The following is a 54,647-nucleotide window of genomic DNA, read 5'->3' as shown; positions in this document are numbered from 1 at the left end:
TGCCCCGCGGTCAGATCAATCGTATTGCTGCCTTGGGTCACCCTTACCTTGCCGTGCGTCGCGGAAATCAGCACGAAATCGTCACAGCCGTCGATCAACAGGTCGCGCGTGCGTGCAAAACGCGCCGAACGGCCTTGCGGCGTGGCGATGGCGATCGAGTCGAGCAGCACGAACTCGTTGTGGCAATCGATGTAACCGTCTTGCGCCGGCCCGACGTCGAGCCGGCAAAAGCCCCGGCAGATGCCTTCGCGCCATGCCTCGTATGCCGACCCTTTGGCCAGGCCGTGATGGGAAATCGAAAGGCGATTTGTCGGCTGCGCCTGGCGCATGACCCGTCCCGTCGAAGGTGAAGCAGTCGCGATGAAACGAGCGCCAATCGTTTTTGATGAGGCAGGCGCATGTCACCCCAGTCCACACGCTTGGCGCGAAAGTCCACGACCGGGATCGGCGCGTTTGTTACCACCGCGCCGGTTTCAGGTAAAGCTACCCCCGCTGGACGACCCCAATGACGACCTATGACAGAGCCGGCCGCGACAGGGCCGGCGAGCGCATGCGCCGGTTTCGCGACGCGGCTCTCCCTTGCCTCGACGATGCTTACAGGTTGGCCTATTTCCTGTTGCGAAATCGCGCCGACGCCGAGGCTGCCGTGCAGGAATGCTATCTGCGTGCGCGGCTTCACTTCGCAAGCTGGCGCGGCTGCGCCATCCGGCCCTGGCTGCTCGCAATTCTAAGGAACATTTGCCACGCGGAACTCGACCGTCGCGGTCAGCACAAAGCGCCATCAGCTTTGACCGGCAGCGAGCAGGTGAAGGCGTCACGCCTAAGGCAGGAGCCAGTAGCAGAGACAGTCTCCGCCCAGCTCGAGGACGACGAGGAAGGTGCAGCCATCCGCAAAGCCGTCAACGAACTGCCGGCGCCTTTGCGCGAAGCCATCGTCATGCGCGAGATCATCGACATGTCCTACGGCGAAATCGCGGAAGTGGCGGGCGTGCCGATCGGCACCGTGATGTTGCGCCTGGCACGGGCGCGCGAACTGCTCCTGACCGGGTGGAAGCCGAGAGATGCAGTCGCGCAAAAGCCAGGCGCGCCGAAATCGCCCTCGCGGAGCACGCCGAAGCTCTCGGCCTGCCGGTGATGAAATTGCTCGCCCCGGCATTCATCTCCGACATTTCCCGGCCGCATCTGGCGTGCACTCTGTTCAGCCCTGTGCCAAAACGTTCGCGATCATCTGCCTACACCACGCGATAGGGCGGTCCCGGGAAAGAGAATGGCCAGGCGCTTCGCATTTCTCCTCGTGCGCGATTTCACGCTCTCCCCGCTGTCGCTGTTCATCGACACGCTGCGGCTGGCGGGCGATGAGGGCGACCGCAGCCGCCGCATCGAATTCGACTGGGATGTCGTCGGCGAACGCGGTTTGCCGATCCGCGCTAGCTGCGGCGTCGAGCTTTTGCCGACCAAGGCGATCGGCAACCCCGAAGATTTCGACAACATTGTCGTGGTCGGCGGCCTTCTCGACACCAACCGTGCGCTCAGCTCTGAGAAGGAGGCGTTTCTGCTGCGCGCGGCCGGGAAGGGCGTGCCGCTGACGGCGCTCTGCACCGGCAGCTTCACGCTGGCGCGCTACGGCCTGCTCGACGGCTATAGCGCCGCGGTCAGCTGGTTCCACATCAAGGATTTCCGCGAGCAATTTCCCGAGGTCAACGCGCACGCCGACAGCCTCTATTCAGTCGACCGCGGCCGTGCCACCTGCGCCGGCGGCACCGGGGCGGCCGACCTTGCCGGCTATTTCGTCTCGCAGTTCATTGGGCGCAAGGCGGCGGAGAAGGCGGCGAAGATTCTGGTGCTCGACCGCATCCGCTCCAGCCGCGACGTGCAGCCGGTCGGCGACCTCTTTCCCGCCGCTCAAAGCCGCGCGGTGAAGCGGGCGCTGCTTTTGATGGAAAGCAATCTTCAGGAGACGCTCTCGGTCGCCGAGATCGCCGGCCGCCTCAATTCCTCGCGCCGCCAGCTCGAGCGCCTGTTCGGCGCCGAACTCGGCATCGGCCCGATGGCGGCCTATCTGGCGCTGCGAATCCATCACGCGAAGTCGCTGCTCGAAGGCAGCGACCTCGCCATCGGCGAGATCGCCTATCGCTGCGGCTTCACCAATGCCGGCCATTTCAGTCGCGTCTTCCGCCAGCAGGCCGGCATCACGCCGACAAATCTCAGGCATCCGAACCGCGCCTCGAATGGGGCGGCGAAGGCATGACTGCCGGCGGGCTCGGCAGCCACGGCTGCCGAATTGCGCTAACCAGGGAAATGGTTCCGGATCGAGGTGGCGCTCGACTAGTGTTTATCGAAACAATAGTCGCAAAGGCCAAGATGGCTGGCGGCTGCCGGTATCGGGTCGAACGGCTGACCGCAACGAATGCACTCCACCTTCGAAACGCGGCCATGAAGGCCCACCTGGCGACGTTGCTTGAGATATTCGACGTCCCTGTCCGGGAACTCCGACTTGTCACTCATACGCGTTACTCTCAACTCAACACGCTCGCTTTATATCAGAATTTACTAAAATTGGTAGGACCAGATGTAGCTGGAATGGTTCGGCCGGGCGCTTCATGTTGTGCAGGCAGGGCCCTTTTGGCTTCCTTTGATACTCCACCTGGCTGCTTGTGCGCATTCGGCACGGAGCCTTACGATCGCGGCAAGGTCGACGAAGAGCAGCGTTGCCTGCCATCCTCAATCCGCCTGTGAGAGCCATGCCGCATTATCCCGACGCCATGCCCGGATCGAAAACGCTGTTCGAACGCGCCCGAAGGGTGATGCCGGGCGGCAATACGCGCACCACGGTCTTCGTCGATCCGTTCCCGATCTACGCCGCGCGCGGCGAGGGGTGCCGGGTCTGGGACGTCGACGGTAATGCCTATTACGACTGCATCAACAATTTCACCGCGATGATCCACGGCTATGCGCAGCCCGATGTGACGGCGGCGGTGGTCGAGCAAATGCCGTTCGGCACCGCCTTTGGCGCCCCGACGGAGAGCGAGATCGAGCTAGCCGAGCTTCTGGTCGAGCGGCTGCCGTCGGTCGATCAGATCCGCTTCGCCAACTCCGGCACCGAGGGCGTGATGATGGCCATCAAGGCCGCGCGCGCCTTCACCGGGCGGCCGAAGATCGTCAAGATCGAGGGCGCGTATCACGGCTCCTACGATTTCGCCGAAGTGAGCCTGGACTCCTCGCCGGCCAATTGGGGCGATCTGCCGAGATCGACGCCCTATGCCAGGGGCACGCCGCGCGGCGTGCTGGACGATGTGATCGCCGTGCCCTTCAACGACATCGAGGCGTTGCGCGCCGTCTTTGCCGCCCAAAGCGAGAGCATCGCGGGCGTGCTGATCGACCCGATGCCCAACCGCGCCGGCCTCATTCCGGCGCGCCGGGACTATCTCGAGGCCATGGTCGAGATCGCTCACGCGGCAGGCGCGCTGGTCATCTTCGACGAGGTTATCTCGTTTCGACTGGGATGGTCGGGCGCGCAAGGCTTGTGGGGTATCCAGCCCGACTTAACGGCGTTGGGAAAAATCATCGGCGGCGGCTTTCCGGTCGGCGCCGTCGGTGGCCGCGCCGACATCATGGCCGTGTTCGATCCGACGGCGGGCAAGCCCGCGCTTCCGCATGGCGGCACCTTCACCGCCAATCCGGTGACGATGCGCGCTGGACTTGCCGCGATGCGGGCGCTGACGAAGCAAAGCTTCGCTCATCTCGACGGCCTCGGCGCGTTCTTGCGCGAAGGCGTCAATGCTTCGTTCGAGCGGCATGGCCTTGCCGGCCAATGTGTTGGCCTCGGCTCGCTGTTCAAGGTCCATTTCACGTCGCTTCCGGTGACGGATTACCGGTCCGTCTATCCCGGCCAGGCCGAGCGCCGAAAGTCCGACGCCCTGCACAAAGGCCTGCTCGGCCGCGGCGTGCTTTCCGCGAGCTACGGCCTGTTCGCGCTGTCGACGCCGATGACCGAGGCTGATGCCGGCTTGATCCTCCAGGCGGTCGACGAGACGCTGGGCGAGATCGCCGCGCAATCCTGATTGAGGCGGATCACGGATGACAGCACCCCCTCATGTCGTGGTGATCGGCGCCGGCACGTTGGGCCTCTGCACCGCGCTCAATCTTGTCGAGCAGGGCGCGCGCGTGACCGTGCTCGAAGCGCAGTCGATCGCTTCCGGCTCGAGCGGCAGGTCGGTCGGCGTCGTCGGATCGCAATTCACCGATCCGTTCGAGATCATGCTCCGCGTTCATTCCTTCCGCCGGTTCCGCCAATGGGAGGGCGAGGGGCTTCGCTTCAACCACATCGGTTATCTTCGGCTTGCGCGCACGCAAGCGCAGATGGGGCTGTTCGCCAAATCGGTCGAGATGCAGGCTGAGGCGGGCCTCAGCTCGCGCCTGATCCGTGCCGACCAGCTGAGCGAACTGGTTCCTCACATCAATCCAGACGGGCTCGAAGGCGGACTGTTCGGGCCTGACAACGGCTTTCTCGATCCGCACGAAATGTGCAATTTCCTGGCGGGCCTTGTCCGAGCCAAGGGCGGCGAGATTCGCCAGTATCGCAAGCTGCTCGGCGTTGCGAGGCAACCGGGCGGTTACAGGCTGGAGACCAGTGGCGATCCGATAGACTGCGATGTCGTGGTCAATGCCGGTGGCGCCTGGGCGCCTCGGGTCGCCGAACTCTTCGACCAGCGTCTGCACATCTGGCCCGAACGGCATGAGGCGGTCGTCATCCATCTCGACGAGCCGCTCGGCTACACGATGCCGATGGTCATGGACCTCGTGAACGGCGAGGGCAGCGGCCTGAATTTCCGCCATGAAAAGCCAACCGAATTGATCGCCGAGATCCACAAGGTGAATTCGGCTGCGCCGGAGGATCCCGACAATTACAACGACCAGTGCGAGGAGCAATCCAAGGTCGATCTGGCCGAGCTGCTTCTGGAGCGAGTGCCCGATCTACCCGGCGCCCGGCTCGGCCGGGGCTGGGCGGGGCTTTATCCGGTCACGGCGGACCATCGTCCGCTCGTCGGGCCGATCGATGCCTCGGAGCCGACGCTGATCACCGCCGCCGGCGCCGGCGGCTATGGCATCCAGCTCGCGCCGGTGATCGGGCAGATCGCGGCCGACTGGGTGCTTCACGGTGCGCCGGTTTCGGTGCCCGGCGCCGCGAGCCTGGCGCCGTCGGCCGAGCGAAACAGGCCCGGTCACTGACCGCCTAAAACACGATCATCCTCGTTAACCATCGATTAACTATCCGGTCGCCTTTATTGGAGTTCTGGAGGATACTGATTTTGGTCGCGGGCGAAGAAGCACGACGGCTCAAATGAGGAGCGGCGGAGAACCGTCGCCATCTGCCGGGGAGGCGCCCAGCATCTTTGATGAGGAGCGTCGCAATGAACATCGAAGAAGCAGTCACAGCCGCGACGGCCGAGTCGGGCGAACTTCTGTCCTGCCTTGGCCAGCCCGTCGTCGCCTATCACGTCACCGCCATCATGCGCGAGCCCGACAGAGGCCATGCGCGGCGCATGCAGCTTGCTTTGCTGCGGCGGAGCATCGAGGCCCTGGTCGACGACGGCTTGGACGACGGCGAAGCCGAACACTGCGCTTGTGAGTTCGACGGCCGCGTCGGCTTGGCCTGGGACCTTCTGCATTTGGCCGGCGACACGCCGCATTGATCCTCTGGCTGAGAGCATCCGGCCACGGATAGGTAACAACTGCGATATGAGGTAGACTGCCGGCACGTCGTGTCTGGGTTCCATCGAACGGGGGCATGCGATGCAGGCGATACCGATAGCGCATCCGACGGAGCAACCTGCCGCTATCTCGATACCCTCCCTGGGCGGCTATCCCACCGCCGTGCTGTGCTGGCTGCTTTCGGCCGGCGTCTATATCGCGGCCAAATGGGTGGCGCCCGAGATGCCGCCCTGGGGCTTGTGTTTCTGGCGTCTGGCGCTCGCCTGCGCCATCCTGCTGCCGATCGTGCATCGCCATCACGGCGCGATGCTTGCGCTGCTCAAGTCGCGGCCGCTGGAACTCGTCGCCGTCGGCGCGATCGGCCTGACGCTCTGCCAGGGTATGATCTATCACGGCTTGAACGACACCGACGCGACCACGGCCGGCATCATCATGGCGATGTCACCGATCATGACGATGGTGCTGGCGCGTCTGGTGCTCGGCGAGCCGCTCGGGCTCTGGAAGGCGCTTGGTGCTTTTGCGGCGCTTGTAGGCATGCTGGTGATCGTCGCGCATGGCGACCTCAGCGCGCTGCTTCAGCTCAAGTTCAACGCCGGCGAGTTGTGGATCGTCGGCAGCGCCTTCTGCTGGGCGCTCTACACTGTGCTGTTGCGCCGCTCGAAATTCGGCCTCGAGCTGCTGCCGCTGGTCGTGCTTCTGCTCGGCGCCGGCGCGTTGGTGGCGCTGCCGTTCCATTTCTGGGAAATCTTCAACGACGAGCGCTCGGCCATGAACTTCCACGGCCTGCTGGCACTCGCCTATCTGGCCGGCCCCGGCGGCGCCCTGATGTATTATCTCTACAACAAAAGCGTCGAGACGCTCGGCGCAAGCCGCGCCAGCATGCTGCTCTATCTGCAGACGCTGTTCGTCGCCATCCTCGCCTATCTGCTGCTCGGCGAGAGCCTGCACGATTACGACCTGGTCGGCGCCGCCTTCATCATCGTGGGCATCGTGCTGGCGACGCTGATGAAACCGGGCGCGGTTTCGGGGCGGGTGTAGAGCGGACCGAATTATGCCGTGCTGAGACGCTGGCACCGGTAGCGTCCTATCGTCGTGCCGTGGCAGCTAGATATGCGCGAGCGCCAACGTGCACCACGTTTCCGCGAATGGTTTCAGATTTCGGCTGTAATACGGCAAGCGGTATGATAAAATCATACCTCTGCAGAGAGCAGCCGTTCGCAGGAGCAGCCATGTCCGCAACCGAAAAACGCACCTTCAGCCTGCCGGCAGAGCAGGCCGCTTTCATCGACCAACTCGTCCAGTCCGGTGCATATGCGACGAGCAGCGAAGTGATCCGCGCCGGCCTTCGCGCACTGCAGGAACGTGATGCCGCTGTAGAGCGCTGGCTGCGCGAGGAAGTCGCGCCGGCCTATGACAAATGGACGGCGGACCCGTCGCAGACAATCCCGGCCAAAAAGGTCTTTGATGGCATTCGCGCAAGGCATGCCGCCCGGCTCAAGGGGGATGTGTGAAGCGGCGGCATGTCGTGCTGCTGGCGGAGACCGAGGCGGACTTGCTTTGGATATACGACACGGTCGCCACGCATCCGGCAGTCTCACCGCAATGCGCTTCATCGAGCGCATCGAGCAGTTATGCCTTGGTCTCGACCTGGCTTCGGAATGCGGGACCAGGCGCGATGATCTGAGGCCGGGGCTTCGCATCGTTGGCTTCGAACGGCGACTGACGGTCGCCCTTTGCCGTCAATGACGACAGCGTGGTCGTTTTGCGTGTGTTCTATGGTGGGGCCAACTGGGAGGATGAGTTGGCGCCTACCGCTCCCTGAACGCCCTCGCCAGCGAATCCAGCATCGGCCGCGCCAGATAGTCGAGGAAGGTGCGCTCGCCGGTGTTGATATGCGCCTCGACCGGCGTTCCGGGATAGAGCTGTTTTGCCGTCACGCCGGGCGGCAGCTTGTCCGCGATCTTGAGCCGGGCACGGAAATAGGCCTGCCTCGTCGTCTCGTCGATCAATCGGTCGGCGGAAATCTCGCTCACCGTGGCCGGCACCTCCGGCGTCAGCCGCGCGTTGAGTGCCGATAGCCTGAGCGTGGCCGGCTGGCCGACGCGCACCGCGTCGATGTCCTGCGGCTTCAGCCTGGCGTCGACGGTGAGGCCCGACGATGTCGGCAGGATCTCCATTATCTTCTCGCCCGGTGCGACCACGCTGCCCTTCGAATTATAGGTCGAGGAGACGACGATGCCGTTGGTCGGCGCCGTGATCGCCGTGCGCTTCAGCACCGCGTCGGCCGCCCTGATCTGCTCGCCAATATCGGCAAGGTTTGCGCGCACGTCGTCCAGCTTGGTCAGCGCCTCCTCGACGCGCTGGGTCGTGGCGCGCTCGGCCTGTGCCTCGGCCTCGACGATCTGCGTGTTGGTCGCCGCGAGGTCGGCCTCCAGCGCGCCGGCCTGGCCGACGAGGTCGGCCTCGGAGCGCAGCAACTGCGAATATTCGTTGCGGTCGGTCAGCCCTCGGTCGAGCAGGTCCGTCTTGACGGCAAGTTCTTTCTTCACGATGTCGGTCTGCTGCTGGATGGCAAGCTGTTGCGCGGCCAGCCCCTTCGCCGACTCGCGATGCATGGCGACGCGCTGCGCCAGGATCGACTGTTCGGAGCGGAAGCGGGCGAGCCTGGCGTCGAACTCCTTCTTCTGTTCGCCAAGCAGTTTTTCGAAATCCTGCTTGAACGGCGCGGGCGGGGCGTCGGCGACCGGCGAAAGCGTTGCGAGCCCGTCGCGCTCGGCCTCAAGTCGCGCCGCACTGGCCTTCAGCGCCATCGACTGCCTGGTCAGCCGGTTGAGGTCCGCTTCGGCCGGCGTGCGATCGAGCAGGACGAGGTCCTGCCCCTGCCGCACATGGTCACCTTCGCGGACCAGCAGCCGGTCGACAATGCCGCCCTCGCGATGCTGGATGAGGATGTTGCCGCCGGTGGCCGCGATCGTGCCTTGCGTGATCACTGCGCCGGTGAGCGGCGCGGTCGCCGCCCAGTAACCGAAGCCGCCGACGAACAGCGCGATCGCCGCATAGCCGGCAAGCGCGGTGTGGCGGAAATCGGTGCGCGGTTGGCTGGCGAAGGAAAGGGCTTGTGCCATCGTCTAAGACCCGAAGCGGATGGCCTGAGGGCGCATGGTCGGCGCAAACGAGCCGGTCACCACCGTGCCGGCGCCACCACTCTTGGCCCCTGCTTGCCGCAATACTTCGCGGCTCGGAGCAAAAGCCTCGATCATGCCGCCGCGCAGCAGCATCACCCGGTCGCAGGCCGCGGCGAGTGCGGGGCGGTGGGTGATGACGATCATCGTCGCGCCGGCGGCTTTTGCCGCCGCAAGTGTGGCTTCCAGCGTCGCTTCGCCGGCACCGTCGAGATGCGTGTTGGGCTCGTCCAGCACCAGCAGGCGCGGATTGCCGTAGAGCGCACGCGCCAGCGCGATCCGCTGTCGCTCGCCGCCCGACAGCGTCGTACCGACCTGCGTCTGATAACCGTCGCGCAGCGCCACGATCGTCTCATGCGCGCCGGCGCGTTTGGCCGCTTCCACGATCGCCAAATCGTCCGCTTCCGCGTCGAAGCGGGAGACGTTTTCGCCGATCGTGCCGGGGAACAGCTCGGCCTCCTGCGCCAGATAGCCGACATGCCGGCCGCGCTGGCCGTCGTCCCAGTTCCTGAGGTCGGCGCCGTCGATCCGTACCGCGCCGCCGCTGGGCTGCAGGGCGCCGACCAGCAATTTCGCCAGCGTCGATTTGCCGGCGCCACTCGGCCCAACGATCGCCACCGCCTCGCCGGCATGAACCGCGAAACTGAGCCGCTTGAGGATCGGCTCGGTGCCGAAGGCGGCGTTGGGCGCGATGTAGAACAGGTCCTGCGCGGCAATTTCGCCCGAAGGGTCGGGCAGGGTGGTCTTGCGCGTATCAAGCGGCTGCACGACGTGCACGCCCCCCAGCCGCGTCCAGGCGCGGCTTGCGTCGCCGATCTGCCGCCAGGCGCCGATCAGCTGGTCGAGCGGCTGCAGCGCGCGCGCCGACACCAGCGAGGAGGCGAAGATCATGCCGGCCGTCATCTGTCCCGCCAGCACCAGCCAGGCGCCGGCGCCGAGGATGGCGAGTTGCAGCATCATGCGCAGCGCCCGCGACGCGCCGCTGAAGACGGCGTTGGCGCTCGCCGAACGGTCATGCAGGACGAGCGCTTCGGCGACATGCCGCTGCCAGGCCCGCGCGGCATTCTCGACCATGCCCATGGCGCGCAGTGTGTCGGCATTGCGCTCGAAGGCCTGCTCGGCTTCTCTGGCCAGAGCCGAACGGTCGTCCGACCGCGCATCGTTGCGGCCGATGGCGATCTGGTTGGCGATCACCAGCACCACGAGCAGCGCAGCACCGCCCAGCGTCACCCAGAACAACACCGGATGGATGAAATAGAGCAGGGCGAGGAACAGCGGCGCGAAAGGCAGATCGAACAGAACGGCGACGCCGCGCGAGCGCAGGAAGGCGCAGACCGAGGCGAGGTCGCTGAGCGGCGCCCCTGCAGTGCCGAGCGAGGCGGCGAAGGTCTCGGCGCCGAGCACCTGGTCGACGCTCGCAGCGATGCGCTGCATGTATATGGCGCGCACCGCGTCGAGGAAGCCAAGCAAGGCCAGCGCGGCGACCGCGATGGCCGATAGGTAGAACAGCGTCTCGCCGCTGGAGGAAGGCAGCACCCGGTCATAGACCTGCAGCAGGTAAAGCGGCATCACCAGAAGCAGGACGTTGATCACCGCCGAGAACAGCCCGGCATCGGCGATAGCGCGCCAAAACACGCTGCGCCGGGACGCCGGCCGCAATCCGGCCTGACCGGTCGGAACACGTTTCGCAGACATCGAGCTGGCCCGCCTAGGCCGTATGCTCGGCCGTCGCGCTCACATGGTTCTGCTGCAGGTCGTCAAGTGTATAGGCGTGGATATAGTCGATCTTCATCTGCGCCGGCGTTGCCAGATGATCCGGCGGCGCGCCGGCCTGGCCGCCGATCGCAAGATCGACCAGCATGTACATCGGCTTGTCCATGTCGGACGGCGTCGCCGCTTCCGCGACCTGCACGCCGTCATAGGTCCAGACCAGCTTGTCCGGCGTCCAAAGCAGGCCATAGGTGTGGAAGCCGTCGGTGTCCGCGACGTTAACCGTCGAGCCGACCTTGGTGTGTTGTCCCGTCTCGTTGGTGTGCGCGGTCATCACCAGCGAATTCGGGCTCTGTCCATACATCTCCACCACGTCGAGCTCCGGCGGCCATGAGCCGTCTTCCGGCAGCAGCCAGAAGGCCGGCCATGCGCCGGCGTTTTCCGGCAGGTCGGCGCGCATTTCGAAATAGCCGTAGGTCTGCGAGAAGGTGTCGTGCGTGGTCAGCAGGCCTGAGGTGTAGTCGTAATTGTTGATCAGCGGCTTGATGTCGGCCGAGGCTTGCGCGGCGGTAATGGTGAGCACGCCATTGTCGATGCTGAAGGGATGCACCGAGCTCGTCGGCACGTAATTGGCGTCGATATACCATTGCAATTCGTTGTTCTGGCTGAGCGAGCTGCCGTTGGCTGCGCCCCACCAGAAATTGGTGTCCCAGGTGCCGCCCTGGGCATTGTGAAGGCTGAGCGTGTTGAAGTCGTCGCTGAAGGACAGCGTCATGCCGGATTTGTCGATCGGCAGTTCGAACTGGCTGGGCTGGAACTTGTCGACGGTGGTGTTGTTGAACACCAAAACCTCGCTGGAGCCCAGGTCGAGCTGCACATTGGCGCCTACCTGCGCCATATGCGCCTTCACCTCGTCGAAGGACATGAAGTCGTAGCCGTTGAGCCGCACCGTGTCATCCGCGCCGAAATCGGTGATCAGGTCACTGCCATTGCCCTTGGTGATGATGAAGGTGTCGGCGCCGCCGCCGCCGATCAGCACGTCGTCGCCCTTGCCGCCGTAAAAGGTCTGGCTGCCGGAGCCGCCCTTGATGATGTTGTCGAGGTCGTTGCCGAACGCGTAGCGATTGTTGCCGGTGACGACGAGGTTCTCGAAATTGTCGGGCAACGTGTAGCTCATCCAGGTGTTGATCGTATCGATGCCTTCGCCTGGCAGCTCGACCGCCCGGTTGATCGCCGAATAGAGGTAATAGTAATCGTCGCCCGCGCCGCCATACATGGTGACGTTGACGTTGCCGTCGCCATAGATGGCATCGTTGCCCGTCGTACCGTGCAGCTCCGGCCCGGAGCCGGTGGCGGAGAACCAGTGGCTGGGCGCGGCCGTGTAGGGAAGGGGAACGCCCTTGGCGTTGAGCACGGTGGTCATCGGACATCCCTTCCTTGTGGTTTCTGGCTTAGACGGTGCGCGTGATTAAGCCATCGATTCCAGAGCAGTTTGTCTCTTGGATTATCGTCTCAAGGAATCATGTCACAGTACAGACGGAAAATGCAAAGATAATCGAATAATCATCACAAGTGAATATCATAAGGTTATTCTAATGCAATTTAAACGAGAGGCCTCATCAATTTTACTAAATGTTGCTAAATTTATGCAAAAACATTAGGCACTATGCCGTGGCTGAATGCATTTTGTCGTCGAACGCCCCGATCTTCGGGCAAGGGCTCAAATCCCAAATCGGGCGACCATGGGTCAGGGGGCGAAAAAATGTGACAGCCATTGTCGGATCGCCTGGAGCCCGCCCGTCCTTGGGGCATCGATCAACGAGACAACAGAGGATACCGAAGACATGCCCAGCACCATCCACCTGCACCGCGTGCTCGCCACCAAGCCGGAAAAGGTCTATCGCGCCTTCATCGAGGCCGATGCGCTGGCGAAGTGGCTGCCGCCAAATGGCTTCACCTGCACCGTGCACAGCTTCGAAGGCAAGGTCGGCGGCTCGTTCAAGATGTCGTTCCGCAACTTCACCACCGGCGACAGCCATTCCTTCGGCGGCGAGTATCTGGAACTCGTTCCCGGCGAGCGGCTGCGCTACACCGACCGCTTCGACGATCCGAACCTCCCGGGGCAGATCGAGGTGACCGTGACGTTGAAGAAAGTCCTGGTCGGCACCGAGATCAACATAACCCAGGCCGGCATCCCCGACGCCATTCCCGCCGAGGCCTGCTATCTCGGCTGGCAGGAATCGCTGCGCAATCTGGCCAAGCTCGTCGAGCCTGAGATCAACCAATAGAGAATGCCGATTGGCCAGGCGGAGTTGGAGGACGCCGTTCTTCAGCCCGCCGAAAGGCCATTTCGGCGAACTGCAATCGGCAGCGCGGCCCCCAGGCAAATCGCGAGCAGAGCCAGGCCGGCAAGCATCAGCCATTGCATGGTCATGGCCTGCTCATCTTGCCCGAGGACTCGGTAGAGGCCGTTGATCTCGACCATTTCACCGCTGGATAGCCGTTTCTTCGGCAGATTTCGGTCGACGTAGAAATACTTGGTCATCGCGTTGAACTCGAGTTCGCTGCCGATGAACATCTCAGACGGCGTCACATCCGAGGTGACATGGCCGTCATATGGAAATTCCTGCGTGGCGCGGATGTCGACGGTGTTGAAATCGGGCTTGATGGCGCCCTCGTGGAACCAGCCCGGCGAGAACACCGATACCGGTCCAGAGCGCGGCAGGTGCGTGATCGGCTGATTGATGATCGCGACTATTTTCTGGTCTGCCTGCGCAGTTTGCGCATTGATCTGTTCGATCCGCGGCAAGTTCCAAAGAACGGCGCAGCCAGCGGCCAGTAAAATTCCGCCCGCACCAACCAGGCCGAGGAGAAGGCCCATGCCTCTTTGGGGTTTCGGTGCACGGACTATCGTCGCGGGCGGCGCGTCGGCAACGCACCCGCGTCGCCCAAACGCAGGACTGATTGGGTCGCCAGCCTTCATCCGTCCATCTTGGATGCAGGCAGCCTAACGCGGCCTTAACGGGCCGCGGCAATAGCTCACACCGCCCGCGTGATGCCACCGTCGACGCGTATGTTCTGCCCGGTGATATAGGCCGCCCCATCCGAAGCCAGGAAGGAAATCGTCGCAGCGATCTCTTCCGACGTGCCGTAGCGTTTCATCGGCACGCTGTCGCGGCGCTGGTCGGTCGACGGCAGGCTGTCAATCCAGCCGGGCAGCACATTGTTCATACGGATGTTGTCGGCGGCGTAGGTGTCGGCGAAGATCTTGGTGTAGGCGGCAAGCCCGGCGCGGGCCACGGCCGATGTCGGGAACATCGCGCTCGGCTCGAAGGCCCAGGCGGTCGAGATGTTGATGATGACGCCCGCCTTCTGCTTTTGCATCACCGGCGTCACCAGCCTTGTCGGGCGCACGGCGTTGAGGAAATAGGTGTCGATGCCCTTGTGCCAGTCCTCGTCGCTGATCTCGATGATCTGCGCGCGCGGACCGTGGCCGGCGCTGTTGACCAGGACGTCGATGCGGCCCCACCGCTCGAGCGCCCCGTCGGTCAGCCGCTTCAGGTCGTCGTTCGACTGGTTGGAGCCGGTAACGCCGAAGCCGCCCAGTTCGTTGCCCAGCGCCTCGCCTTTGCCGGAGGAGGACAGCACGCCGACCTTGAAGCCGTCGGCCGCCAGCCGCTTCGCCGCCGCCGCTCCCATGCCGCTGCCGCCCGCCGTCACCAGAGCTACCTTGTCCACCATCTCGCGATCCTGTCCTGGCTGGGGGCGGGGAGGCCGCCCGAGGTTGAAAGGGTCCTGTTAGCATGGACGGGCGAGGGCATGAACCGGATTGGATTGCGCCAAGCGTTGGCGATCGTTGAAAGCGGTGGAGCGCTCAATCCCTGCAAAGGGCGAAATCAGCAGTTTCGGCCCCTTACATCCCGATCAAACCCATCGTCGCCTTCGACACCTTCGCGCAACGCCCGGGCAATACATCGCCCGCTTTCAGCGGAGCGGCCTTCCCGGCCGCCACTGCCGGCTGGTACCAGGCCTGCATTGCCTGGTCGGAAACGCAATAGCCCCAGTTGACCAGATCGACGGTCTCCCGCACACCAAGGAAATGCAGCGAGGTACCGATGTCGGCCGGCTGGGTGGCCGCTGTCCGCATGAACAGCGGCATGGCCATGTCCTTGTTGGACTTGGGCGCGATCGACCAGTAGACCCCGCGCGTCGCGGCATGGTCGGGGCGGGTCGTGTTATCGGGCGCGGCGCCGTCGTCGGCATCCTTCGCCGCCTGGAAGCGGCCGATGAGATCGCGCCGCCTCAGCGAGCGCACCTGGTTGTCGCTGGTGTCGAGCACACGGCTCAACTGCGAGAGCCAGTTGCCGAAGCTCGACTTGGATTCGTGCCAGGGCGCGCCGGCATCGCTGACCAGAAGCCAGCGGCAGCGCTTCAGCGCCGGCTCGATGCCGTGATTGTCGTAGACGCCGCCATCGGTCAGCACGGCGCGGCCAGGCGTAACCGGTGGGCCAACCGTGGGGTCGAGATTGTCGTTGCTCCATCGGAACTGCTTGAGGTCGAGCCTCAGCGGCGACAGGTAGGGCGGGAAGGCCGAGGATGCGGCAATCGCGGTGGCGACTGGCAGATCGGCGTCCTCGGCGTAGCCGATGCGATAATCGGCGATATAGGAGCGCGACATGCGAAACAGCGAGCCGGTGCTGAGGTTGCTGGAGCAGAACACAAACCAGGGGCGATCCGTCAGATCCTTCAGCATCGGACGCGTTCCATCGAACAAATGGCGCTCGTAAGCGGCGGCGACTTCGCGTGCCGCGCTCGAAAACGGGTTGAGCACACCCTTGAGTGCCGACGGCAGATCGAGAAAGACCTGCGAGAACGCCACTACCTTTTTGAGATAAATATCGAAATTGGTGGCGATGCCATCGGCGAAGATGAAGCGCGGCCACATGACCGCAAGCAGCCCGGCGGCGATCGAGCCGCCCGAGACCGAGCTCACCATGCTAAGCTCGCCGAGCAGGCCGGCTTCGTTGAGGCGCGTGAGCACGCCGGCATGGAACAGCATGGCCCGATAGCCGCCGCCCGACAGGCAGAGACCCAGCCCCTGGCGCGTCGTCGTCGTCTTTTTATCAGCGCTTACCTGGACAGAATCCGGGCTCATGCCAGTCCCCCGCTTCGCCGCCTTTTCTCAGGCGACCCAGTCGGCCGTCGCGGTCGTTGCCGCGCCCGGTCCCTTGTTCGACGTGTCGTAGACGACGAGGATGCCGGGCCGGCCGTCAATCGCGTACGGGCATAGCCCTTCCGGGTGCCGGTGGTTCGTCGGCCATTCGTAAATCGTCTCGGGCTTCTCGATGCGGCCGGCGCCGGACGGCTGCCAGCGATGGATGCGGAACGGCCCGTCCGCGCCCGTCACAGGGCCGGCGATGATGAGCACCGCCTCACCGTCGCGGGCGAGATCGCGCACGCCGAGCCCGCCCAGATCGAGCATGTGCAGATGCGGCTTGCCCTCCTCTGGCAGCAGCGCCGCCTTGCGCGGCAGCGAAACGACGATCGCGTGGCTGTCGATGACGGGGCCGCGCAGGCCGAGCAGCAGTCGCCGCTGCATCAGCGTGAGGCCTTCGATGTCGAGCCCGTTCTCCTTGCTCGGCAGGTTGAGGAAGCCGGAGAGATAGGCGTTCTCGCGCAAGCGGCGGCGCAGGCTGCCATCGCCGGTGAAGGGCAGCGCGTGGCCGGTGCCGCGCTTCGGCTTGCCCGAGCCGCCGAGCTCGATCGAGCCAAGCAGATGCCGGCTCGTCCGGCGTTTGAAGCCGGGGTCGAGCGTGCCGACCACTTTCGGCTCGCGCCGCACCCGGCAATGCGAGCCGCAGAGCCAAAGCCTGCCGCCGAAGACATCGACGGATTCGAGGTCCGCCTCATGGCCGGAGGGCAGGCCGGGGAAGAAGTCGTCCAGCTTGTATTGCTCCTCGAGCCGGAAACCGGCGTCGCCGATCCTCAGGCACTCGAAGCTCCGTCCCTCGTCGGAGACGGTCCAGGCGAGCTCGCGGTCGATAGCGATGCCGGACATGTTGCCGACGACATCGCCGATAGCGCGCGCGCCGGCATAGTCGAAGGTGATTTCGCGTATCGGCTGCAACGGCTGGGCCGTCTCACTGGCCATGGATCGCTCCGATCGTTCGGCAGTTCATCGCCAGTCGAACCCAGTGCGGACAATCTGGCAAGCCGCGGAATCGCGGAATCTCAAGTGATTGGGCAAAAGCTGTGAAACCTTCGCAAATCTCTCAAAATGCGCCATAGCCGTCTGTCTGAAAGCAAGGGTAAATCGCATGGTCTTTTGGCTGGCTGGCTTGGCGGGATTGGCACTGGCGTATCTCTTCGGTTCGATCCCCACCGGTTATCTGGCGGGAAGACTGCTCAAGGGCATCGACATCCGCGAGCATGGATCGCGATCCACCGGTGCCACCAACGTGTTGCGCACGCTGGGCAAGGGGCCGGCACTGGTGGTGCTGCTGGTCGATTTGCTTAAAGGCGCTGCGGCGATCCTCTTTGCCCGCTGGTTCTATGTCTGGCTCGGCACGTTGGTCGCGCCGCTGGCGGCGCTCGATCGGCAAAGCCTGGTGTCCTGGGGCGTCTGCCTCGCCGGCCTTGCCGCGCTGCTCGGCCATGGCCGCTCGATCTGGCTGAATTTCACCGGGGGTAAATCGGCCGCCACCGGCCTGGGCGTCCTACTCGCGATGTCCTGGCCGATAGGGCTCGGCGCAGCCATGGTCTTTGCTCTCGTGCTGGGTTTGTCCCGCATCGTCTCGCTGAGCTCGATGCTGGCGGCGCTGGCCGCGATCGCGCTGGTCTGCGTCCTGCCGCAGCCGCTGCCTTATCGCCTGCTGGTCATTGCCGGCGGGCTTTATGTGATTGCGCGCCATCGCGCCAATATCGGCCGGCTGATCGCGGGCACGGAGCCGCGCCTTGGGCAAAGCAGCGCTTGACTGATCCTCACAGCTCCTTCTCGGCCAGTTCCCTGAATTCGTCCGGCACCGAGCGCGCCAAATCCAGCGCCACGGTGCCGTAACCCACCGCCTCCTTGCCGAAACGCCGGCGGATCTTGTCGACGGCGCGGTCCGCGCCGAAGCGGGCCAGGCCCTTGCGGCTGCCGGGCCTCAGCTTCTCGTCGGCAAGCCCGAGCGGAAGTTCGAGCTGCAACTCGGCATGTTCCTCCAGATGCGAGACCGAGATGGCGAGCAGCGAGATGTCGCGCTCGCCCGGATGGGCGGCCAGTACGCCGCGCACCAGCTCCTCGGCGATTTCGGCCAGCATCGTGGTGGCCTGAATCGGCTGTTCCAGCGTGATCGATCGCGAGACCGCGCGCATGTCGGCGAAACGCACGCGCACGCTCACCGTGCGTCCCGGCCGATCCTTGGACCGCAGGCGGCTGGCGACGCGGTCGGCGAGATGCAACAGCGTCGGCACGAAGATGCTGGGCAGCGCCGGCTTTCGGCCAAGCGCCGATTGCGCGCCGGCCGAGATGGCGCGGCGATGCGTTTCGAGCTTGCGCGGGTCGCGGTTCCAGGCAAGCGCGGCGAGCTTATGGCCGGCGGCGGGGCCGAGCAGCCGTTGCAGCGCGCCGCTATGCGTGCGCGCCAGTTGGCCGATGGTTTCGACACCGATCTCGGCCAGCCGCGCCTTGGTGGCAGGGCCGACGCCCCACATCAGCGTCACCGGCAGGTCGTGCAGGAAGGCGAGCTCGCTACCGGGCGCCACCACCACCAGCCCGTCGGGCTTCGCCACCTGCGAGGCGATCTTGGCCAGATGTTTCGTCCGCGCCACGCCGATCGAGATCGGCAGGCCGAGTTCGCTCTTCACCCGCTCGCGGATTTTGCGCGCGATCTCGTCCGGCGGGCCGAACAGATGCGTGCAGCCGGCGACATCGGCAAAGGCCTCGTCGATCGAGATGCGCTCGACCAGCGGTGTGAAATCGTCGAGCACCTTGATCGCGGCGTCGCCGAGGCGCTGGTATTCGCTGAACCGGCCGCCGACGAAGATCAGCCCGGGACAGAGCTCTCGCGCCTTGCGGCCGGGCATGCCGCCGCGCACGCCGAAGATTTTGGCCTCATAGGAGGCCGCCAGCACCACGCCTCCGCCGACCGCGATGGGCTTGCCGCGCAGCGACGGATCGAGCAACTGCTCGACCGAGGCGTAGAAGGCGTCGAGATCGGCATGCAGGATGGTGGCTTCACCGCAAGCGGCGTTGGTGGCAGGCATCCTGCGTGTTCCGGTATCGGCTCCTTGCCGCGTTGCAGCATTAGCCTATTCTGTTGGAAGGAATTTTATCGAACATAAAGAGAACAAAACGAGCTTTTTGTCAAGTTGCGGCCACGGCCGTTGCGCCGTCTGTGGCGCACTGCACATAAAATCATACCCGAATCAAAGAGACCCGCACGGCAGAAGACCGTGCGGGCAAGCTGGAGTAGCCGGGGTATCAACGCAGCGACGCGGCATCGGTTGCATCATAAGGCCGGCGAAGGGGAACCGTTGGCCATGCCTCACCGTTGTCAGGCAGCGGAGGCTGTCATGGATAGTTTCGAGCTTATCGATCTTCTCTGCGTCGTCGAGGATTGCGTCAGCGATCGCTCCACCGGACATGTCGTTGCAATGTCGAAGGCCGTCGAGGAATTGCGTGTTCTTACCGGCGATTTCGTCTCGTCCGACGAGGATGCGGCCAACGCTTTGACGCAAGTCGCGCTCAGACGCGGCTGCGCTGTGCTGTTCGACGAACGGGCCGGCGCCGAGATCACTGAGTTTTAGGCCGCGCCTGAATAGATCCGGAAAGATCGACCTTCGCGAAGGCGTCGCCTGCCATCGCTTTAGTTGACCCCATCGCTTCAGTTGACCAATGTGATCATGCGGCCCGCATACATTGCGAGGCTTCCGAGTTCTGCGGTGCAGTCGGCCTTTACGGCCGAGTTCCCCGTCATGTCCACGGTGTCGCCGACAAGCCTGAGGCAACTGCCCTGGGCACTCATGTCTGAATTTCCGGTGTAGGTGATAGCGGCGTCCGGGGCGTAGACGAAGCCGCTCACCACCGAGCCGGATCCGCCGTTTAGCGTCAGCGCCTGGGTGTCGCCGTGAGCCTGGAAGATGGTGATGCCGGCATAAGGCCCACTGGTGGGGGGCGACAGGTTCACCTGCTCGTTGGCGTTGATATAGAGCTGCGAGTTCTCCATCAGGAAGATCGTCACCCCTTGGCCACTCAGGCTGCCGTTGCCGCCGGGCTTTATGGTGACGTTGCGCAGGATGTAGGTGCCTGGGTTGAGGGTGATCTTTCCCGACCAGGTCTTGTCGCAATAGGTGCCGGGCGACAGCGTGACCGTTTTGCCGTTTGGCATCGACTGGCAGAGCGTGTAGGCCGGAGGCACGACATCGGCGAGCGGATCGAAAGAAGCATACTGCTTTTCCTGCGGCGCGCCGCAGGAAAGGGTGGCGTTGGGCGGCGTCAAGCCTTGCGTGGTGCCGACCGTCGAGACGCAACCGGCGCTGACGATTGCCGACCCGCCTCGGCTGACGGCGTCGGCCGCGTCCGAATTGGCCGCGATTATACAGCCATTCATGGCTACGTCGGTGGAGCCCTGCAGGTTGACCGCGTCATCTGCATGCGGGTCGAGTGCCAGCACGCATGCCTGCGCGCCGGGCTTGACCTTGACAGAAGCGGAACGGGCCGCCTGCCAGGCCGGCGCGCCGCTGACGAAGGCGGGCCGGCTGATGCTGGACGACAGCGAAATGACATAGGCGCTCGGATCGCCGCTTACGGCCGCGTGCAGGGCCGCGACGCTGCCGTTATATTCCTGCGTGTCGGCAACACTCATATTGGCCGCGAAGAAGGTACCGCCAAGTTGTTGCACATCGCTTGCCGACATGCCGGGCTGGTATTTCGTGCCGATGGCCAGGTCCGCCGCGTCCAGCGAGTTCTGCAACTGGGCGGCGTCGTCACTGGTGCCCACCAGATCCATTGCGCCGGCGACGGCAAGCACGAGCGGCACCACTGCGATGGCGGTCGCCACCGCGAAATTACCGCGCGTCGAAGCCCAGAACCGCCCAATCATTGAGAGTACCCCTGCCGGATGGGCTAAGTGATAAGCCGGCCGCCTATACGAGGGATTTCCGAGAATGATAAAATGCACGGAATACTAAAATGTAATATTTGCAGGCACTTAGACGTAAGTCTTAGAGAAGATTCGGCCTTAGGTCTGAGAATGCGCGGCGCAAGGTCTGAGCGTAGGGCGCCCCGATCCCGAAGGCGCAAGCAGAGCGGAAAAATCAGGCTTCGTTCACACCCCCAACGACGTGCCAGGCGCCCCCCATGGCTGTCCGACGCGCGGTAATAGCTGTTGCCGAGCCTCAGGGCGCATGGCGGTGAACCTCGACCCGGTGTAGTCTCGACGGCGTAGGGGTTTAAAGGCATAGGAGGGACAACGACATGCCGCGCGTTTCAGAGCTTTTCTTCAAGACCGCCGTCATCTTCTTCCTGCTGGGCATTGCCATCGGCATCAAGATGGGGATCTCCGGCGATCACGGCGCTTATCCGGCGCATGCCCATTTCAATCTTCTGGGCTGGGTCACCAGCGCCATTTTCGGTGGCTATTATGCGCTGAACCCGGCCAAGGCCGAAAAGCGCCTGGCCATGATCCACTACGGGCTCTACACGCTTGGCCTGGTCGTAATGCTGCCGCCGCTTTACCTGAAATACGCGCAGGGAAACGATGCTGTCGAGCCCATCCTGGGCATCGGTTCGCTGATCGTCGCCGCGGCGGTGCTGGTCTTTGCCTTCATGGTTTTCTCGCCGGCGCAATCGACGCACTCGGCCACAGCAACGGCGCGTTGAGAATGCAACGAAAGTCGCCGGGCGGCCGTGTGCCGCTCGGCGAAATTTAGAGAAGTTTAAGTCGCGAGATCAGCGCCTGGATGATGCCGTCGCGCTCGAACGGACCAGGCAGCTTGGCGGGGGTCGTGCCGGTATCGCTGGCCTTACCCTCATCGCTAACGCGGGCCTCGCGTTGGACAAGCAACAATACGGTTACGAAGTAGCCTGCCTGCAGCACCACCGCTGCAAGCACTGTCCAGCCGATCGCTTCCCAGATCGATCCCGTGGAAATGTAAGTCCAGCCCAGGATCACCAGGAGCGTTGCGATCATTCCCACAAGAAACTGCGGAAAATACATTTGCCCAACCGAGCGCCGCGACCAATTCGATCGTCGGCGATCTCGCCCATTTCTCTACCCGCCATGACCCATGCACCTTTTCCCAAGGGATCGCAAGACGGAACGGTTTGCCGGCGCACCGGTTGCCCTTTCGTCCTGTCCGGATGCGGACCTCGGGCGGAGGAATCATGGGTCAACTGTCGGCTGCGGCCGCATCGTTGCCGGGATCGGTCATTCAAGGAGCGCCAATGAGACATGCCCGCGGCATTGAAACGCCCCCGGACGCGGCGGGCATTTCTTGGAATGCATACCGATCAGATCAGGATGGTCAAAGCCCACCAGCATGTGGGTCGGCAGCGACGATGGCGCCAGTTGGCCAGCAATCGTAATGGAGCCGAGCCGATTCGGCGGCCCGTTAAGCATGTTTTATTTTGTGAACATAAGCTAATGGAACCTTCGGTATAGGCACTCGTTGCGGCTCTGGATTCGCCTGCCTCATCATGGACACAAGCGGTGAGCAAGATGCGGATTCGGGCGGCGGCATAACGGGCACGGGTTGGGGGAGGAGACTGACCAAGATGTCGAAAAGAGAAATCGGGACATCCCGTTCGCTCGGGATGCGTGTCGCCGATCTGCGAGCCAGGATGCAGGACGCCAGGATAACCGAACACGATATGCGCGCCTTCCAGAAAGTCGCTGCCATAATGGGGGGCGGCGAGGGCTCCCTACGCATTGACGCGGACGACCTCATCGCCGCGTCATTCCTCACCGAGGCGCTGGGCGAGCAGACGTCCGGCTGACAGCCTCGGAAATCCGCAAAGAAACCGAGTTATTCACCGATCGCAAAAAGCCGCAGGCGCGCGGCTGGTAGCGAGCGGATAAAAGCGACTTCGCGTCCCCTCGGACGTCAGGCCGCCCGCCTTTCGTTTGGCGCAATGTCGCGGCGGTGGCTTTCGCGACGATCGCCGGACCGAAGTCCGATATCGCGCCGCATTGGTCCCGCCGCTGAAACCTATCGCCTCTTTTCCCATTTGGCATCTCAGACTGACGAATATAAGTCCCTTCATTCGTCGGTTAGCCGAGCACCCGCCACATCGAACATGGCGGGTGCTCGGCTGTTTCCGGCAGCAAAGCGAAGGTGGACATCGGTGAAGCTTCAGTGCCGCGCCTGGCTTTGTCGCGTCCTCACGCGTCTGAGCTTTGCCTCGCGCAGCACCGCCACCGGATCGGCTCCGGTCCACACGATGCCCGCCTGTTTGGCAAAAACGAGGAAGGCTCGCCGCACCTCACCGAGATTAGTTTGTCCGCTCCGCGCGGCCTCGCAGGCTTGTAATGCCGCCGCATAATTCTCGCCACGCATGGCCGGCCATTCCTTGAGGAAATTCTGCATTTCGCCAAGCGAGGCGATCTCGCGCTTGAAACCGGCACCGACTGTGACCGCCACCGGCGTTTGGAGCTTCATGTCGCTCCTGACGAGACCTTCATGCATATTGTCGCCTTTCGCTTAGCAGTCCCTTTTAAATGCGGGGCGGTCGCAACTGTTCCCCCCAGCGGACGCATGGGCACGCCCGGCATCAATTGGTCGGCGTGACGGAACAAGACCCATGCGGGGGCGTTTGCCCTTCGAGCTCCCATGTTCGACCTGCCTGTGTTTCCGCATTCGCGGAGGCAGGGCGGAGCTCGTCAACAAACAGGAGAGATACGATGAAAACCACCCTCATTCCCGCCGTCGCCGGTCTGGCTCTCATGGCCGGTCTCAGCGTCGCCGCCGCGGACGAGGTGATCGTCACGCCTGAGCAGCAGGTCGTGGTCAAGGAATATGTCCACAAGCACAAGATCGCCTCGGTCAACGTGCTGGGTCTGGAACTCGGCGTCGGCTCAACGGTGCCGGACACGGTTGAACTGCAGGAGGTGCCGGACGTCCAGTACCGCTACGCTGTAGTCAATGATCACACCGTGCTCATCGACCCCGGCACACGGCGGGTCATCCAGGTCATCGATTGATGTGACGTTCACGTGGACAAACAGCTTCCCGCCATTTTTTCGAAGTGGCGGGAAGCATCGTCTTTGGGAGGGAGCGCGATGCACCATCCTCATGTCGAATCACCAGATGTTGCCGTCATGGTCGACAAGCTCCTGGCCGAGCACAGGACCGGTTTGCTGCCGATGAAGGAAGCGATCGCCCTGCTGCGCGAGCTTACCGGAACTGACCGATCTGACGCGGATTTAGCCGGATTGATTACGAAGAAGGCAGCGCATCTGGGTGTCGCCGTCGTCATCGACGGACACTGAGGGAAATTGCAGCCTCAAACTCGGTCGCTTATGCGTGATGTCGAAGACGGCAGGCAAAAATTCGGCTAAGGTTTAGCCGGGGAACAGTCCCGAACCTTAGGAGGCGACAAGTGACGGACGACAGGCACGAACGCATTCGCCAGCGGGCGCACGAGATCTGGGAACAGGCCGGCCGCCCTGAAGGGGCGCATATGGAGCATTGGGAGCAGGCCACGGCTGAGGTTGATGGCACGGCCAAGCCGAAGACCAAAAAGGCGGCTGCGGCCAAGCCGAAGGCGGCCAAGGCTGAAAAGCCGGCCAAGGCAAAGGCGCCTGCCAAGCCGAAAGCACCTGCCAAGAAGGCCTGACGGCGGGTTTCCAAGTTCATTTTCAAGCAGCCTCGCAAGGGCACCGCGTGCCGCGGCGAAGCCGTTCACGATGGCGGTGGGCTGACGGCAAGCTTGGACCGTATTGGCCGATAAAGGCAAGGTCGCAGTCCCTCGCGCCCTCTCATTCTGCCAGCGCGCCTTCGGGCCTTACGCGTCCCAGGCATCGCTCGACTTTGCAAAGCTGACGCCTGCCGCGGTCATCGCGCTCTCGCATTCGCTGATAAGCCTGAGATTGCGCAGATACCGCGCCACCGTCTCTGGCAGCCAGTCCGCGCAGGCTTGAACATAAGCCGAGCCGTGCACCAGCGTGCCGGTCGACAGCCGCTCGTCCTTTTCGGCGATCACCTTCAGATATTGCCGGATGAAGCGGATGTCGTCGGCGATGTCCTGGCTGGCCATGCGCCAGGCGCCGGCCAGGCGCTCGCGCTCCTTGAGCGGCAAAGGTGACAGCAAAGGGCGGGAGAGGTCGGCAAAAGCGGCATGGTTCGCGGTGCTCAAAAGACGATCCTTCCAAAGAAAAAATCGTACTCTATGTACGAAGAAAGGTCAAGCGTTATTCGTACAATTTGAACGAATGTCGCCGGTTAGTCGCCGGTTATAAGAAATCCGCAAAAAATCTTATAACCGGCCATCTCCCCTACGGGAGATGAGGCACCTGGCCCGCTGCGCGCCGCCAAAAATCCGCTTCCCTACCGCCGCAAACAGTGCTTTAAACCCCGTATCCACAGGGGTGCTCCGTACGGTCGGGGCTGAGATGGAGGTGGCAAGCCTTCGGACCCTAAAGCTGATCTGGATAATACCAGCGGAGCGAGGCGGGCGATGTTTTCCGGCGCACAGATTTCCCTTTACCCCATGACCGACGATTTCGTCGGCGTCATCTTCGGCGCGCTGGGCGCGCTCGATCCCTGGCGCGACCGGTTGAGGATCGAGACCGACGATATCTCGACGCTCTTGGTCGGGCCTCCCGAAGTGCTGTTTCCCGCCATGCGCGACCTGTTCGTGGCGGCGGCTGCAAGCGGCAAGCATTGCGTTTTGTCGGCGGCGGTCTCGCGCGGCTGCCCGGGCGAGCCGGACGATCCGATCTGCCGCTCGGACGAGATCGGCGGCCCGGCGATACCACTCGATGAACGCAAGGCTGCCGCGCTCAGCGCGGTTGCGCAAACGCCTTCCACCGGCCAGCCGACCGCGGCGCAGTTCTCGCTCTATGTGATGGGCACCGGAGACCACATGGACGAGATCTACGGCTGCATCGACTTCCTGAAAAAGTCGGGTGTGTTCGAACGCTCGAAAAACTTCTGCACCAAGCTTCGCGGCGACGCCGGCGCGGTGTTCGCCACGCTCTACGAAGCCTTCTGCCGCTTCGGCCCCGGCGCCGGGCACGTGACCCTCGATATCACCATTTCAGCCAACAGCCCAACCGCGGTTTGAGCGCGTTTTCCAGCGCCGTTCGTCGTTGAGGAGAAGTGTCGTGGCTGTTGTGTTTGATCCGTTGCGTGAGGGTGGAATCTCTTCGCCAAGAAATCCCTTGGTGAATAGCGAAGACCGCGATGACGGCCAATCTCCCCCGCAAAAAGGGAGATCAGCCTTCGCGAAGACCTGCACCAACCTCGCTCCCGCCGGTATCTCCTTTGCGCTGCTCCTCATCGCCTGGGAACTCTACGCCTGCCTCGGCGGCATCGCGCCGACGGTGCTGCCGGCTCCATCCCGCGTCCTTGCGCAGGCCTGGGAGAACCGTGCGGCCCTTGCCGAAAACACGCTGCCCACGCTGCGCGCCACGCTCTGCGGCTTCGCCTGTTCGCTAGCCGCCGCCTTCATCCTCTCGGTGCTGGTCGATTTCGTCGCGCCACTGCGCCGCGCGCTGCTTCCCTTGCTCATCGCCAGCCAGACTTTGCCGCTGGTGGCGATCGCCCCGCTGGTGGTGCTGTGGTTCGGCTTCGGGCTCTTGCCGAAGATTCTTTTGGTGGCATTGGTCACCTTCTTCCCGATGATGGTGGCGCTGGTCGAGGGCTATGCCTCGACCAGCAATGAGATCGCCCGAATGCTCGCCGCCATGGGGGCGGGGCGCCGGCGTATTTTTTGGGCCGCACGGCTGCCTTCGGCGCTGCCCTATTTCTTCGCCGGCCTGCGCATTTCGATCACCTATGCGGTGGTTGGCGCGATCTTCGCCGAATATGCGGGAGCGGCGAAAGGGCTTGGCATCTACATGCTCAGCGCCAAGAACAATTTCAGGCCCGACCTGGTGCTTGCTGCCGTCGCCGTCAGCTCGGCACTGACACTCGGCTTGTTCGGCCTTGCCGTGCTGGCGCAGCGCCTCGCCATGCCCTGGGAGCGGGCAGGGCGCGAGGATGGCCCTTCGAGCAAGGGTCGGCCATGACGCGGCTGGCGATGACGCGGCTCGAGCTTCGCGACGTGCGCAAAAGCTTCGGCGCCTTGGACGTGCTTTCCGGCGTCTCGCTTGATGTCCGCGAAGGCGAATTCGTTTCTATCCTGGGGCCTTCCGGCGCCGGCAAGTCGACGCTGTTCCAACTGCTTACCGGCGCAATCAAAGGCGAGGGCGAGATGCGCTTCGACGGCGCGCCGCTCGACGACCACGGCGGTCGCTTCGCCTTCATGCCGCAGCGCGATGCGCTGATGCCGTGGCGGCGCGTCATCGACAATGCGACGCTCGGGCTCGAAGTGCAGGGCATGAAGCGTCGGGCCGCGCGGCTCCGGGTCGCGCCGCTCTTTGCCGCATTCGGCCTTGCCGGCTTCGAGCGCGCCTGGCCGGCCGAGCTGTCCGGCGGCATGCGCCAGCGCGCCGCGCTTTTGCGCACCGTGGTGCAAGAGCGGGACATGCTCTTGCTCGACGAACCGTTCGGCGCGCTCGATGCGCTGACACGCGCCGCGATGCAGCGCTGGCTGGAGACGATGTGGCAGGCCAATCGCTGGACGGCGCTGCTCATCACCCACGATGTGCGCGAAGCGGTGCTTCTGTCCGATCGCATCTATGTGCTTTCCGCACGCCCCGCGCGCGTCGTCGCCGAAGTGGCGGTGCCGCTGCCGCGCCCGCGCGGGGGAAGTGCGGCACTTGCCCGCGAGGCGGCGGCGATCGAGACCGGCATTCTCGACACGCTGCTTGGCGAGACCAATTCCCCAACCGGAGAAACCCGATGACTGACCTTAACCGCCGCCAGACACTTTTACTGGCGATCGCCGCCGCCTTGCCGCTGCCTGCCGTCACGCGTGCCCGCGCCGCCGGAGAAAAGATCACGGTGGCGCTCGACTGGACCGTCAACACCAACCACATCGGCCTGTTCGTCGCCCGCGACAAGGGCCTCTACCGGGATGCCGGGCTCGACGTCGAAATCCTGCCCTATGCCGACACCGGCGCTGGCACGCTGGTCGCCAACCGCGTCGCCGATTTCGGTATTTCCGGCACGCTCGGCGTCATGACCCAGAGGAGCGCCGGCGCCGATGTCAAAGCCGTCTACGCCGTCGTCCAGTCGGAGACCGGCCGCGTCGTCTTCAACGCCGACCGCGCCGCGATAAGAAGCCCGAAGAATCTCGACGGCCTGACCTATGGCGGCTTCGGCAGCGCCTGGGAGAACGCGCTGATCTCCACCATCATCCGCCACGATGGCGGCAAGGGCGCGTTCTCGACGGTGACGCTCGGCACCTCGGCCTATGAGGCGCTGGCCAATGGCGCGGTCGATTTCACCCTCGAAGTCTCGACCTGGGAGGGCGTCGAGGCCGAGCTCAAGGGCCTCAAGCAGCGCTCGTTCCGCTACGCCGATTACGGTGTGCCGGACGAGCACACCACGCTGATCGTCTCCAGCGACGCGTACCTTGCCGCCAACCCGAAACAGGCCGCCGCCTTTGTTGCCGCGACGCGGGCCGGCTACGCCTTCGCCGTCGACCACGCGCAGGAAGCGGGCGACCTGCTGATCGCCGCCAACAAGGATACGCTCGCCAACCCGGCGCTGATCCACGCCTCGCTGAAGGCGCTGAATGAGGGGCATTTTTTGAGAAGCGCGGGCGGCGCCATCGGCACGATGGACAAGGCGAAGATGGAGGCGATGGGCGGGTATCTGTTTGCCTCGGGGATATTGCTCGATGGCGACGGCAAGGCGCTGAAGGGAAAGCCGGATTTCAGCGCGTATTACAGCAATGAGTTTTTGGTGGGGTAGGGGAAGCGGAGCGATGAGTCGGCGCCAAGGAGCGCGGCTTCCATCAATCAGCGCCTAATTCTTCGCGATCTCGTAAAGTATGGCGGTTTTGATGCGCCGTCCGGATTCGCCCGGCAGCGACAGGGCTGCTGCGTAGAGTTTTACGACGGCCGGACAAAGGCCTTCGAATTCCTGGCTGGCATTTGCAATCGCTTCCATCTCGGTCGGCGTGCCGCCGCCCTTGGTGAAAGCGTCGGCGACCAGTGACCAGTCCTGGTCGCCAGGTTCAGCCGCCGGCAGGCCGCTCTTTTTGGCTGCGCCAAAAGCACGGAACAACGTCGCGCCGATCCTGTCCATATCCATCAGAAATTCATGGTCGGGCGCGATGACCGCGTCCGGCCCGTTGCGCAGGTAATTGTTGCAGGTGGCTGGCGTTTCGCGCGCCATCAGATGATTGAGCATGGCGATCTGAGCGGAAAGCGCTTGCGAGGCTTCGCTGTCCGGGGCTGAAGGCAGAAGCGGTGCATATTTTTTCCGCAGCTCGGCGACCGTCACCCTGCTCGTGTTGCGCACCGCCTCCTTGCTCCTCGACCGGGCAACGACCATCACCTTGTCGATGAAGGCACGGTAGTCGTCCGGGAACTCTTCAGCAATCGCCTTGAAGATCTGCAAATCCTGCTTCTGAACCTCGGCGTCGATGTCGGCGCTGGTCAATGCTTTGAGTGCGGGCGTCGCTTTGCCGGCCGGGCTGGCGAGCTTGCCAGGTCGGTTCGAGCGGAATGCTTTCTCCTTCGCGGCCTTTGCCAATTTTCGCCCCTGGCGGGCCATGTCGGATTTGGGATCGAGCTCGAGCGCCCAGTCGAGATCGGCGGCGGCGCGGTCGTATTCGCCCATAGAATACCAGGTGCTGCCGCGCCCGAAGTAAAACGGGGCATAGTCCGGCTTCATTTCGATCGCACGGTTGAAATCGGCGATGGCCTTTTCCGGCTCGCGCTTCTTCGCGAGTATAAGAGCACGGGCGTGATAGGCTGTGATCCAGGATGGATCGATCTCAAGCGCTTGGTTGATGTCGGCCAGGGCTCCGTCATAGTCGCCCTTTTGCAGGCGCGCCCTGGCGCGCGCCGAATAGGTCAACGGTTCATTCGGCGCGAGCGCCACGGCGCGGCTGTACTCAGCGATAGCGCGATCGTATTTGCGTTTCGCATAGAACGCGTCGCCGCGCTTCAACACTGGCATGACAGCCTGCAGATCCGCGCCGGCCGCAGCGTCGGCCTCATCGCTTTGTCCCTTCGCCGCAACCGCTGCCTTGCGGGCGATGGCATAATCCGCATTGCCGGGGTCGAGCTTGAGCGCCTGATCGAAATCGGCGATGGCGCCGGCATAGTCTTTGCGGTCGGCCCGCGCCATGCCGCGCGCGTAATAGCTGGCGTCGTCCTTCGCATCGATGCCGATCGCGAGAGAATAGGCGGCGATTGCGCGCCCCGCTTCGCCCTTGCCGTGCCAGGCCATGCCCTTGCAATAGAAGGCGTCGCGCGCCTTCGGATCGAGTGTGGCTGCCCGCTCGCAGTCGGCAAGCGCGCCTTCGATGTCGTTGGACGTCACCTTGGCCAGACCCCGGCGAGAATACGCGGCGGCAAAATTGGGGGCGAGTTGGATGACCCTGTCGAAATCGGCGATCGCCTGGCCGTAGTCGCCTCTGGCCGCTCTGGCCTTGCCACGGCCGAAATAGCCGAAGCGGTTGTCGGGCTCGAGCACGATCACCACGTCATAGGCGCCGATCGCCTTGTCGTATTTGCCCATGTCCAGCCAGGCATCGCCACCCAGTATGGCTTCGAGGGCGCGCCGGTCTTTTGTCTCCATGGTTTTGGCGGCCAATGTGTCGTCCGTAGCCATCAAATTCGGACGGACGGTTTGCGGATTTGAAGCGGCGGCCGCAGCCTGCGTCTGCCCCGGATCCGGCACCTGCACGGGTCTGCCGTCATCGTCGGCGACCTGCTCCTCGCAGCTTCCCAGCCGTGTGCGGTCGAGTTCAATGGCGCGCCGGCAATCCTCCGCTGCGCCGGCTTGCTCGCCCTTGAGCGTCCTTGCGCGGCTGCGGCCCAGAAAGGCGTCGGCATTTTTGGGATCGAGGCTGATCGCTTTGTCGAAATCCAGCAGCGCGCCGTCCACGCCGTATTTTGCCAGGCGCGCGCCGGCGCGATCGACCAATGTCTTGGCCGCAGCCTGATCCTGTGTCCCGGCGACCTGACCGGATTGATGGTCGGCCATAAGCGCGGCGCAAGCGCCGGCGCGTTGCGGATCGAGTTCGACGGCGCGCCGACAATCCGAGGCGGCAAGATAATTGTGGTCCTGCGAGGCTTCGGCAAACGCGCGGTTGAAATACGCATCGACATTGTCGGGATCCAGCTTGATGGCATAGCTGAACAGATAGACCGCGCCTGGCACGTCGCCTTCCTGCTGGTCCTTCAATCCTTGTTGGATGTACCAGGTAGCGGGATTGGAAGGATCCAGTGTGGGGGATGCCTGCAGAGCCTTGTCCGGAGAGGAGCGCGTGGGATCGGCATCCGTGTTGGCGGCCGCCGCCTCTGCGACATCCGGCCCGGTATCGCAACCGCCTGTCTTCTTCGGATCGAGCGCGATGGCCTTTCGGCAGTCGGCGGACGCACCGGCCGTATCGCCGTTTCGCGCCCGCATCAGCGAGCGGGCGAACCATGCCCTGGCATCTGTCGCATCGAGTTCGATGGCTTTGTCGAAATCGGCGACGGCGCGATCATCGTTGTTTTTGCTCGCCCAGGCGACGCCCCGCGCGTAGTAACCGTCGACCATCCCCGCATCGAGCTCGATCGCCTTGTTGGCGTCGGCGATGGCGCGCACCCAGTCCTCCTTGCCGATCCAGGCGGCGCTGCGGTTGACATGGGCATCGGCGCTCGCGGGATCGATGCCCACCGCGGCGTCGTAGTCCGCAATGGCAAGATCGAACTCGCCCTTGGCGGCGTAGGCGAGACCGCGATTGACCAGGGCAATGAAATCGGTCGGGTTGATGCGGAGGGCCTTGTCATACTCCGCAATCGCCTTTTCCCGCTCGCCTGTGTTGCCCCAGGCGGCGCCCAGACCCGTGTGGGCGTCGCCGTTTTGCGAGTCGGCCTCGATCGCCTGTTGAAAGTCGATAATCGCCGCATCGACCTTGCCTTTGCGCAAGAAGGCCGAGCCGCGGCTGGAATAGGCGTCGCTGGCGGATGGCTCGAGGCTGATCACGACGTTGAAGTCCGCGATCGCGCGGTCGTAGTCTTCTTTGTTGAACCAGTCGGTGCCGCGGTTGAAATAGGCCGAAGTCCGCTTGGGATCGAGCGCGATGGTTTCGCCGTAGTCGGCGATCGCGCCATCCCAGTCTTGCTTGTCGTCCCGGGCGGAGCCCCGATAGAAATAGGCCTTGATGCGCAGGCGCGACGCCTCCGTGGCGTCCTCGGCAATCACCGTGCAGGCAGCGATGCGCTGCTCGACCGCGACCTTGTCGATGCTGGCCTCCTTTGTGTCGCCACTACCTGAGCTTTGGTCGCCGCTTTCGTCGCCGAAGCAAAGGGCATAGTCCCTCGCAGCGGCGGACGCGGGCGCGGTCAGGGCGCCGAGCACCACCATCCCCGCCAGCGCCAACAGCGGCCAGCGCGAAAGCCAAACAACGCGCGCGAGCGCGCCGGTGCGGCGTGACATGGTTATGATCCCCCCGGACTTGCTGCGGCTGAAGCCACAGTTGCTTATATAGTTCTGTTTTTGTTCCTTAATGCAAGCAGAAATTGCGATGGCCGTATTTATACGCCCGCGGCGGGCCAAATCTGCGTCGCGCAAGCTTGAACAGGAGGGCGCGAAGGGACGCGGCGTCTAAGTCGACTGCACCGCGCGGACGCCCTCACATATCGATCATCGACCGCTTCACCCTCCCGATGATCGTGATCGCGCCTTCCAGCTCCGGCGGCGGGATATCCAGATAGGAGGCCGGCTGGAACGGCGGCGTATCGTTGGGCCGGTAGCGCTTGTAAGTGGCGCGGCCCGTCTCGTCGGAGATCACGTAGCAGCCATTGGTCACCAGCCGCTTGTCGCGCAGGTTGACGAAGATGATCGAATCCGGCGGCGAGATCTTGTTCATCGATGGGCCGTCGACGCGCAGCGCGATCCATTCGCCTTCCTCGAGGTCGGCGGTGGGAATGGTCGGGTAGTCGGAAAGGTTGACGACGCTGTCCTGGCTGCCGAGCTCGCCGGCGCTGATCCACGATACGATCGGCACGTCGACGGTAACGGGCGAGGAGGCAAAGCCGGCCGGCGCCGCCTCCACGCCGTCCGCGTTGAAAAGCAGCCAGCCGGGATCGACGCCGAACAGCCGGCCGTATTTCTCGGCGGCTTTGCGCGACAAGGGCCGGTTGCCGTTCTCATGGCTGATCAGCGTGTTCTTGTTGATGTCGCGCAAGGCCCGTGCCGCATCGCTGGGCGAGGCAAAGCCGGCCTGGGCGCGCGCCTGCTGCAATCTGTGCCGTGAATCCATCATCGTACAAAATGCCTGAAAATTATCGTCCATTGTGTACGATTTTGCTTGCGCGGTCTTCGTACATAACGTACGCTTAGCGCATGAATGAGCATCCCGCAAGCATTTCCGTATCGCCACTGATTCCGACGGCCCAGGTCTCGGCGCCGCAATCCAGCCATCGCTGCTCGCCGGCAAGGCCCAAGACCGTCATGAACGCACTGCCCATCGAATTCGAATCGCCCGGACCATCCTCCTCCCCGGTCCGGGTGCATCCCGGGGTTCTCGCCCCGGATCCGGTCGAACCGCCCGCACCTCGGTTCACCGGAACGGCCGGAGCCGTTCCTCCCCCGGCTCCGGCCGCCAATTGCGGCGGCACAAGCTTGATCCGCACCGAGGACGGCACCGTCATCCTGTTCGACCGCGCTACCGGCAGGGCGGTGTCAGGCCTGACGCGGGCTGCGGCCGAGGCTGCGCTTCATCGCCTCATCGGCGCCCAGTCCGGCACCGCCTGACGTCCAGCCCTTTCGCTGACCTGACATACGGCCTCGCGGCCGAACCCTGGTGCTTGGCCCGTGCCAAGGCCGCCGCAAGCAATGGATGAGACATGCCCGCTTACACCGAAAAGGAAATCGACGAGATCGCCGCCTGGCTGAAGGAGGGGCTGTCGGCCTCGCGCATCGCCGGCCGCTTCAGCGCGCTGCGCGGCAGTCCGGTCTCGCGCAACGCCATCATCGGCATCGTCCACCGCAACACCGGCCTCAAGGCCATCGGCTTCGCCAACCCCAAGGGTGGCCACGCGGGCGGCCGGCCAAGGAAGAACGTCCGTCCTGATCGTCCGGGCCGGCGGGGCAGGGTGGTGACGATGTCGGAACCGGCCATGCTTGCCAGGCATGTTGAGCTGGCAGAGGCCGCCGACGCCGAAGCTGCCAATCTCCCCCCTCGTTCGGGAGATGTCCGGCAGGACAGAGGGGCGCGCTGTCCCGCCGACCTCTCAGTTGTTGGGAACACCCCAAATGCGGAGATCACCGCTCGCCCCAACCTCAAAAAACCCAAGCCGCGCAAATCCGCCCGTACGCTGCCGCCGGCATGGCTCGCGCCGAGCGGGCGCGAAAAATCCGAAGCCTGCAAGCTCCCGGCGCCGCCGCCTCCGGTAAACCCCGGCCGCCAGCCGCATGTCGCGGCCATGCGCTTCCTCGACTGCCTGTTCGGCCGCTGCCGCGCGCCGCTCGATCTGGCCCTGCGCGACGACGCCGAAGACGATCCCGCCGGCGCGCGCCCCGGGCCGGAGATGCTGTGCTGCGGCCTGCGCACAACGGGCACGCGCAGCTATTGCACACACCACCACGCCAGGTTCCACGGCCATCGCCGCAGGGGGATCTGAGGGCATCCCGGCAAGATCAAAGTTCCTCGCCCCACGAATATGGGGGAGAGGTGGCTCGGCGAAACCGAGACGGAGAGGGGAGCGCCCTACCAAGGCCCCCGCTCCGTCCGCTTCGCGGGCACCTTTCCCGAGCCTTTGGCGGGGGCGAGGAACCCGCGTTCTGATATGTCCCACCCAACCCAAGGACCCGCCCATGCCCCGCAAGGCCGTCAAAAAACCACAACCCCCAAAACTCCCCAAGGGCGAGGCCGAGCAGGTGCGCATCCGCCGCGAGCTTGGCCATGATTTCGCGCTGAAAGCCGACGCCTTCGGCCGCCAGCGGCTCACTCCCGGTACTGCGGAAGCGCGCCGCGTCTACGAGGTTTCGAACGGCGGCTACACCTCCACCGGCGGCGTCGTGCGCTTGCGCAATGTCGACCCGCTGGTGGGCATCACCTCGCTGACGCGCCAGCAGCGCGAGGCCGGCCAGCGCTTTCGTGACGATTTCGAGCGCAGCCAGCGCGAAGGCCTGCAGCCGCAATCCTGGAGCGAACGCGTCGACAGCGGCCGCGTCGGCGGCGGCATCCCTGACCGTGTGCTGTCAGCCGGCCGAGCTTACGCCCACGCCGCGGCCGCACTTGCCCATTGGGAGGTGGCGGAGGTGGTTCGCAAGACCTGCCTCGAAGGCCAATCGGTGAAGGCCATAGCCGAACGCACGGGCGAGGGACGCGACGTGATGGTAAAGCTGTTGAAGGTCGGGCTGGACCTGCTGGCGGTGCATTATGGGATGATGGGTCGGAAGGCGGGGTGAGGGGCAATCGACGTTACGCAATCAGGCGCTTGGGACGGCGAAGTGAAATGTGAGGCGATTGGCGTGAATTTTCAGAAGCACGGCGCTGCCCCTCATCCGCCCTTCGGGCACCTTCTCCCCGTAAACGGGGCGAAGGAGAGGCGCGATGCCGACGACAGCCCTTTCGCCCCGTTTACGGGGAGAAATGCCCGGCAGGGCAATGAGGGGCGGCGCTGACTTGCGAGATTATACACCGCGTTGAACGCAGCAGGTTTCAGCCTGCTTCGCTTTTGTCAGTTGGTGGCTCCCACCCGAACACACTCCGTCCCCCCAGCAGATGCGACTGGTCCATCTCGCCCGCCACGATCTCCTTCAGGCTCGGTCCCGTCACATAGCGCTCCATGCGCCGCGCCTCTCCGTCCAGCCTTCTCAGTGCCTCCATCTCCTCGCCGCGCCCGAGCTTCGCCTTGCCCACCGCCGATTTCAGCACCGCGATCGTCTCGTCATAGACCTTCAGCGGCACGGGGAAGGGGTGGCGGTCCTTGCCGCCATGGGCGAGCGAAAAGCGCGCCGGGTCGGAGAAGCGGAAGGGCGCGCCGTGCACCACTTCCGAGACCATGGCGAGCGCTCGCACCGTGCGCGGGCCGACGCCGGGGACCAGCAGCAATTCGGGGAAATCCTTCGGGCCGCTTTCGATGGCCGAGGTGATGTTGCCGTGCAGGCGGCGCATGACGATGTCGCTCTCGCGCACGTCGTGATGCGCCGGCATGATGAGGTTGGGCAAGAGCGGCTGGGCCGGCGGTTCCGGCTCCGCTCGTGGCTCCAGCACCGCAAGCTCGGCCAGGATCTTTTCCGGACTCATCGTCTTGAGCAATTCGACCTGGCCGCCGCGCGCTTTTTCAGCGCGGCGGTCGGTGAGGTTGACGATCTCGCCCTGTCGCTCGCCCTCGATCGCCGCATGCGGCTGGTCGACGAAGCTTTGCAGCCCCTCCGACAGCCAGTGGTAGCGGCGCGCCTGGCGGGCGTCGCCGTTCATGCCTTGCTGCACCACCACCCAGCGCCCGTCATCGGTAACGATGAAGCCGTGCAGATAGAGGTCGTAGCCGTCCTGCACGGCAGCGCTGTCGACCTTGGCGACCAGCCGGCTTGCGGTGGCCAAGGCCTCGCCGTCCAGGCCGGTGCGCTCGCCGATCGAAAGCAGTTCGCCCGGCGTCTTGCGCGAATGCGCGCCGCGCCCGCCGCAGACATGAATGCCGAGCTCGTTGCTGAGCGGGTTCAGCCCGCGCTTCAGCGCGCCGATGACCGAAGTGGTGATTCCGGAAGAATGCCAGTCCATGCCCATCACTGCGCCGAAAGACTGGAACCAGAAGGGATGCGCCAAACGCCGCAAAAGCTCGTCGCGGCCGTAATGGTGGATGATGGCTTCGCACAGCACCGCGCCGAGCTTGGTCATGCGCTCACCCAGCCATTTCGGGACCCGCCCGCCATGCAGCGGCAGGTCGGCGCTGCCGCTTCGCTGCGTCACCTTCTGTTCTCCTCGGAACCGGCGACTTAGATGGCAGTTCGGCGGGGATTTGCAAGATCCGCCGAAGCGGCTGATCTCCTCACGGAGATCAGCTTGTCGCTGCGGACGCTGCTACCTGCGCCCGTAGAGCCTGTGATTATGATGGTGGCTGACGTGGTAGCGGGGGTAGTAGTGCCGGTAGTACCGGTGGTGCGGGTAGCGCACGATATAGCCGGGATAATAGTCGTCGTAATAATTGTCGTAGTACGGACCGCCATAATAGGGACCGCCGTAATACGGCAAATAGCCGCCGAAGGGTACGAAGCCGAAGCCGAAGAACACGTGGGCGTCTGCCGGTGCGACCGTGGCCGCCGCCGCCGCAACGGCGATTGCCGAGGCAAGTAGAAGCTTTTTCATGGCAACCTCCTCCTGAAGGTTCTCATGGACAACGCTTCACGCGCGGAAAAGCCGCTTGAGTCACCGGGATTTGAAGTCGCGCCCGCTCGCCGGCGGTGGCTACCCGCAGACACGCACCTGCCGCATGAACCGGTGGTCGCTGCTACGGGGTTTCACCGCTTCGATCCGGCAATGGCGGCGGGCGTGTATGGCATTCGGCGGGGCGACATAGCTGCTGTCATAGTCGTCGTGCTTACCTGGGGCGTCGTTGAGATAGGGACCGCCCCAATAGGAACCGTAGACCGGTACGGAGCCATAGCTGTCGTAGAAATCGCCAAAGGGGCCGTAGTCGAAGTAACTGCCGCCGAGGAACACATTGCCCGCATCCGACGGCGTGGCGAGCGCCGCGGCGGAGACGGTGGCGATGACCGAGGCGAGGATGATATTTCTCATGACGACCAACTCCTGAAGGTTCGCCATGATAACGCTCGGTGCACAAAAAGCCTTCCCGCCAAAGTCCGGATCAGCAAGATGTGAAGGCAGCGCGAGCGAGTGAAGATGTTTAGCTGCGCCTCGACAAACACCGCGCGGCCAGAGGGCCGCGCGGTTGTTCTTTTCACGCTCGTCTAATAGCGGTTGTTATAGTTGCCGCAGACGCGCACTTCCTCCACCACGCGATGGTGGTGGCGCCAGTGACTTACCAATTCCGTGCGGCAATGGTGACGCCGGTGTTCGCGCACGACATAGCCGCCGCTGACATAAGGACCGTTGTCGTCGTCATACACGCGGTTGTAGTAGCGGTGATGACGATACGGACGGTAGTCGTCGTAGTAATTGTCGTTATAGCCCGGACCGACGCCGATGCCCAACTGGATGCTGTCGGCACTGGCCGGCGCGATCGCGAACGCCGAGGCGATGGCGATCATCGAAGCAAGCAAAAGCTTTTTCATCGCTGCCTCCTTTGAGGTTCGAGGATGCCCCTTCGAGGAGGAAACGGCTTCGCGGAGCTCATGTTCCCTGGAAAGGCTCTCGACAAGCCGGGAATTGCACCGGCGAGCGATCGCCGCGCCGCCCGTTTGCGGGCTTTTGGGCTATTTATTAGCAACTGTGCAACCACCGGACCTTTGCCGCGTTGCAGGGCGGCGAAACATCACGGATTATCGCTGCAAAGGGGAGGCTCGCATTGGCGTCCAATCGTCGTAACGGGACAGGTGCGCCGGAGCCGAGGCTGGCGAACCTGCTGGCCGCTTCCAGGGGCCATCCGCGCACCGCGCTGCCGACAGTGGCGAGCGTGGTCACCACGGTCGCCGCGCTTTATTTCGGTCGCGAGGTGTTCTTGCCGATCGCGGTCGCGCTGCTTTTGACTTTCGCCATCGCCCCTGTCGTTTCCTGGCTGAAGCGCCTCGGCATTCCGCGCCTTGCCGCGGTCATCGCCAGCGTCGCCGGCGCCTTTGCCGCGCTTTCGCTGTTCTCCTTCGTCGTCGCCACGCAGGTCAGCGACCTGGCGCAGAACATTCCCGTCTACCAGATCAACATCCTGACCAAGGTCCGCGCGCTGAAGGAAAACGGCCTCGGCGGCGGCATCATCTCGCGCCTCAGCGGCGTCATCGAGCGCGTCGGCCAGGAGATCGACAGGCAGGAGCCGCAGCTGCCTTCGGCCGCCCAGGCGCCCAAGCGCGACCCGATCCCGGTCGAGGTCGTCTCGCATGAAAAGCCGCTCGAGGTGCTGCAGAACCTTGTCGGCCCGCTGATCAGCCCGCTGAGTTCCGCCGGTCTGGTCATCATCGTCGTCATCTTCATGCTGATGGAGCGCGAGGATCTGCGCGACCGCTTCATCCGGCTGGTCGGCTATGGCGACCTCCACCGCACGACGCAGGCGCTGCAGGATGCAGGCAAGCGCGTCGGCCAGTATCTGTTGATGCAATTGGTGGTGAACATCATCTATGCCGTGCCCATCACCATCGGGCTATGGGTGCTCGGCATCCCCAACGCGCTGCTCTGGGGCCTGCTGGCACTGGCGCTGCGCTTCGTGCCCTATATCGGCCCGATCGTCGGCGCGTTGCTGCCGCTGTTCCTGGCGCTCGCCGTGGCGCCCGGCTGGTCGCTGCTGTTTTGGACCGCGGGGCTGTTCATCGTCGTCGAGCTCATCACCGGTAATGTCATCGAGCCGTGGCTGTATGGCTCGCACACCGGTCTTTCGCCCTTGGCCATCATCGTCGCCGCGATTTTCTGGACGTGGCTGTGGGGACCGATCGGCCTTGTGCTGTCGACGCCGCTCACTGTCTGCCTTGTGGTGCTCGGCCGGCACGTGCCGCAATTCGAGTTCCTCGACGTCTTGTTCGGCAACGAGCCGGTGCTGGAGCCGCATGCCAGGCTCTACCAGCGGCTGCTGGCCGGCGATCCGGACGAGGCGACCGATCATGCCGAGGAGATGCTGGAGGAAAAATACCTGTTCCAGTTCTACGATCAGGTCGCCATCCCGGCATTGCTGCTTGGCGAGCAGGACCGCGGCCGCGGCGTCATGGATGACGACCAGCGCAGGCAGGTTGCCGGCAGCGCCATGACGCTCGTCGACAACCTCGACGACAGCGCCCAGCAGGAGGCTGAGGAGGAAGATGCCGAGCCGTCCGCCGAAGCAGACGGAAAGGCAATTGACGACAAGGGGCAGCAGAAGAAAGCGGGCGACAACAAGGCCACCGACGGCGCGGACGAAGAAGAGGTCGACCTGCCCGACGGGTCAGGCGTCACCGTGCTGTGCGCCGGCGGGCGTGGCGAGCTCGACGATGCCGCCGCCGCGATGCTGGCGCAGGTGCTGGAAGTGCAGGGCGCCGAGGCGACGCGCGCAAGTTTCGCCGACCTCGAGCCATCGGCGATCCGCCGCCTCGACCTGGAAGCCGCCGACGCGGTCGTCATCGGCTTCCTCAACCGCCAGTCCACCCAGCACGCGCGCTTCATGGTGCGGCGACTGAAGCGCATCAAGGCGAAGCTGCGCGTCGTCATCGTCTTCTGGTCGGAGGTCGGCAACCCCGACGCCGAGGCGGCAACGGAACTGGCCAACACCCTCAATGCCGATTTCGTCGCCTTCGGCATGGTCGACGCGGTGACCGGCGCGCTGTCCAACAAAGCGGCGGTAACGCTCAAGCCCGGACACCGCCGCCGCCAGCCGGCGCGGAGGAAGCAATTGCAAGCGGCGGAGTGACGCTCGGCGGAATGATGGGGCGGCGCGGCGCGAGCGCGATCCCGCCTCTGGCTGTCGCATAGCCGCGTGCAACGCCCGTCGTCATTGGCTATGTCGTCGCCAGCCAATCCCGGCAACCGCAGGAGCCCCTCATGACCCGTCCCACCATATTGAAATTCGGCGCCGTCGAGCATGCCGAAGGTGGTGATCTGCCAGGCTGGATCGCGGTCGAAGGCCATCCCACCATGCAGACCGCCGTCCAGCACACCAGCGAGGACGGCAAGATCATGTCGGGCACCTGGCGCGCCTCGGTCGGCACCTATCACGCCACCTACACCGACTACGAGTTCGTCCACATGATCGCCGGCCGCATCGTCATCACGCCCGACGGCGGCCAGCCGGTGGAAGTCGGCCCGGGCGACGCCTTTGTCGTCGAGGCCGATTTCAAGGGCACGTGGAAGATCCTCGAGCCGGTGACCAAGCATTTTGTCGTCGTAGTGGGGTGAGGGAAGCGCCCGAACTGCTGACCTCCCCCCTCGTGGAGGAGATGGCCGGCCGGCCAGATAGCTAAGCACCGACAGCGCAAGCGTCAGCCCGGCGCAGACAAAGCGCTGCGGGACGGTGAGTTCGGGCGTCAGCATGCCGGCATAGACGATGACCGGCCAGTGCCAGGGATTGAGCGGGTCGGAGAGTTTGCCGACCTACTGCAAGGGCGGCAGCGCGAGGAGCGACGTTGGCCCACCCCTCGCGCCGGCCGCTCCCGCCATCAGCAGGAAGACCGTTCCGGCTACTGGGAGGCGCGCCAGGAAGCCGGGGAAGGGAGAGTCCTCGCTGAAGGTAAGGTAAGAGGACCCTTCTATGTCTGGCCGGAAGTCCGGCGATGCTGCTGACACGAAGACGAGCCTCGCATTGTCCGTTCGCATCCCGCCTGCCGGACAGGCTCGATCCGACGCGGCCATATTGCAATGCAACAAATCTAACGCAGCGCAACATAGCGGGAGTGCTCCTTTCTCTTTGCGAATAGGGAAAGGGCGCGCTTCGACGTCCAGCCGCTCCCAAACCGTTGCCGGAACGGCACAGCCGCATCAATTCGCGCTAACAAAACCTCTCATTGAGGCTGGATCACAAAAATGTTCTTTGACGGGAAATCCTCATGTGTCCGTGCTTGCGCTGGCAAAATTGGGCAATTGGGGATTCCAAATGAAGAAGACTTACGAAAAGCCGACGCTGTCGAAGCGTGAGAAGCTGTCGGGCATCGTCGCGGTGCCGCCTTCCCAGTTGAAGGTCTGACGCAGGCTTCGATTCCGACCGATTGCGTTTCGGTTTTGGTCGCCAAAGAAGGGGCATTCATGAAGAAAACCTATGAGAAGCCGGTGCTTTCGAAGCGCGAGCGGCTGACGAGCGTCGTCGCTGTGGCGTCGAACATCAAGTTGTAGGGCTGGTTCTGATCCGTTGGGAATGAAAAGGCTGGCCCGCTTCCTGGGGGTGATGAGCGCCAGCGTCTAGCGTTCGCCTTCAAGCCGTCGGGCAGGCAGAGAAGCCAGGCTGAAGCTTGACAGGACGAGCCCGGCTTGTTCCCTTATGCCGTCGTCGACCGATGCCGAGGCAGAGGATGAAGAAGCCATATTCGAAGCCGACGCTCCTGCGCCGCGACCGGCTGTCGGCCGCGACTGCGGCCGTGCCGTCCTCCGGCTTCTCGTTCTGAGAGCCGCCTAGGCGGCTCATTCGATTTCGTCGAAGCTTGACAGCCGCTACGCGCTGCGCTGGCTTGTCGCCATCGTTTGGGTAAGGGGACTATCCATGAAGAAAATCTACATCAGGCCAACGCTCGAAAAGCGCCAGAAGCTGTCCGTCGTGACGGCCGCCGTGCCGCTGTCGGAAGAACGCTAGAGCGTTTCACCGTTTCACGGAACCGGTGAACCGCTCTATCTCTTTGTTTTACGCAATTCCGGACGGAAAACCGATCACACTTTTCTTGGAATTGCTCTAGGGCGCGGCGCCGCCGGGTTTCGTTCGGATAAATTCGGCTTGAAATCGGGCTGGCCAGGAGCGGGCGGTACACTGCGAAGGTGCCCGCCCGTCCGGCGCCGCCGCCAGACTGTTGAAACCCCGTCCGTCCCCAACAGCCACGGTCATGGCGTGACCAGTGACTGCGGGAGTGCCATTGCCGCAGGGTCCTGTCAACGATGCCGCCTTGCCCTTCCGAAACGGCTTTTGGGCCGGTCTTCGGTGCCACGATAGGCTTCCGTCATCGCGCCATTGCACAACTACGATGGCGTGAAATGGCGGAATTCCGGGATTTTGCGGAGGTTTCGGGAGTTCGCCGACTTATATGCTTATCTGCTTGAATAAGCTTGTTTTTCGACGGTTGAGGTGTTTTGATGTTCCCGTACTGCGTTGACTTTTTTTGGGTGCATCGCTGCGTCGCAGCAAACGGCGCCATCGCTACGGGATTTAACCCTCGCGGCAGATGCCGGGGCCATTTGTGAATGGCTTCATGATCACGTCCCCTTCATGTGTTATGATGCGCGATGGCGAACGGGGGATGACGCGATGAGCAATGGATTGTTCGAGCTTCTTGCCAGGCGCCGCTCGTTGCTGGATCGTGTCGCGCTTGGATTGCTTGTGTTCCTGGCGACGCTTATCGCCGCGCTGATGGGCGGCGCCAGCGCTTAATGCATGTCGCCCAAAGTGACCTCGGCTTGGGAGAACGACACGCATAAAACAAGGACCTAAAGCGCGTCGCGCTAAACGGAATCGGACAAAGTGCTCGGCGCCCGCCACAAAATGAATGGCGGGCCTCAGCCCGCCATTGCATTGCATGAGACGCCCGATCAGTTGGCACCACCGAGCTGCTTGGTCGTGACGCAGCGGTCATTGTGTTGAGCGTCGATCGCGTGGGTGCATTCCATGCTCCAACCGGTATCGGCCATTGCCGCGGGCGCGGTCATCGCTTTGGCGCTGCCTGTGGTGAAGGAAGGCTGGTAGGGCGGGTTGTCGAGCGCGCCGGCGAAAGCCGTGCCAGCCAGCAGCGAAGCCGCGAAAACGCCGAAAACAGCAAGCTTGATAGTCATGATGAAAAATCCTCCAGTTGATTTGAGAAGTTTATGTCGGGATCGTCTCTGTACGATCGATATAAATTACGGATTTGCAAAAGTATAAGTTTCAGTGGTTGTAGAATTTATTGTTTAGATATTTGGATGTAGCGCTCAATCGATGGATGCGCATCCCAACTCGTCGGGGGCGGCAGAGACCATTTTTCATATGTCGGCAGGAACGGGTCGGCGCGGGCGAAAGTTTCCTGCCCAATGCGGGCGTCACTTGCGGCTGCCGATCGTCTTGAACTCGAACGTCTCCGGCCGCAGCCTGACTGGCCGCGGCCGCTGGGTTAGGTCGACGACGCGCACCCAATTCTCGGCGCCGGCTCGAAGTGTCACTTTAAGCCCGAGCGCCTTCTCGGCCGCCTCGAACGGCGTCTGCGCCTCGGCCGCATGGGTAGCGACGACGGCGTCGCCGTTCATCTCTTCGACGCGGTAGGCTTTCATGCGCGCATCCCGCAGGCTCGCCTTTTGACCTCGTACTTTAGAAACAACGAATATAGCACGAAGTTTCACGACGAACGCGAAATCTCCTCTCTTGGAAGATGTTCCGGTGATCCGCCGCAGTTTCGGAGGGCCGGGTGCTGCGAGTGCGATACGCTATGCCGCCTTCTTCGCCGGGTTGAGGCTGTCGACCAGTCCGGTCGGGATGAGGATGGTAGCGCCGCGCTCCTTGGTGGTTTCGTAGATGATGTTCATGGCGCGCAACTGCAGCGCCGCCGGGTGATTGGCGTAGGTCACCGCCGCCTCGACGAACTTGCCCGCGACTTCCGCCTCCGCCGAGCCCAGGATGACGCGCGCTTCCTTCTCGCGCTCGGCCTGCGCCTGCCTTGACATGGCGTCCTGCAGCGCCTCGGGGATGGCGACGTCGCGGATCTCGACCGACATCACCGTGATGCCCCATTGCGCCGTCTTGGCGCCGATGACGTCGCGCAGGTGCTCGTCCGCCGCCTTGCGGTCGGCAAGCAGCGAGGACAGCATCGAGGAGCCGATCATCTCGCGCAGCGAAGTCTGCGCCACGCGGTCGATCGCCTCGCGGTAATTGGTGATCTCGAGCGCCGCCTGGCGCGCGTCATGCACATGCCAGAAGATCACCGCGTCGACATTGACCGGCACGGTGTCCCTGGTCAGCGCCTGCTCGGCGTTGAAAGCGGTGGTCTGGATGCGCTGGTCGATCACCGCGACGACATTGTCGACGACCGGGATGATCATGAACAGGCCGGGGCCGCGCACGCCCTGCAGATTGCCGGCGCGCAGCACGACGAATTTCTGCCAGGTGTTGGCCATCTTCAGCGAGGCGGCGATCAGCGCCGCGATGACGAAGAAAGGCGTGCCGACCCATGGTCCGGCAAGGGCGCTGATACCAGCGCCGATGAGCGCGAAGACAGCGGTGAGGAAAAGGGTGATGGGGTTCATGGACAAAGCTCCTTCATCGCGGCCGGTCAGGGTCGCGCGATGCCGCAACGGGCCTCGCGAGGAGCGTCGGCGGCCCGGGATGGACCGCCTGGCCGGCTTGTCTGGATCGATCACGCTTGTCGCGAGGACAATCATTGCCGGCGAGGAGTCATATGGTGCGGGGCTAGGGGGTTCGCCAAGGGGGTGGGCAGCGGCAGGCGCTACTCGTGGCTTGCCACCCGTCGCATCGCCATCCGGTTCGCGTCAGAGGCCGTCCCAGCCATTCGATCGCGGGCGCCCCAATGAGGGCATGACCGGCCAGGCGATATCCATCCGGACATCCTGCGGCATGCCGTTCAGCATCCGGCTCGTCTGGCGCGGATCCTGCGCAAATTTCAAGGCCGCTCCCATGCGGCTCAGCGTGCGTAGTATCGACATGGATCTCATCCCTCATCTTGCGAGGCTGTACCGGAGACGATCTTCGGTTGCCCCTACCTTAAATGGCCGATGACTGTTTCTGCCGCATCGCACTGAAACTTGCGGTCCGTAACAGAGACGGGCGCCGCTGAAACATTTGCACGCAAACGAGTTCATGCCGCTTCGAAGGAGAATTGTACGCTAACGTCGATCCTGCCTATCGCCGGCTGTGCCGCCGGCGCCTTGTTGGCCAGGCCTCGATGCCCGCAAGGTTGTCAGCTCGAAACAAAATCGCGTCGAAGCGCCATCGAACTGAAACACAATCGCTTCAAAACCTCCGTCGACCGGCACCGACCGGACATTGAAAAAAGGAAATTTGAAATGATCAAGATTGTTCGCAATGCTATTATTGCCGCTGTTGCCGTTTCTGCTTTCGCCGGTTCGGCTTTTGCTCAGCAGACCCTCGTGTCGTGCAACAATCACGACAGCTACTGGGGTGTTTGCCTCGGTGCCGCAAACAATGGTGGCCACGAGGGTCGTGGCGGCCACGACGCTCGCTGATCGGCGATCGTCGCTCGTAAAGAGCCTCGCCGGCAGCTGCCGGCGGGGCCCTTTCGCGTTTTCGCAAGAGCCGTGCTGAGGTCGCGCATGGGTATCGCAGCCAGTGTAATCCATCGCACAGATCGCATCGCCGTCCTGCCATATCCGGCATCCGCCACTATCATGCGGCGGCGAGGCTTTCGCATTTTAGCTGATTTTGATATGGCGGTGCGGCCTTCTCTCGCCGCGCCGAGGAGCAAGCAATGCATGGCAGCTCAAGGGTGCCCGGCCGCATGACCGACAGTCCGCAAACCGGGCTGCTCGACCTTTGTGTGCTCGGCGATTTCCAAGTGTCGCGCGCCGGCGCGCCGCTCGACCTGCCGCCGTCGCGCAAGACCAGGGCGCTCCTTGCCTATCTCGCCGTCACCGGAAGGTCGCATCAGCGCGAGCGCCTATGCGAGATCTTCTGGGACATCCCGGACGATCCGCGCGGCGCCCTCCGCTGGAGCCTGTCCAAGATCCGCCAGGTGCTGGGCGATGACGAAGGCGCTTTGGTCGCCGACCGCAATGCCGTCGCGCTCAGGATCGAAACGGATCATGCGCGGCTGTTGCCATTGGCCAAGGCCGATCTCTCCAGCCGCTCGACCAAAGAACTCGAAGCTGCCGTCGCCTCGATCCGCGGCGCCTTCCTCGCCGATCTGTCGCTCGAACGCTGCGCCGAATACGAAGCCTGGCGGCAGGCGATCGCCAGCGAGGTCGAGATCGCCGAACTCGGCATCTTGCGCGAACTGGTCGAGCGCCTTGCCGGCGATCCAAGACGGGCGCTGCCGCTCGTCCAGCGCTTGAGCCGCCTGATTCCCGAGGATGCCAGGCTGAAGAGCGAAATCGAGGCGCTTGAGGATAAGGTGAAGGCGGCGGCTGCCCAGCCGAGCGGGCGTTCCGCGCAACCTGGCGCAAGTGTGGCGGCCCAGCCGCCCGCGCGGGCGCTGAGCCCGGCACCTGCGCAGGACCCCGGCCGCGCCGTGCATTTCTGCCGTGCCGTCGACGGCACGAGGCTGGCCTATGCCCGCACCGGGAGCGGCCTGCCGATTCTGCGCGCGGCGCATTGGATGTCGCATCTCACTTTCGATTGGGACAGTCCGATCTGGCGGCATTGGATGGCCGGGCTGTCGCGCGAGAACCAACTCGTGCGTTATGACGAGCGCTGCAACGGCCTCTCGCAACGCCACGTCATCGACGTCTCGTTCGAGACCATGGTGTCGGACCTCGAATGCGTGGTCGAGGCGGCGGGGCTCGAGCGCTTCACGCTGCTCGGCCTTTCGCAGAGCTGCGCGGTGTCGATCGCCTACGCCATACGCCATCCAGAAAAAGTGTCGGGCATGATCCTCTATGGCGGCTACGTCAAAGGCTGGCGGGCACGCGGCGACGCCGGTGAGATCGCGACGCGCGAGGCGATCGCGACGCTGATGCGCGAGGGCTGGGGCAAGCAGAACCCGATGTTCCGCCAGGTCTTCTGTTCCATGTTCATCCCCGGCGCCACGCACGAGCATTTCGGCTGGATGGACGATCTGATGCTGCGCACCATTTCGCCGGACGACGCCTTTCGCCTGCAGAGCGCGTTCTCCGTCATCGACGTCAGCGATCTCCTGGAGAAGGTGCGGGTGCCGACGCTGGTGCTGCACGCACGGGACGACAATGTCGCCCCGGTGGAATCAGGGCACACCATGGCCGCCGGCATTCCCGGCGCGCGCTTCGTCGAGCTCGAAAGCAGGAACCATATCCTGCTGGAAGGCGAACCGGCCTTCGACGATTTCATCGCCCATGTCCGCGCCTTCGTCGCCGAGACTGCGGGCGGATAGAAGTGCAACTTGGGTCACAAAAGCCCTCGGCAAACCTCCTGCGAATCATTGCAGACAATTGTAATCATCGTCGGACTTGAGGAGCCGCATTTGGGCCTTCGGTCTGCATTGCATCGGAGCAAACAACGTAACAAACTATGGGCAGTTTTGGGGGAACGTCTTGTTCATAGACTATTACGAACTTTTGCAGGTCAGTCCGCGAGCCAACTCGGAAACCATCGAACGGATATTTCGCTATTTCGCCATGCGCTATCATCCCGACAATCGGGAGACGGGCAACGAGGCGCGCTTCAGCGAGATCGTCGAGGCCCACAACACGCTCAAGGATCCGGTCAAGCGCGCGCAATATGACGTTCAATACAACGAGCGGCTGGACGATCGGCGCCAACTGAGCGACGAGGCGGGCGATCCCGGCAGCGTCGAGCGCGATTCAGCCATTCAGGCCAAGATCCTCTCGCTCCTTTATGTCAGGCGTCGGCAGGACGTGAACAATCCAGGCATCGGCGACGAAGAGCTCGAGCGTCTGTCGGGCTGCCCGCAGGAACATCTCGAGTTCCATCTCTGGTATCTCAAGGGCAGGGGCTGGATAGCCAGGACCGAAAACGGCACCTTCGCCATCACCATAGACGGCGTCGATCATGCGAACGCGCAGGGCAGGCGCGACGTCAAGGTGACCAAGCTCCTAGACCATCAATAAAACCGGGCCGGACAACGCAACGCCGACCGGATCGATATCCTGGCCTGTTTATGAGACTCACCCCTTGGCCAGCGGCACGGTGAACACCGTGGCGGTCCCGGTCAGGCAGATTTCGCCGGCCTCGTTGCGCACCGATGTCTCCAACTTGGTGATCGGCTTATCGGCGCGCACGTCGATCACCTCGACGCGGCCGGTGATCAGTTCGCCGATGCCGACCGCCTTGACGAATTTCCACGACACTTCGAGGAACACCGAGCCGGGGCCGGGCAGGTCCTCGGCCACCACCGCGTTGAGTATGCCGGACGTGACGCCGCCTTGAACGATGAGCTTGCCGAACACCGAGGCCTCGGCGGCCGTCTTGTCGAAATGCAGCGGATTACGATCGCCGGTCATCTCCGCGAAAGCTTCGATGTCCCAGGTTTGCGTGCGCCGCGAACGCTCGGCGAACGCACCGACCTGCGGCCGCCCCTTGGCGACGCCCGTCCAGCCGTCCTTCATCATATGCGCGGTCATGGTCATGCTCCTATTCGATTGCGATGGATGTTCGGCCGGGTTGCGGCCAGCGGCTCGTCTTGGTTCGCCGGCGCCCGGTGGGCGGACGTCCGGCGCGCGGCGCGCGGTGTCTCCCTTTCGGCGAGCCTCTGCACCTCACTCTTCACCACCGCGCTGAAGCGGCGATGCCTCTCGCCGATGTCGTTCAGCGTCCAGTCGAAGCCCGCGACTGCGTCGGTGGTGTCGAGGATCTGGTTGGCGACGAGGTCGCGCTCGCGCTGATAGGCCTCGAATGCCGCTCCCCTGCCATCGAGGACCGCCAGCGCCAGACTCTCGGCGTCGCGCAGCGCATCGGAAATGCCGTGCGCGGTAAGCGGGTCGCGGAAGAAGCCGGCGTCGCCGACCAGAGCCCAGCCCGGGCCGTGCGCCTGGCGGATGTAGCCCGGCACGCCGCGAAAGGCCTGCAGGCGGGCATCAGAAGGCGCCTGGCTCGCCTGCTCGGCTAGCGCCGGCGAAAGCGCTTCCAGCACCTCTATGCGGGCGCCGGCGTGTCCAACCCGAAAATGCAGGTCGAACAGGCTCGTCGGCACCGAAGCGACAATGCAAGCCTGGCCGTCATTGGTCGGGATGAGCGAGCCGGCCAGCCCGTCGCGGAAATACCAGTGATAGCCGGCGCCGGGCTCGATGGGCGCGTAGCCATAGACATGCGCGGCCGAAACGCTGCCGTGCCGCAGCACCTGCGCGTCGCAGCATTTCGCCACCAGCGAACCGATACCGTCCGCGCCGATGACGATATCGGCGCTGACCCGGAGCGCGGCGCGGCCGGCTGAGCGGATATCGACGCCGCGCACGCGGCCGCGTGTATCGGCGATCAGGTCGCCGACCACCATCTCGTGCAGGATTTCGGCGCCTGCCTTGCGCGCCGCATCGACGAGAATGCGGTCGAGCACGGTACGCCGCGGCGCGATCAGCCCCGGGAGGTCCGAGCCGGCGGCGAGCGGGATGACGATCTCCTCGTCGCCATAGTGGAAGGTGGTCGTCTCGATCAGCGGCGTGCCGGCCTCGAGCAGCGGCTTCAGCAGGCCCCAGCGCGCAAGCTGCAGCACGGCCGGCCGCATCAGCGCGTGTGTCGACAGCGTGTCGGAGCCATAGGGCTTGCGGTCGATGGCAAGCACGTTCAGCCCGGCGCGGGCGAGCAGCATCGCGGTCGCGGCGCCGGCGCAGCGCGCGCCGACGATGACCGCATCATAGTGGCTGCGTTTGGGGATCGGGGGGAGGGAGGTCGTTGGCATTGTTTGTCCTCAGGCCGCCTTGCGGCCGTTGCAGTCGAGATAGTGGGAGACTTCGGTGGCGATTGCCTCGGCGTCTGCGCCGACACCGCCGATGAAATTGGAATCGCGCTTGCGCAGGAAGCGGAAGCCCAGCGCATAAAGCCCGGGCACGCTGGTGACGCCGCCCTGATGCGCGATCTCGCCGTCGGCGCCGAGCGCGAGCGGTTCCAGCCAGCCGAAAGAGCGCGCATAGCCGGTTGCCCAGATAATGGTGCGGATCGATCCGTCGCTCAGCGACAGCCGTTCCGCGCTGGCCGCCGGCATCGCGACAGGCTCGGGCCGGTATGGTGTCGGCGATCCCGTGAAAAGGTCGATCTGGTCGAGCAGGCGCGCCTGCTTTGCGTCCGCCGCCGCTATGTGCTGGCCGAGGCCGCCGGCGAAGCTGATCTCGCGGTCGCCGACGCCACGCACCCGCCCGGCCAGTTGCACGCCGAGCGCCTGCAGCGTGGCGAGATCGACATTGGCGCCGTCCGGCCGGCCGGCGAGCTGCAGCGAAGGCTGGCGCCGGGCGGCTTCCGGATTGGCCAAATCTTCCGGGCGCTGCGCCATCAGGCCCATTGCGGACAGCCAGAAGAAGATATCCTGGCCGCGCCATGTCCTTGGTAGGCGCGTGTGCTTGCCGACCGAAAGCACGACGCGCCGCCCGGCGCGGGCAAGCTCGTCGGCGATCTGCACGCCGGAGGACGATGCGCCGACGACCAGCACGCCGCCGCCCGGCAGCTCGCCAGGCGAGCGGTATTGAGAGGCGTGGATGCTGACCGGTCCACGGACGGTTTCGGGCGCAAACGGGATGAGCGGCTGGTCGCAATGTCCGGTCGCAACGACGACCGCGCGCGCCGACCAGTCGCCGGCGCTGGTGCGCAAGGCAAAGCCGTCGCCGGTCCGCTTGGCAGTGATCACCTCGACATTGGTCTCGACAGGCGCTTGCCATTGCCAGGCGTAGCGCTCCAGGCTTTCCACGAACATCCCTTTGCTCATGAAGCCGTCGGGGTCGCCGCCCTTATAGGGCGAGCCGGGCAGCGCATTCAGCCAATTGGGCGTCAGCAGCCTGAGTGACCGCCAGCTCTGCGAGCGCCAGCGTTCGCCGATGCGGCCGCGCTCCAGCACGACATGCTCGATGCCGGCCCGGCCGAGGCAATGGCTGAGCGCAAGGCCGGCCTGGCCCGCGCCGACGATGACGACGTCAGCCCGTTTCATGGTTCTCATCCGTTTGGGAGGGCGGTCCGGATCGGCTCCGGACCACCTGCTGGGTTCAGATCATTGGATGGTCTTGATGCCGACCTTGACCGGCACACCCTTGGTCAGCACGTCGAACACGGCCGAACGGGCTCGGGCCTGTTCGACCAACTGGGTGAGCTTCTCGGCCGGCGCATCGCCCTCGACCTCGAAGTTGACCTGGATGTCCTGGAAGCCGTTGCGCACCTCGTCGGAAATGCCGAGGATGCCGCGCAGGTCGATGTCGCCGTCGACCGAGCACTTTACCTTGGTCAGCTTGATGCCGCGCGCGGCGGCGATGTTGGCGACGCCGGCCATCAGGCAGCTCGCCAGCCCGTGCAGCAGCCATTCCACCGGCGTCGGCGCATTGTCGGCGCCGCACAGGATGGTCGGATGGTCGCTGTCGGCGTAATGCGGCTTCTCGTGCTTCTGCTCCTGGCCAGCGCCGAAGAAGCCATGCATGACGCTCTTGCTGTGCGTGCCCTCGATCCATTCGTTGTGGGCGCGGAACTGGAACTTCGCCAGTTCCGGCTGGCCGGCGACGAAGTTGATGGTTGCGAGCAGGTTCGGCGTGTCGACGCCGTTGAGCGGAAGCCTTGCAGGTTTGGTGTTGGGTTGCATTTGACTACTCCAAAAGGTGGTTTGCGGCTTGGTTGCCGGACGGCCTTTCCTTGGCCGATGAACGTTTGAACGAGAGTGGGTGCGAGCGTGGAATTTCGATCCGCCGCCATGGAAACAGCGTTGGATCGGGATCGGGCAGGCCACCACGAGAACCCCGGCAATGCCGGAGGCTCTCGATCGGCTCAGGCGTCCTTGCCGGACAGCGTGAAGCGGACGGGGGTGTAATGCTCGATCTGCGAGCGGCCGATGCCGATGTCCTTCAACTGATGATCCGGCATGGCATGCAACGCGGCGCGATCGCTGCGCATCCGCATGGCGTGAAAGACCACGCGCAAGGCGCGGCCGGCAAAGCCGAGCAGGTTGAAGCCGTCGCGGCCTGTTTCGTGGGCAATATGGTCCAAGGTCGTCATTGTCGTCTCCATCTTTGTTGCGGCGCGATCATTCGCGTCGTCGATGGGAGGACAATGAGGGAAGGGCGAGGAAACGAGCGTTGGACGCCGCGTCGAAAGCAGCGTGGAATTAACAGGTGTTGGTCATTTCCACGCCGGGCGCACAACGTCCCGAAGAGAACGGCTCTTAATCCGCTTCGCCGGCCGAGCCCTTGCCGCATTCGGCCAGCACCTTGCCGATCGCGGCGCCGGAGCCCTTCAGCGGAAAGCTTGCCGCGCCGTATTTGTCCGCCGACACCGTCACGTCGCCCTTGCCGCGCAACAGCGCTAGCAGCGGGTCTGATGGGCCGGAAAGCTCGGTGGTGAAGTAGTTGTACATTGCCTCGAGCTCGAGCTTCTTCGTCAGGCTCTTGTCGCCGGCCTTGAAGGTGAAAGAGCCGCTGATGCCGGGCTCCAACTGCTGGCCGGCGGCGCCGAGATCATAGCTCAGCACAGGTTTGTCGAAGCAGGCCAGTATCAGATGTGCATCGCCCTTCGGTCCGCCGCAGACGGAAGCCATCATCACGCTGCCGCCCTCGTCTTCCTCCATCTTGGCGCTCCAGCTGCACGCGGCGGCCTCGGCCTGCTGGACCGCAAGCAGCGCCAGGATGAGTGTTGCCAGTGCGCGTTTCATGATGATCCCCCAGGTTCGGAACGAGCATGATCGTACAGGGATAGGCGAAGCTGCGCGAGTGCCCTCAAACAGGCGTGCCGCATACCTCGCGCACCACACCACGCAGCCAGCGATGCGCCGGGTCGGCATCGAGGCGTGGGTGCCATAACAGCGAGATTGTCAGCTCCGCGAGCTTCACCGGCAGTGCGAAGGTGAACATCCCTGCGCGCAGTGTCTGCGTGTAGCGCTCCGGCACGGTGGCGATGAGATCGGAGCCGCGCGCCAAGGCAAGCGCCTCGGCAAAGCCGCCGACCACGGTCGCGATCTCGCGTGTCAGGCCGGCTACCTCCAGCGCCGCGTCGACCGGCCCGCGATCGAGCCCGCGGCGCGAGACAAGGATATGCCGCCCGGCGGCAAAGCGGGCGGTGGTGAGCCTGCCTTCGCTGAGCGTGTGCCCGGCTCGTACGACGCCGACGAACCGGTCGCGGAACAGCGCCTGCGCGCGCACCTCCGGCCCGATCGAGCCTCCGACCACGCCGGTTTCGAGATCGACCGCGCCCTCGCGCATCGGGCCGCTCTCCTTGTCGGGCTTCGGCACGAAGCGCAGTTGCACGCCTGGCGCTTCCCGGGCGACGCGGGCAATCAGCGCCGGGCCGAAATTTTCCACAAAACCGTCGCTGTTGCGCATGGTGAAGGAGCGGCTGAGCGTCTTGAGGTCGAGCCGCGCGACCGGCCGCAGCATCGTTTCCGCCTGTTTCACCAACTGGCCGACCTCGGCGGCGAGTTCGATGGCGCGCGGCGTCGGCGCCAGGCCGCGCCCGGCGCGCACCAGCAGCGGGTCGCCGGTCGCCTCGCGCAGCCTGGCCAGCGCCCGGCTCATCGCCGAGGGGCTGAGCCGCAGTCTGCGCGCCGCCCTGGCGACGCTGCCTTCCGCAAGCAGCACATCCAGCGTCACCAAGAGGTTGAGATCGGGTCGCGACATGGCACGACCATAACACGGATCGGGCAATTTGGCATGGCGTTTCATGCACTGATCAAGTGCAAACGCTGCGCATTCCGCCTTATGTCGTGCGCGCTTATCTTTCCGGCAAGTCGCAACCGGAGAAGAACCATGGCCGAGATCGCCCTGATGCCAACAGCGCCTGCAAGCCGCTCGACAGCCGGCGCATTGGCCAGCCTGTCGCTTGCCATGCTGCTCTCCTCGCTAAGCACCAGCATTGCCAATGTCGCGCTGCCGACACTGAGCACTGCCTTCAACGCGTCCTTCCCCGAAGTGCAATGGGTGGTGCTGGCCTATCTCTTGGCCATCACCGCGCTGATCGTCAGCGTCGGACGCCTGGGCGACCTCGTCGGCCGTCGGCCATTGCTCGTCGCGGGTCTCGCGCTGTTCAGCGCCGCGTCGCTGGCCGCGGCCCTGGCGCCGGCGCTCGCGCTGCTGATCGCCGCGCGCGCCTTGCAAGGCCTGGGTGCCGCGGTGATGATGGCGCTGACCATCGCCTTCGTTGGCGAGACGGTGCCGAAAGCGCGCACCGGCAGCGCCATGGGCCTGCTCGGCACCATGTCGGCCATCGGCACGGCGCTCGGGCCTTCGCTTGGCGGCGTGCTGAT

59 protein-coding genes and 1 riboswitch (2 of these 60 only partly in view) are annotated in these 54,647 nt (G+C 64.2%); of the genes, 29 read left to right on the top strand and 30 right to left on the bottom strand.

Translation table 11 applies throughout. The annotated features are described in order from the left end of the window. A protein-coding gene (locus FJ988_RS27905; RefSeq protein WP_140822071.1) for an AraC family transcriptional regulator crosses the window boundary here: on the bottom strand, positions 1 to 329 show its beginning. Its footprint begins 658 nt before the window's first position; 329 of the gene's 987 nt are visible here — the first part of the coding sequence; the start codon lies at positions 327 to 329; the stop codon falls past the left edge of the window. 176 nt (positions 330 to 505) lie between these two features. On the opposite strand from FJ988_RS27905, the gene FJ988_RS27900 reads away from it, so the two are divergent. The 7 genes from FJ988_RS27900 (at position 506) to FJ988_RS27870 (ending at position 7,223) form a co-directional block, all read left to right on the top strand. Continuing rightward, positions 506 to 1,135: a sigma-70 family RNA polymerase sigma factor gene (locus FJ988_RS27900; RefSeq protein WP_140822069.1), complete on the top strand. Its 630-nt coding sequence runs from the start codon at positions 506 to 508 to the stop codon at positions 1,133 to 1,135. A 132-nt stretch (positions 1,136 to 1,267) separates the two neighbouring features. Continuing rightward, positions 1,268 to 2,248 carry a GlxA family transcriptional regulator gene (locus FJ988_RS27895; protein WP_140822067.1) on the top strand — a complete coding sequence of 327 codons (981 nt, stop codon included), beginning with the start codon at positions 1,268 to 1,270 and terminating at the stop codon, positions 2,246 to 2,248. Positions 2,249 to 2,708: 460 nt separating this feature from the next. Further along, a complete protein-coding gene (locus tag FJ988_RS27890) occupies positions 2,709 to 4,061 on the top strand; it encodes an aspartate aminotransferase family protein (RefSeq protein WP_348644326.1) in 1,353 nt (450 codons plus the stop codon). Positions 4,062 to 4,077: 16 nt separating this feature from the next. Further along, entirely contained in the window at positions 4,078 to 5,229 is a 1,152-nt protein-coding gene (locus FJ988_RS27885) for an FAD-binding oxidoreductase (protein WP_140822065.1), read from the top strand. A 182-nt stretch (positions 5,230 to 5,411) separates the two neighbouring features. Next, the gene (locus tag FJ988_RS27880; protein ID WP_246688677.1) at positions 5,412 to 5,693 is read left to right on the top strand and encodes a hypothetical protein; all 282 of its coding nucleotides are present in this window, start codon (positions 5,412 to 5,414) and stop codon (positions 5,691 to 5,693) included. Positions 5,694 to 5,793: 100 nt separating this feature from the next. Continuing rightward, positions 5,794 to 6,750, top strand: a complete 957-nt coding sequence (locus tag FJ988_RS27875; protein ID WP_140822061.1) for a DMT family transporter — start codon at positions 5,794 to 5,796, stop codon at positions 6,748 to 6,750. 191 nt (positions 6,751 to 6,941) lie between these two features. Beyond that, positions 6,942 to 7,223: a type II toxin-antitoxin system ParD family antitoxin gene (locus FJ988_RS27870; protein WP_140822059.1), complete on the top strand. Its 282-nt coding sequence runs from the start codon at positions 6,942 to 6,944 to the stop codon at positions 7,221 to 7,223. Positions 7,224 to 7,520: 297 nt separating this feature from the next. Here the strand turns inward: FJ988_RS27870 and FJ988_RS27860 are convergent, their stop codons facing one another. Genes FJ988_RS27860 through FJ988_RS27850 form a run of 3 tightly spaced genes read right to left on the bottom strand, consistent with a single transcriptional unit; the run spans position 7,521 to position 12,027 of the window. Further along, complete coding sequence (locus tag FJ988_RS27860) at positions 7,521 to 8,837, bottom strand: HlyD family type I secretion periplasmic adaptor subunit (RefSeq protein ID WP_140822057.1); 1,317 nt, start codon at positions 8,835 to 8,837, stop codon at positions 7,521 to 7,523. 3 nt (positions 8,838 to 8,840) lie between these two features. Then, a complete protein-coding gene (locus FJ988_RS27855; RefSeq protein ID WP_140822055.1) occupies positions 8,841 to 10,589 on the bottom strand; it encodes a type I secretion system permease/ATPase in 1,749 nt (582 codons plus the stop codon). A 13-nt stretch (positions 10,590 to 10,602) separates the two neighbouring features. Beyond that, positions 10,603 to 12,027, bottom strand: a complete 1,425-nt coding sequence (locus tag FJ988_RS27850; protein ID WP_140822053.1) for a family 16 glycosylhydrolase — start codon at positions 12,025 to 12,027, stop codon at positions 10,603 to 10,605. A 421-nt stretch (positions 12,028 to 12,448) separates the two neighbouring features. On the opposite strand from FJ988_RS27850, the gene FJ988_RS27845 reads away from it, so the two are divergent. Further along, positions 12,449 to 12,892: an SRPBCC family protein gene (locus FJ988_RS27845; RefSeq protein ID WP_140822051.1), complete on the top strand. Its 444-nt coding sequence runs from the start codon at positions 12,449 to 12,451 to the stop codon at positions 12,890 to 12,892. 41 nt (positions 12,893 to 12,933) lie between these two features. Here FJ988_RS27845 and FJ988_RS27840 read toward each other — a convergent pair whose 3' ends face one another. The 4 genes from FJ988_RS27840 to FJ988_RS27825 form a co-directional block, all read right to left on the bottom strand. Beyond that, a complete protein-coding gene (locus tag FJ988_RS27840; protein WP_140822049.1) occupies positions 12,934 to 13,485 on the bottom strand; it encodes a hypothetical protein in 552 nt (183 codons plus the stop codon). Between the two features lie 158 nt (positions 13,486 to 13,643). Next, positions 13,644 to 14,345 (bottom strand): SDR family oxidoreductase, encoded by a 702-nt coding sequence (locus tag FJ988_RS27835; protein WP_140822047.1) that lies wholly within the window; start codon positions 14,343 to 14,345, stop codon positions 13,644 to 13,646. 172 nt (positions 14,346 to 14,517) lie between these two features. Then, positions 14,518 to 15,759, bottom strand: coding sequence for a patatin-like phospholipase family protein (locus tag FJ988_RS27830; RefSeq protein WP_140822045.1), 1,242 nt, complete (start codon positions 15,757 to 15,759; stop codon positions 14,518 to 14,520). Positions 15,760 to 15,786: 27 nt separating this feature from the next. Beyond that, entirely contained in the window at positions 15,787 to 16,755 is a 969-nt protein-coding gene (locus FJ988_RS27825) for a DUF3616 domain-containing protein (RefSeq protein ID WP_140822043.1), read from the bottom strand. 166 nt (positions 16,756 to 16,921) lie between these two features. Between FJ988_RS27825 and plsY the strand changes: the two genes are divergently transcribed. After that, complete coding sequence (plsY, locus tag FJ988_RS27820) at positions 16,922 to 17,578, top strand: glycerol-3-phosphate 1-O-acyltransferase PlsY (RefSeq protein WP_140822041.1); 657 nt, start codon at positions 16,922 to 16,924, stop codon at positions 17,576 to 17,578. Between the two features lie 7 nt (positions 17,579 to 17,585). Here plsY and dinB read toward each other — a convergent pair whose 3' ends face one another. Beyond that, on the bottom strand, positions 17,586 to 18,851 hold the full coding sequence (gene dinB, locus FJ988_RS27815; RefSeq protein ID WP_140822039.1) for a DNA polymerase IV: 1,266 nt from the start codon (positions 18,849 to 18,851) through the stop codon (positions 17,586 to 17,588). 309 nt (positions 18,852 to 19,160) lie between these two features. Here dinB and FJ988_RS27810 point away from each other — a divergent pair, with 309 nt between their 5' ends. Beyond that, a complete protein-coding gene (locus FJ988_RS27810; RefSeq protein WP_140822037.1) occupies positions 19,161 to 19,394 on the top strand; it encodes a hypothetical protein in 234 nt (77 codons plus the stop codon). A 77-nt stretch (positions 19,395 to 19,471) separates the two neighbouring features. On the opposite strand, the gene FJ988_RS27805 is transcribed toward FJ988_RS27810, so the two are convergent. Continuing rightward, positions 19,472 to 20,647: a pilus assembly protein gene (locus FJ988_RS27805; protein ID WP_348644327.1), complete on the bottom strand. Its 1,176-nt coding sequence runs from the start codon at positions 20,645 to 20,647 to the stop codon at positions 19,472 to 19,474. A gap of 416 nt (positions 20,648 to 21,063) precedes the next feature. Between FJ988_RS27805 and FJ988_RS27800 the strand changes: the two genes are divergently transcribed. After that, positions 21,064 to 21,468 carry a hypothetical protein gene (locus FJ988_RS27800; protein ID WP_140822035.1) on the top strand — a complete coding sequence of 135 codons (405 nt, stop codon included), beginning with the start codon at positions 21,064 to 21,066 and terminating at the stop codon, positions 21,466 to 21,468. Between the two features lie 46 nt (positions 21,469 to 21,514). Here the strand turns inward: FJ988_RS27800 and FJ988_RS27795 are convergent, their stop codons facing one another. Beyond that, positions 21,515 to 21,778, bottom strand: coding sequence for an exopolysaccharide production repressor protein (locus tag FJ988_RS27795; protein ID WP_246688676.1), 264 nt, complete (start codon positions 21,776 to 21,778; stop codon positions 21,515 to 21,517). 584 nt (positions 21,779 to 22,362) lie between these two features. Here FJ988_RS27795 and FJ988_RS27790 point away from each other — a divergent pair. After that, a complete protein-coding gene (locus FJ988_RS27790) occupies positions 22,363 to 22,584 on the top strand; it encodes a hypothetical protein (protein ID WP_140822031.1) in 222 nt (73 codons plus the stop codon). Between the two features lie 356 nt (positions 22,585 to 22,940). Here FJ988_RS27790 and FJ988_RS27785 read toward each other — a convergent pair whose 3' ends face one another. Beyond that, complete coding sequence (locus FJ988_RS27785; protein WP_140822029.1) at positions 22,941 to 23,246, bottom strand: DUF982 domain-containing protein; 306 nt, start codon at positions 23,244 to 23,246, stop codon at positions 22,941 to 22,943. A gap of 242 nt (positions 23,247 to 23,488) precedes the next feature. Between FJ988_RS27785 and FJ988_RS27780 the strand changes: the two genes are divergently transcribed. From FJ988_RS27780 to FJ988_RS27770, 3 genes are all read left to right on the top strand, one after another. Then, positions 23,489 to 23,788 (top strand): DUF1236 domain-containing protein, encoded by a 300-nt coding sequence (locus tag FJ988_RS27780; protein ID WP_140822027.1) that lies wholly within the window; start codon positions 23,489 to 23,491, stop codon positions 23,786 to 23,788. Between the two features lie 12 nt (positions 23,789 to 23,800). Then, complete coding sequence (locus FJ988_RS27775; RefSeq protein ID WP_246688675.1) at positions 23,801 to 24,076, top strand: hypothetical protein; 276 nt, start codon at positions 23,801 to 23,803, stop codon at positions 24,074 to 24,076. 110 nt (positions 24,077 to 24,186) lie between these two features. Next, positions 24,187 to 24,423 carry a DUF2934 domain-containing protein gene (locus FJ988_RS27770; RefSeq protein WP_140822025.1) on the top strand — a complete coding sequence of 79 codons (237 nt, stop codon included), beginning with the start codon at positions 24,187 to 24,189 and terminating at the stop codon, positions 24,421 to 24,423. Between the two features lie 168 nt (positions 24,424 to 24,591). Here FJ988_RS27770 and FJ988_RS27765 read toward each other — a convergent pair whose 3' ends face one another. Beyond that, positions 24,592 to 24,942 (bottom strand): hypothetical protein, encoded by a 351-nt coding sequence (locus FJ988_RS27765; RefSeq protein ID WP_140822023.1) that lies wholly within the window; start codon positions 24,940 to 24,942, stop codon positions 24,592 to 24,594. Between the two features lie 218 nt (positions 24,943 to 25,160). Continuing rightward, a riboswitch (TPP riboswitch) is annotated at positions 25,161 to 25,273 on the top strand. On the opposite strand from FJ988_RS27765, the gene FJ988_RS27760 reads away from it, so the two are divergent. The 4 genes from FJ988_RS27760 to FJ988_RS27745 all read left to right on the top strand — a co-directional run bounded on the left by FJ988_RS27760 (position 25,264) and on the right by FJ988_RS27745 (position 28,610). Then, positions 25,264 to 25,872 (top strand): YkoF family thiamine/hydroxymethylpyrimidine-binding protein, encoded by a 609-nt coding sequence (locus FJ988_RS27760; RefSeq protein WP_140822021.1) that lies wholly within the window; start codon positions 25,264 to 25,266, stop codon positions 25,870 to 25,872. (Overlaps the previous riboswitch by 10 nt.) Before the next feature lie 193 nt (positions 25,873 to 26,065). Beyond that, a complete protein-coding gene (locus FJ988_RS27755; RefSeq protein WP_140822108.1) occupies positions 26,066 to 26,818 on the top strand; it encodes an ABC transporter permease in 753 nt (250 codons plus the stop codon). 11 nt (positions 26,819 to 26,829) lie between these two features. After that, positions 26,830 to 27,597 carry an ABC transporter ATP-binding protein gene (locus tag FJ988_RS27750; protein WP_140822106.1) on the top strand — a complete coding sequence of 256 codons (768 nt, stop codon included), beginning with the start codon at positions 26,830 to 26,832 and terminating at the stop codon, positions 27,595 to 27,597. Next, on the top strand, positions 27,594 to 28,610 hold the full coding sequence (locus FJ988_RS27745) for an ABC transporter substrate-binding protein (protein ID WP_140822019.1): 1,017 nt from the start codon (positions 27,594 to 27,596) through the stop codon (positions 28,608 to 28,610). Before FJ988_RS27750 ends, FJ988_RS27745 begins: the two co-directional genes overlap by 4 nt. 54 nt (positions 28,611 to 28,664) lie before the next feature. On the opposite strand, the gene FJ988_RS27740 is transcribed toward FJ988_RS27745, so the two are convergent. Continuing rightward, complete coding sequence (locus tag FJ988_RS27740; protein ID WP_140822017.1) at positions 28,665 to 32,297, bottom strand: tetratricopeptide repeat protein; 3,633 nt, start codon at positions 32,295 to 32,297, stop codon at positions 28,665 to 28,667. Between the two features lie 196 nt (positions 32,298 to 32,493). Beyond that, on the bottom strand, positions 32,494 to 33,126 hold the full coding sequence (locus FJ988_RS27735; protein ID WP_140822015.1) for a S24 family peptidase: 633 nt from the start codon (positions 33,124 to 33,126) through the stop codon (positions 32,494 to 32,496). 188 nt (positions 33,127 to 33,314) lie between these two features. Here FJ988_RS27735 and FJ988_RS27730 point away from each other — a divergent pair, with 188 nt between their 5' ends. From FJ988_RS27730 to FJ988_RS27720, 3 genes are all read left to right on the top strand, one after another. Then, positions 33,315 to 33,617: a hypothetical protein gene (locus FJ988_RS27730; protein WP_140822013.1), complete on the top strand. Its 303-nt coding sequence runs from the start codon at positions 33,315 to 33,317 to the stop codon at positions 33,615 to 33,617. 92 nt (positions 33,618 to 33,709) lie between these two features. Continuing rightward, positions 33,710 to 34,486 (top strand): GcrA cell cycle regulator, encoded by a 777-nt coding sequence (locus FJ988_RS27725; protein WP_140822011.1) that lies wholly within the window; start codon positions 33,710 to 33,712, stop codon positions 34,484 to 34,486. Positions 34,487 to 34,679: 193 nt separating this feature from the next. Beyond that, complete coding sequence (locus tag FJ988_RS27720) at positions 34,680 to 35,276, top strand: DUF6456 domain-containing protein (protein ID WP_140822009.1); 597 nt, start codon at positions 34,680 to 34,682, stop codon at positions 35,274 to 35,276. 253 nt (positions 35,277 to 35,529) lie between these two features. Here the strand turns inward: FJ988_RS27720 and FJ988_RS27715 are convergent, their stop codons facing one another. The 4 genes from FJ988_RS27715 to FJ988_RS27700 form a co-directional block, all read right to left on the bottom strand. Continuing rightward, positions 35,530 to 36,780: a DUF763 domain-containing protein gene (locus FJ988_RS27715; protein ID WP_140822007.1), complete on the bottom strand. Its 1,251-nt coding sequence runs from the start codon at positions 36,778 to 36,780 to the stop codon at positions 35,530 to 35,532. Between the two features lie 111 nt (positions 36,781 to 36,891). Next, positions 36,892 to 37,176, bottom strand: coding sequence for a hypothetical protein (locus tag FJ988_RS27710; protein ID WP_140822005.1), 285 nt, complete (start codon positions 37,174 to 37,176; stop codon positions 36,892 to 36,894). A gap of 99 nt (positions 37,177 to 37,275) precedes the next feature. Then, positions 37,276 to 37,608, bottom strand: coding sequence for a hypothetical protein (locus FJ988_RS27705; protein ID WP_140822003.1), 333 nt, complete (start codon positions 37,606 to 37,608; stop codon positions 37,276 to 37,278). A gap of 173 nt (positions 37,609 to 37,781) precedes the next feature. Further along, positions 37,782 to 38,105 carry a hypothetical protein gene (locus FJ988_RS27700; protein WP_140822000.1) on the bottom strand — a complete coding sequence of 108 codons (324 nt, stop codon included), beginning with the start codon at positions 38,103 to 38,105 and terminating at the stop codon, positions 37,782 to 37,784. 233 nt (positions 38,106 to 38,338) lie between these two features. On the opposite strand from FJ988_RS27700, the gene FJ988_RS27695 reads away from it, so the two are divergent. From FJ988_RS27695 to FJ988_RS31460, 3 genes are all read left to right on the top strand, one after another. Further along, positions 38,339 to 40,354: an AI-2E family transporter gene (locus FJ988_RS27695; protein WP_140821998.1), complete on the top strand. Its 2,016-nt coding sequence runs from the start codon at positions 38,339 to 38,341 to the stop codon at positions 40,352 to 40,354. A gap of 131 nt (positions 40,355 to 40,485) precedes the next feature. Beyond that, positions 40,486 to 40,839, top strand: coding sequence for a cupin domain-containing protein (locus FJ988_RS27690; RefSeq protein ID WP_140821996.1), 354 nt, complete (start codon positions 40,486 to 40,488; stop codon positions 40,837 to 40,839). Between the two features lie 2,047 nt (positions 40,840 to 42,886). After that, on the top strand, positions 42,887 to 43,009 hold the full coding sequence (locus FJ988_RS31460; RefSeq protein WP_281407760.1) for a hypothetical protein: 123 nt from the start codon (positions 42,887 to 42,889) through the stop codon (positions 43,007 to 43,009). Between the two features lie 158 nt (positions 43,010 to 43,167). Here FJ988_RS31460 and FJ988_RS27685 read toward each other — a convergent pair whose 3' ends face one another. From FJ988_RS27685 to FJ988_RS30960, 4 genes are all read right to left on the bottom strand, one after another. Beyond that, entirely contained in the window at positions 43,168 to 43,407 is a 240-nt protein-coding gene (locus FJ988_RS27685) for a hypothetical protein (protein ID WP_140821994.1), read from the bottom strand. A gap of 243 nt (positions 43,408 to 43,650) precedes the next feature. Then, positions 43,651 to 43,878, bottom strand: a complete 228-nt coding sequence (locus FJ988_RS27680) for a hypothetical protein (RefSeq protein ID WP_140821992.1) — start codon at positions 43,876 to 43,878, stop codon at positions 43,651 to 43,653. 153 nt (positions 43,879 to 44,031) lie between these two features. Further along, positions 44,032 to 44,847 carry a slipin family protein gene (locus FJ988_RS27675; RefSeq protein ID WP_140821990.1) on the bottom strand — a complete coding sequence of 272 codons (816 nt, stop codon included), beginning with the start codon at positions 44,845 to 44,847 and terminating at the stop codon, positions 44,032 to 44,034. Between the two features lie 243 nt (positions 44,848 to 45,090). Further along, positions 45,091 to 45,264, bottom strand: coding sequence for a hypothetical protein (locus FJ988_RS30960; protein ID WP_181183693.1), 174 nt, complete (start codon positions 45,262 to 45,264; stop codon positions 45,091 to 45,093). A 360-nt stretch (positions 45,265 to 45,624) separates the two neighbouring features. Between FJ988_RS30960 and FJ988_RS27670 the strand changes: the two genes are divergently transcribed. The 3 genes from FJ988_RS27670 (at position 45,625) to FJ988_RS27660 (ending at position 48,339) form a co-directional block, all read left to right on the top strand. Further along, positions 45,625 to 45,804: a hypothetical protein gene (locus FJ988_RS27670; protein ID WP_140821988.1), complete on the top strand. Its 180-nt coding sequence runs from the start codon at positions 45,625 to 45,627 to the stop codon at positions 45,802 to 45,804. A 242-nt stretch (positions 45,805 to 46,046) separates the two neighbouring features. Next, a complete protein-coding gene (locus FJ988_RS31300) occupies positions 46,047 to 47,642 on the top strand; it encodes an alpha/beta hydrolase (protein WP_246688674.1) in 1,596 nt (531 codons plus the stop codon). Positions 47,643 to 47,802: 160 nt separating this feature from the next. Continuing rightward, complete coding sequence (locus FJ988_RS27660) at positions 47,803 to 48,339, top strand: DnaJ domain-containing protein (RefSeq protein ID WP_140821986.1); 537 nt, start codon at positions 47,803 to 47,805, stop codon at positions 48,337 to 48,339. 57 nt (positions 48,340 to 48,396) lie between these two features. Here FJ988_RS27660 and FJ988_RS27655 read toward each other — a convergent pair whose 3' ends face one another. The 7 genes from FJ988_RS27655 to FJ988_RS27625 all read right to left on the bottom strand — a co-directional run bounded on the left by FJ988_RS27655 (position 48,397) and on the right by FJ988_RS27625 (position 54,021). Next, complete coding sequence (locus FJ988_RS27655) at positions 48,397 to 48,852, bottom strand: MaoC family dehydratase (RefSeq protein ID WP_140821984.1); 456 nt, start codon at positions 48,850 to 48,852, stop codon at positions 48,397 to 48,399. Between the two features lie 2 nt (positions 48,853 to 48,854). Next, positions 48,855 to 50,123 carry an NAD(P)/FAD-dependent oxidoreductase gene (locus FJ988_RS27650; RefSeq protein WP_140821982.1) on the bottom strand — a complete coding sequence of 423 codons (1,269 nt, stop codon included), beginning with the start codon at positions 50,121 to 50,123 and terminating at the stop codon, positions 48,855 to 48,857. Between the two features lie 9 nt (positions 50,124 to 50,132). Further along, the gene (locus FJ988_RS27645) at positions 50,133 to 51,359 is read right to left on the bottom strand and encodes an NAD(P)/FAD-dependent oxidoreductase (RefSeq protein ID WP_140821980.1); all 1,227 of its coding nucleotides are present in this window, start codon (positions 51,357 to 51,359) and stop codon (positions 50,133 to 50,135) included. A 60-nt stretch (positions 51,360 to 51,419) separates the two neighbouring features. Beyond that, the gene (locus FJ988_RS27640) at positions 51,420 to 51,998 is read right to left on the bottom strand and encodes an OsmC family protein (protein WP_140821978.1); all 579 of its coding nucleotides are present in this window, start codon (positions 51,996 to 51,998) and stop codon (positions 51,420 to 51,422) included. Positions 51,999 to 52,180: 182 nt separating this feature from the next. Further along, positions 52,181 to 52,408 carry a DUF1127 domain-containing protein gene (locus FJ988_RS27635; RefSeq protein WP_181183692.1) on the bottom strand — a complete coding sequence of 76 codons (228 nt, stop codon included), beginning with the start codon at positions 52,406 to 52,408 and terminating at the stop codon, positions 52,181 to 52,183. Between the two features lie 166 nt (positions 52,409 to 52,574). After that, positions 52,575 to 53,060: a hypothetical protein gene (locus FJ988_RS27630; protein ID WP_246688673.1), complete on the bottom strand. Its 486-nt coding sequence runs from the start codon at positions 53,058 to 53,060 to the stop codon at positions 52,575 to 52,577. Between the two features lie 64 nt (positions 53,061 to 53,124). Then, positions 53,125 to 54,021, bottom strand: a complete 897-nt coding sequence (locus FJ988_RS27625) for a LysR family transcriptional regulator (RefSeq protein WP_140821974.1) — start codon at positions 54,019 to 54,021, stop codon at positions 53,125 to 53,127. 129 nt (positions 54,022 to 54,150) lie between these two features. On the opposite strand from FJ988_RS27625, the gene FJ988_RS27620 reads away from it, so the two are divergent. After that, positions 54,151 to 54,647: the 5' end (the start) of an MFS transporter gene (locus FJ988_RS27620; protein ID WP_140821972.1), read on the top strand. 919 nt of this gene lie beyond the right edge of the window; the window shows 497 of its 1,416 coding nt (coding positions 1-497); its start codon is at positions 54,151 to 54,153; the stop codon falls past the right edge of the window.

The organism is Mesorhizobium sp. CU3 (genome assembly GCF_006442965.1).
GTDB lineage: Bacteria > Pseudomonadota > Alphaproteobacteria > Rhizobiales > Rhizobiaceae > Mesorhizobium.
The sequence above is the reverse complement of the archived record's forward strand: the minus strand, read 5'-3'. Positions and strand labels throughout refer to the sequence as shown.

Bases quoted from the DNA above. Each gene is read 5' to 3' on its own strand.
- FJ988_RS27900 (WP_140822069.1), top strand. From the start codon at position 506: ATGACGACCTATGACAGAGCCGGCCGCGACAGGGCCGGCGAGCGCATG.
- FJ988_RS27895 (WP_140822067.1), top strand. From the start codon at position 1,268: ATGGCCAGGCGCTTCGCATTTCTCCTCGTGCGCGATTTCACGCTCTCC.
- FJ988_RS27885 (WP_140822065.1), top strand. From the start codon at position 4,078: ATGACAGCACCCCCTCATGTCGTGGTGATCGGCGCCGGCACGTTGGGC.
- FJ988_RS27880 (WP_246688677.1), top strand. From the start codon at position 5,412: ATGAACATCGAAGAAGCAGTCACAGCCGCGACGGCCGAGTCGGGCGAA.
- FJ988_RS27875 (WP_140822061.1), top strand. From the start codon at position 5,794: ATGCAGGCGATACCGATAGCGCATCCGACGGAGCAACCTGCCGCTATC.
- FJ988_RS27870 (WP_140822059.1), top strand. From the start codon at position 6,942: ATGTCCGCAACCGAAAAACGCACCTTCAGCCTGCCGGCAGAGCAGGCC.
- FJ988_RS27860 (WP_140822057.1), bottom strand. From the start codon at position 8,837: ATGGCACAAGCCCTTTCCTTCGCCAGCCAACCGCGCACCGATTTCCGC.
- FJ988_RS27855 (WP_140822055.1), bottom strand. From the start codon at position 10,589: ATGTCTGCGAAACGTGTTCCGACCGGTCAGGCCGGATTGCGGCCGGCG.
- FJ988_RS27850 (WP_140822053.1), bottom strand. From the start codon at position 12,027: ATGACCACCGTGCTCAACGCCAAGGGCGTTCCCCTTCCCTACACGGCC.
- FJ988_RS27845 (WP_140822051.1), top strand. From the start codon at position 12,449: ATGCCCAGCACCATCCACCTGCACCGCGTGCTCGCCACCAAGCCGGAA.
- FJ988_RS27840 (WP_140822049.1), bottom strand. From the start codon at position 13,485: ATGGGCCTTCTCCTCGGCCTGGTTGGTGCGGGCGGAATTTTACTGGCC.
- FJ988_RS27835 (WP_140822047.1), bottom strand. From the start codon at position 14,345: ATGGTGGACAAGGTAGCTCTGGTGACGGCGGGCGGCAGCGGCATGGGA.
- FJ988_RS27830 (WP_140822045.1), bottom strand. From the start codon at position 15,759: ATGAGCCCGGATTCTGTCCAGGTAAGCGCTGATAAAAAGACGACGACG.
- FJ988_RS27825 (WP_140822043.1), bottom strand. From the start codon at position 16,755: ATGGCCAGTGAGACGGCCCAGCCGTTGCAGCCGATACGCGAAATCACC.
- plsY (WP_140822041.1), top strand. From the start codon at position 16,922: ATGGTCTTTTGGCTGGCTGGCTTGGCGGGATTGGCACTGGCGTATCTC.
- dinB (WP_140822039.1), bottom strand. From the start codon at position 18,851: ATGCCTGCCACCAACGCCGCTTGCGGTGAAGCCACCATCCTGCATGCC.
- FJ988_RS27810 (WP_140822037.1), top strand. From the start codon at position 19,161: ATGGATAGTTTCGAGCTTATCGATCTTCTCTGCGTCGTCGAGGATTGC.
- FJ988_RS27800 (WP_140822035.1), top strand. From the start codon at position 21,064: ATGCCGCGCGTTTCAGAGCTTTTCTTCAAGACCGCCGTCATCTTCTTC.
- FJ988_RS27795 (WP_246688676.1), bottom strand. From the start codon at position 21,778: ATGATCGCAACGCTCCTGGTGATCCTGGGCTGGACTTACATTTCCACG.
- FJ988_RS27790 (WP_140822031.1), top strand. From the start codon at position 22,363: ATGTCGAAAAGAGAAATCGGGACATCCCGTTCGCTCGGGATGCGTGTC.
- FJ988_RS27785 (WP_140822029.1), bottom strand. From the start codon at position 23,246: ATGAAGCTCCAAACGCCGGTGGCGGTCACAGTCGGTGCCGGTTTCAAG.
- FJ988_RS27780 (WP_140822027.1), top strand. From the start codon at position 23,489: ATGAAAACCACCCTCATTCCCGCCGTCGCCGGTCTGGCTCTCATGGCC.
- FJ988_RS27760 (WP_140822021.1), top strand. From the start codon at position 25,264: ATGTTTTCCGGCGCACAGATTTCCCTTTACCCCATGACCGACGATTTC.
- FJ988_RS27750 (WP_140822106.1), top strand. From the start codon at position 26,830: ATGACGCGGCTCGAGCTTCGCGACGTGCGCAAAAGCTTCGGCGCCTTG.
- FJ988_RS27745 (WP_140822019.1), top strand. From the start codon at position 27,594: ATGACTGACCTTAACCGCCGCCAGACACTTTTACTGGCGATCGCCGCC.
- FJ988_RS27740 (WP_140822017.1), bottom strand. From the start codon at position 32,297: ATGTCACGCCGCACCGGCGCGCTCGCGCGCGTTGTTTGGCTTTCGCGC.
- FJ988_RS27735 (WP_140822015.1), bottom strand. From the start codon at position 33,126: ATGATGGATTCACGGCACAGATTGCAGCAGGCGCGCGCCCAGGCCGGC.
- FJ988_RS27730 (WP_140822013.1), top strand. From the start codon at position 33,315: ATGAACGCACTGCCCATCGAATTCGAATCGCCCGGACCATCCTCCTCC.
- FJ988_RS27725 (WP_140822011.1), top strand. From the start codon at position 33,710: ATGCCCGCTTACACCGAAAAGGAAATCGACGAGATCGCCGCCTGGCTG.
- FJ988_RS27720 (WP_140822009.1), top strand. From the start codon at position 34,680: ATGCCCCGCAAGGCCGTCAAAAAACCACAACCCCCAAAACTCCCCAAG.
- FJ988_RS27710 (WP_140822005.1), bottom strand. From the start codon at position 37,176: ATGAAAAAGCTTCTACTTGCCTCGGCAATCGCCGTTGCGGCGGCGGCG.
- FJ988_RS27705 (WP_140822003.1), bottom strand. From the start codon at position 37,608: ATGAGAAATATCATCCTCGCCTCGGTCATCGCCACCGTCTCCGCCGCG.
- FJ988_RS27700 (WP_140822000.1), bottom strand. From the start codon at position 38,105: ATGAAAAAGCTTTTGCTTGCTTCGATGATCGCCATCGCCTCGGCGTTC.
- FJ988_RS27690 (WP_140821996.1), top strand. From the start codon at position 40,486: ATGACCCGTCCCACCATATTGAAATTCGGCGCCGTCGAGCATGCCGAA.
- FJ988_RS31460 (WP_281407760.1), top strand. From the start codon at position 42,887: ATGAGCAATGGATTGTTCGAGCTTCTTGCCAGGCGCCGCTCGTTGCTG.
- FJ988_RS27685 (WP_140821994.1), bottom strand. From the start codon at position 43,407: ATGACTATCAAGCTTGCTGTTTTCGGCGTTTTCGCGGCTTCGCTGCTG.
- FJ988_RS27680 (WP_140821992.1), bottom strand. From the start codon at position 43,878: ATGAAAGCCTACCGCGTCGAAGAGATGAACGGCGACGCCGTCGTCGCT.
- FJ988_RS27675 (WP_140821990.1), bottom strand. From the start codon at position 44,847: ATGAACCCCATCACCCTTTTCCTCACCGCTGTCTTCGCGCTCATCGGC.
- FJ988_RS30960 (WP_181183693.1), bottom strand. From the start codon at position 45,264: ATGTCGATACTACGCACGCTGAGCCGCATGGGAGCGGCCTTGAAATTT.
- FJ988_RS27670 (WP_140821988.1), top strand. From the start codon at position 45,625: ATGATCAAGATTGTTCGCAATGCTATTATTGCCGCTGTTGCCGTTTCT.
- FJ988_RS31300 (WP_246688674.1), top strand. From the start codon at position 46,047: ATGCATGGCAGCTCAAGGGTGCCCGGCCGCATGACCGACAGTCCGCAA.
- FJ988_RS27655 (WP_140821984.1), bottom strand. From the start codon at position 48,852: ATGACCGCGCATATGATGAAGGACGGCTGGACGGGCGTCGCCAAGGGG.
- FJ988_RS27650 (WP_140821982.1), bottom strand. From the start codon at position 50,123: ATGCCAACGACCTCCCTCCCCCCGATCCCCAAACGCAGCCACTATGAT.
- FJ988_RS27645 (WP_140821980.1), bottom strand. From the start codon at position 51,359: ATGAAACGGGCTGACGTCGTCATCGTCGGCGCGGGCCAGGCCGGCCTT.
- FJ988_RS27640 (WP_140821978.1), bottom strand. From the start codon at position 51,998: ATGCAACCCAACACCAAACCTGCAAGGCTTCCGCTCAACGGCGTCGAC.
- FJ988_RS27635 (WP_181183692.1), bottom strand. From the start codon at position 52,408: ATGACGACCTTGGACCATATTGCCCACGAAACAGGCCGCGACGGCTTC.
- FJ988_RS27630 (WP_246688673.1), bottom strand. From the start codon at position 53,060: ATGAAACGCGCACTGGCAACACTCATCCTGGCGCTGCTTGCGGTCCAG.
- FJ988_RS27625 (WP_140821974.1), bottom strand. From the start codon at position 54,021: ATGTCGCGACCCGATCTCAACCTCTTGGTGACGCTGGATGTGCTGCTT.